Annotated in this window: 58 protein-coding genes and 7 pseudogenes (1 of these 65 running past the window's edge); 31 read left to right on the top strand and 34 right to left on the bottom strand. The window is 60.9% G+C overall.

From position 1 onward, the window contains the following. Positions 1–540 carry the start of a Mu transposase C-terminal domain-containing protein gene (locus tag E3O60_RS02870; RefSeq protein WP_088458266.1) on the bottom strand. Its footprint begins 846 nt before the window's first position, so the window shows 540 of its 1,386 coding nt (coding positions 1–540); it begins with the start codon at positions 538–540; its stop codon lies beyond the left edge, outside the window. Between the two features lie 7 nt (positions 541–547). After that, positions 548–1,144: a recombinase family protein gene (locus E3O60_RS02865; protein WP_088458267.1), complete on the bottom strand. Its 597-nt coding sequence runs from the start codon at positions 1,142–1,144 to the stop codon at positions 548–550. 576 nt (positions 1,145–1,720) lie between these two features. Here E3O60_RS02865 and E3O60_RS02860 point away from each other — a divergent pair. After that, complete coding sequence (locus tag E3O60_RS02860; RefSeq protein ID WP_134480597.1) at positions 1,721–2,635, top strand: hypothetical protein; 915 nt, start codon at positions 1,721–1,723, stop codon at positions 2,633–2,635. Positions 2,636–3,247: 612 nt separating this feature from the next. Beyond that, positions 3,248–3,748 (top strand): hypothetical protein, encoded by a 501-nt coding sequence (locus E3O60_RS02855; protein WP_134480598.1) that lies wholly within the window; start codon positions 3,248–3,250, stop codon positions 3,746–3,748. A gap of 324 nt (positions 3,749–4,072) precedes the next feature. On the opposite strand, the gene E3O60_RS02850 is transcribed toward E3O60_RS02855, so the two are convergent. Beyond that, positions 4,073–4,648, bottom strand: coding sequence for a DUF4232 domain-containing protein (locus E3O60_RS02850; RefSeq protein WP_165789045.1), 576 nt, complete (start codon positions 4,646–4,648; stop codon positions 4,073–4,075). A gap of 324 nt (positions 4,649–4,972) precedes the next feature. Here E3O60_RS02850 and E3O60_RS02845 point away from each other — a divergent pair, with 324 nt between their 5' ends. Next, positions 4,973–5,617 carry a recombinase family protein gene (locus tag E3O60_RS02845; RefSeq protein WP_088458308.1) on the top strand — a complete coding sequence of 215 codons (645 nt, stop codon included), beginning with the start codon at positions 4,973–4,975 and terminating at the stop codon, positions 5,615–5,617. Between the two features lie 89 nt (positions 5,618–5,706). On the opposite strand, the gene E3O60_RS02840 is transcribed toward E3O60_RS02845, so the two are convergent. Continuing rightward, the gene (locus tag E3O60_RS02840; protein WP_088458271.1) at positions 5,707–6,120 is read right to left on the bottom strand and encodes a RidA family protein; all 414 of its coding nucleotides are present in this window, start codon (positions 6,118–6,120) and stop codon (positions 5,707–5,709) included. Positions 6,121–6,306: 186 nt separating this feature from the next. Then, the gene (locus E3O60_RS02835) at positions 6,307–7,194 is read right to left on the bottom strand and encodes an SDR family NAD(P)-dependent oxidoreductase (RefSeq protein ID WP_088458272.1); all 888 of its coding nucleotides are present in this window, start codon (positions 7,192–7,194) and stop codon (positions 6,307–6,309) included. 99 nt (positions 7,195–7,293) lie between these two features. Here E3O60_RS02835 and E3O60_RS02830 point away from each other — a divergent pair, with 99 nt between their 5' ends. Genes E3O60_RS02830 through E3O60_RS02820 form a run of 4 tightly spaced genes read left to right on the top strand, consistent with a single transcriptional unit; the run spans position 7,294 to position 9,659 of the window. Then, positions 7,294–7,686: a VOC family protein gene (locus E3O60_RS02830; protein WP_088458273.1), complete on the top strand. Its 393-nt coding sequence runs from the start codon at positions 7,294–7,296 to the stop codon at positions 7,684–7,686. Further along, on the top strand, positions 7,668–8,285 hold the full coding sequence (locus E3O60_RS02825) for a TetR/AcrR family transcriptional regulator (RefSeq protein WP_088458274.1): 618 nt from the start codon (positions 7,668–7,670) through the stop codon (positions 8,283–8,285). Before E3O60_RS02830 ends, E3O60_RS02825 begins: the two co-directional genes overlap by 19 nt. Positions 8,286–8,331: 46 nt before the next feature. Further along, on the top strand, positions 8,332–8,850 hold the full coding sequence (locus E3O60_RS19075; RefSeq protein ID WP_370028325.1) for a putative immunity protein: 519 nt from the start codon (positions 8,332–8,334) through the stop codon (positions 8,848–8,850). Beyond that, positions 8,805–9,659, top strand: coding sequence for a CPBP family intramembrane glutamic endopeptidase (locus E3O60_RS02820; protein ID WP_103461432.1), 855 nt, complete (start codon positions 8,805–8,807; stop codon positions 9,657–9,659). Before E3O60_RS19075 ends, E3O60_RS02820 begins: the two co-directional genes overlap by 46 nt. A 499-nt stretch (positions 9,660–10,158) precedes the next feature. Here E3O60_RS02820 and E3O60_RS18815 read toward each other — a convergent pair whose 3' ends face one another. Further along, a complete protein-coding gene (locus E3O60_RS18815; RefSeq protein ID WP_279628315.1) occupies positions 10,159–10,314 on the bottom strand; it encodes a hypothetical protein in 156 nt (51 codons plus the stop codon). Positions 10,315–10,321: 7 nt separating this feature from the next. Between E3O60_RS18815 and E3O60_RS02810 the strand changes: the two are divergent. Next, positions 10,322–10,717 (top strand): annotated as a pseudogene (locus E3O60_RS02810) (IS982 family transposase); the annotation flags it as partial. Positions 10,718–10,886: 169 nt separating this feature from the next. Here the strand turns inward: E3O60_RS02810 and E3O60_RS02805 are convergent. Continuing rightward, a complete protein-coding gene (locus tag E3O60_RS02805) occupies positions 10,887–11,126 on the bottom strand; it encodes a hypothetical protein (protein WP_088458276.1) in 240 nt (79 codons plus the stop codon). 730 nt (positions 11,127–11,856) lie between these two features. Between E3O60_RS02805 and E3O60_RS02800 the strand changes: the two are divergent. Continuing rightward, positions 11,857–12,400: pseudogene (locus E3O60_RS02800) on the top strand (IS110 family transposase); the annotation flags it as partial. Beyond that, entirely contained in the window at positions 12,330–12,515 is a 186-nt protein-coding gene (locus E3O60_RS19070; protein ID WP_370028327.1) for a hypothetical protein, read from the top strand. The pseudogene E3O60_RS02800 and the gene E3O60_RS19070, both read left to right, overlap by 71 nt. A gap of 193 nt (positions 12,516–12,708) precedes the next feature. Here E3O60_RS19070 and E3O60_RS02795 read toward each other — a convergent pair whose 3' ends face one another. The 5 genes and pseudogenes from E3O60_RS02795 to E3O60_RS02780 all read right to left on the bottom strand — a co-directional run bounded on the left by E3O60_RS02795 (position 12,709) and on the right by E3O60_RS02780 (position 16,495). Continuing rightward, positions 12,709–12,942: a hypothetical protein gene (locus E3O60_RS02795; protein ID WP_134480599.1), complete on the bottom strand. Its 234-nt coding sequence runs from the start codon at positions 12,940–12,942 to the stop codon at positions 12,709–12,711. Positions 12,943–13,718: 776 nt separating this feature from the next. Then, a complete protein-coding gene (locus tag E3O60_RS02790; RefSeq protein WP_240632539.1) occupies positions 13,719–14,885 on the bottom strand; it encodes an LCP family protein in 1,167 nt (388 codons plus the stop codon). Positions 14,886–15,243: 358 nt separating this feature from the next. Beyond that, on the bottom strand, positions 15,244–15,372 hold the full coding sequence (locus tag E3O60_RS18970) for a hypothetical protein (RefSeq protein ID WP_255416820.1): 129 nt from the start codon (positions 15,370–15,372) through the stop codon (positions 15,244–15,246). 149 nt (positions 15,373–15,521) lie between these two features. Beyond that, positions 15,522–15,644, bottom strand: a pseudogene (locus tag E3O60_RS18810) (recombinase family protein); the annotation flags it as partial. A 65-nt stretch (positions 15,645–15,709) separates the two neighbouring features. Continuing rightward, positions 15,710–16,495, bottom strand: coding sequence for a hypothetical protein (locus tag E3O60_RS02780; protein WP_134480600.1), 786 nt, complete (start codon positions 16,493–16,495; stop codon positions 15,710–15,712). A gap of 209 nt (positions 16,496–16,704) precedes the next feature. Here E3O60_RS02780 and istB point away from each other — a divergent pair, with 209 nt between their 5' ends. Next, a complete protein-coding gene (gene istB, locus E3O60_RS02775; protein ID WP_088458280.1) occupies positions 16,705–17,517 on the top strand; it encodes an IS21-like element helper ATPase IstB in 813 nt (270 codons plus the stop codon). A gap of 11 nt (positions 17,518–17,528) precedes the next feature. Here istB and E3O60_RS02770 read toward each other — a convergent pair whose 3' ends face one another. From E3O60_RS02770 to E3O60_RS02750, 4 genes are all read right to left on the bottom strand, one after another. After that, positions 17,529–17,951, bottom strand: a complete 423-nt coding sequence (locus tag E3O60_RS02770) for a YkvA family protein (protein WP_088458281.1) — start codon at positions 17,949–17,951, stop codon at positions 17,529–17,531. Between the two features lie 1,718 nt (positions 17,952–19,669). Then, positions 19,670–20,518, bottom strand: a complete 849-nt coding sequence (locus tag E3O60_RS02760) for a hypothetical protein (protein ID WP_088458282.1) — start codon at positions 20,516–20,518, stop codon at positions 19,670–19,672. A 15-nt stretch (positions 20,519–20,533) separates the two neighbouring features. Beyond that, complete coding sequence (locus E3O60_RS02755) at positions 20,534–22,192, bottom strand: relaxase (RefSeq protein ID WP_088458283.1); 1,659 nt, start codon at positions 22,190–22,192, stop codon at positions 20,534–20,536. Further along, on the bottom strand, positions 22,189–22,581 hold the full coding sequence (locus tag E3O60_RS02750) for a plasmid mobilization relaxosome protein MobC (protein ID WP_088458284.1): 393 nt from the start codon (positions 22,579–22,581) through the stop codon (positions 22,189–22,191). Before E3O60_RS02750 ends, E3O60_RS02755 begins: the two co-directional genes overlap by 4 nt. 239 nt (positions 22,582–22,820) lie before the next feature. Between E3O60_RS02750 and E3O60_RS02745 the strand changes: the two genes are divergently transcribed. The 3 genes from E3O60_RS02745 to E3O60_RS19065 all read left to right on the top strand — a co-directional run bounded on the left by E3O60_RS02745 (position 22,821) and on the right by E3O60_RS19065 (position 23,911). Then, a complete protein-coding gene (locus tag E3O60_RS02745; protein WP_134480601.1) occupies positions 22,821–23,159 on the top strand; it encodes a hypothetical protein in 339 nt (112 codons plus the stop codon). A gap of 235 nt (positions 23,160–23,394) precedes the next feature. Next, on the top strand, positions 23,395–23,712 hold the full coding sequence (locus E3O60_RS02740; RefSeq protein WP_088458285.1) for a glutaredoxin family protein: 318 nt from the start codon (positions 23,395–23,397) through the stop codon (positions 23,710–23,712). Then, a complete protein-coding gene (locus E3O60_RS19065) occupies positions 23,684–23,911 on the top strand; it encodes an AlpA family transcriptional regulator (protein WP_121678522.1) in 228 nt (75 codons plus the stop codon). Before E3O60_RS02740 ends, E3O60_RS19065 begins: the two co-directional genes overlap by 29 nt. A 1-nt stretch (position 23,912) precedes the next feature. On the opposite strand, the gene E3O60_RS02730 is transcribed toward E3O60_RS19065, so the two are convergent. The 6 genes and pseudogenes from E3O60_RS02730 to E3O60_RS02705 all read right to left on the bottom strand — a co-directional run bounded on the left by E3O60_RS02730 (position 23,913) and on the right by E3O60_RS02705 (position 27,421). Continuing rightward, positions 23,913–24,410, bottom strand: coding sequence for a hypothetical protein (locus E3O60_RS02730; RefSeq protein WP_088458286.1), 498 nt, complete (start codon positions 24,408–24,410; stop codon positions 23,913–23,915). After that, on the bottom strand, positions 24,407–24,988 hold the full coding sequence (locus E3O60_RS02725; RefSeq protein WP_088458287.1) for a recombinase family protein: 582 nt from the start codon (positions 24,986–24,988) through the stop codon (positions 24,407–24,409). Before E3O60_RS02725 ends, E3O60_RS02730 begins: the two co-directional genes overlap by 4 nt. A gap of 6 nt (positions 24,989–24,994) precedes the next feature. Continuing rightward, positions 24,995–25,837 (bottom strand): Fic family protein, encoded by an 843-nt coding sequence (locus E3O60_RS02720; protein WP_088458288.1) that lies wholly within the window; start codon positions 25,835–25,837, stop codon positions 24,995–24,997. Beyond that, positions 25,834–26,064 (bottom strand): hypothetical protein, encoded by a 231-nt coding sequence (locus E3O60_RS02715; protein ID WP_088458289.1) that lies wholly within the window; start codon positions 26,062–26,064, stop codon positions 25,834–25,836. The genes E3O60_RS02720 and E3O60_RS02715 overlap by 4 nt, the downstream gene beginning before the upstream one ends. 222 nt (positions 26,065–26,286) lie before the next feature. Then, positions 26,287–26,878: pseudogene (locus E3O60_RS02710) on the bottom strand (recombinase family protein). 231 nt (positions 26,879–27,109) lie between these two features. Then, positions 27,110–27,421 carry a hypothetical protein gene (locus tag E3O60_RS02705; RefSeq protein WP_134480602.1) on the bottom strand — a complete coding sequence of 104 codons (312 nt, stop codon included), beginning with the start codon at positions 27,419–27,421 and terminating at the stop codon, positions 27,110–27,112. A 444-nt stretch (positions 27,422–27,865) separates the two neighbouring features. Between E3O60_RS02705 and E3O60_RS02700 the strand changes: the two genes are divergently transcribed. The 4 genes from E3O60_RS02700 to E3O60_RS02685 all read left to right on the top strand — a co-directional run bounded on the left by E3O60_RS02700 (position 27,866) and on the right by E3O60_RS02685 (position 32,854). Further along, complete coding sequence (locus E3O60_RS02700) at positions 27,866–29,047, top strand: IS30 family transposase (protein WP_241993194.1); 1,182 nt, start codon at positions 27,866–27,868, stop codon at positions 29,045–29,047. An 84-nt stretch (positions 29,048–29,131) separates the two neighbouring features. Next, complete coding sequence (locus E3O60_RS02695) at positions 29,132–29,797, top strand: DUF6226 family protein (RefSeq protein ID WP_134480604.1); 666 nt, start codon at positions 29,132–29,134, stop codon at positions 29,795–29,797. Between the two features lie 262 nt (positions 29,798–30,059). Further along, positions 30,060–31,235 (top strand): hypothetical protein, encoded by a 1,176-nt coding sequence (locus E3O60_RS02690; protein WP_134485936.1) that lies wholly within the window; start codon positions 30,060–30,062, stop codon positions 31,233–31,235. 590 nt (positions 31,236–31,825) lie between these two features. Continuing rightward, complete coding sequence (locus E3O60_RS02685; protein WP_088458294.1) at positions 31,826–32,854, top strand: S66 peptidase family protein; 1,029 nt, start codon at positions 31,826–31,828, stop codon at positions 32,852–32,854. Positions 32,855–32,929: 75 nt separating this feature from the next. Here E3O60_RS02685 and E3O60_RS02680 read toward each other — a convergent pair. Then, a pseudogene (locus E3O60_RS02680) lies at positions 32,930–33,317 on the bottom strand (IS30 family transposase); the annotation flags it as partial. A 46-nt stretch (positions 33,318–33,363) separates the two neighbouring features. Here E3O60_RS02680 and E3O60_RS02675 point away from each other — a divergent pair. Then, a complete protein-coding gene (locus E3O60_RS02675; protein WP_134480606.1) occupies positions 33,364–34,227 on the top strand; it encodes a hypothetical protein in 864 nt (287 codons plus the stop codon). A gap of 107 nt (positions 34,228–34,334) precedes the next feature. Beyond that, the gene (locus E3O60_RS02670; protein ID WP_088458295.1) at positions 34,335–34,844 is read left to right on the top strand and encodes a hypothetical protein; all 510 of its coding nucleotides are present in this window, start codon (positions 34,335–34,337) and stop codon (positions 34,842–34,844) included. Positions 34,845–35,610: 766 nt separating this feature from the next. Here E3O60_RS02670 and E3O60_RS02665 read toward each other — a convergent pair. From E3O60_RS02665 to E3O60_RS02640, 5 genes and pseudogenes are all read right to left on the bottom strand, one after another. Further along, the gene (locus tag E3O60_RS02665) at positions 35,611–36,255 is read right to left on the bottom strand and encodes a hypothetical protein (RefSeq protein ID WP_134480607.1); all 645 of its coding nucleotides are present in this window, start codon (positions 36,253–36,255) and stop codon (positions 35,611–35,613) included. Positions 36,256–36,277: 22 nt separating this feature from the next. Continuing rightward, positions 36,278–37,600, bottom strand: a pseudogene (locus tag E3O60_RS02660) (DDE-type integrase/transposase/recombinase). 335 nt (positions 37,601–37,935) lie between these two features. Beyond that, positions 37,936–38,328, bottom strand: coding sequence for a hypothetical protein (locus E3O60_RS02650; protein ID WP_088458178.1), 393 nt, complete (start codon positions 38,326–38,328; stop codon positions 37,936–37,938). A gap of 21 nt (positions 38,329–38,349) precedes the next feature. Next, positions 38,350–38,472, bottom strand: coding sequence for a sigma factor-like helix-turn-helix DNA-binding protein (locus E3O60_RS19060; protein ID WP_370448631.1), 123 nt, complete (start codon positions 38,470–38,472; stop codon positions 38,350–38,352). 3 nt (positions 38,473–38,475) lie between these two features. Beyond that, entirely contained in the window at positions 38,476–38,799 is a 324-nt protein-coding gene (locus E3O60_RS02640) for a hypothetical protein (RefSeq protein ID WP_088458179.1), read from the bottom strand. 243 nt (positions 38,800–39,042) lie between these two features. Here E3O60_RS02640 and E3O60_RS02635 point away from each other — a divergent pair, with 243 nt between their 5' ends. Further along, positions 39,043–39,390, top strand: a complete 348-nt coding sequence (locus E3O60_RS02635) for a DNA/RNA non-specific endonuclease (protein ID WP_088458180.1) — start codon at positions 39,043–39,045, stop codon at positions 39,388–39,390. Between the two features lie 113 nt (positions 39,391–39,503). Further along, positions 39,504–39,629, top strand: a complete 126-nt coding sequence (locus tag E3O60_RS18965) for a hypothetical protein (RefSeq protein WP_255416815.1) — start codon at positions 39,504–39,506, stop codon at positions 39,627–39,629. A gap of 1,121 nt (positions 39,630–40,750) precedes the next feature. Here E3O60_RS18965 and E3O60_RS02630 read toward each other — a convergent pair. Next, positions 40,751–41,464 (bottom strand): GAF and ANTAR domain-containing protein, encoded by a 714-nt coding sequence (locus tag E3O60_RS02630; RefSeq protein ID WP_166788940.1) that lies wholly within the window; start codon positions 41,462–41,464, stop codon positions 40,751–40,753. Between the two features lie 991 nt (positions 41,465–42,455). Between E3O60_RS02630 and E3O60_RS02625 the strand changes: the two genes are divergently transcribed. Together E3O60_RS02625 and E3O60_RS02620 are read left to right on the top strand one after the other, a co-directional pair. Further along, positions 42,456–42,662, top strand: a complete 207-nt coding sequence (locus E3O60_RS02625; RefSeq protein ID WP_088458183.1) for an ANTAR domain-containing protein — start codon at positions 42,456–42,458, stop codon at positions 42,660–42,662. 702 nt (positions 42,663–43,364) lie between these two features. Next, positions 43,365–43,940, top strand: a complete 576-nt coding sequence (locus tag E3O60_RS02620; RefSeq protein ID WP_088458184.1) for a GNAT family N-acetyltransferase — start codon at positions 43,365–43,367, stop codon at positions 43,938–43,940. A 167-nt stretch (positions 43,941–44,107) separates the two neighbouring features. On the opposite strand, the gene E3O60_RS02615 is transcribed toward E3O60_RS02620, so the two are convergent. Further along, positions 44,108–44,917, bottom strand: coding sequence for a Fic family protein (locus tag E3O60_RS02615; protein WP_088458185.1), 810 nt, complete (start codon positions 44,915–44,917; stop codon positions 44,108–44,110). Further along, entirely contained in the window at positions 44,910–45,107 is a 198-nt protein-coding gene (locus E3O60_RS18960; RefSeq protein WP_134480608.1) for an antitoxin VbhA family protein, read from the bottom strand. Before E3O60_RS18960 ends, E3O60_RS02615 begins: the two co-directional genes overlap by 8 nt. Before the next feature lie 287 nt (positions 45,108–45,394). Between E3O60_RS18960 and E3O60_RS02605 the strand changes: the two genes are divergently transcribed. Next, complete coding sequence (locus tag E3O60_RS02605; protein ID WP_088458186.1) at positions 45,395–45,751, top strand: VOC family protein; 357 nt, start codon at positions 45,395–45,397, stop codon at positions 45,749–45,751. 481 nt (positions 45,752–46,232) lie between these two features. Continuing rightward, on the top strand, positions 46,233–46,871 hold the full coding sequence (locus tag E3O60_RS02600; RefSeq protein ID WP_088458300.1) for a Type 1 glutamine amidotransferase-like domain-containing protein: 639 nt from the start codon (positions 46,233–46,235) through the stop codon (positions 46,869–46,871). 140 nt (positions 46,872–47,011) lie between these two features. Here E3O60_RS02600 and E3O60_RS18805 read toward each other — a convergent pair. Then, positions 47,012–47,305 (bottom strand): annotated as a pseudogene (locus E3O60_RS18805) (recombinase family protein); the annotation flags it as partial. Between the two features lie 520 nt (positions 47,306–47,825). Between E3O60_RS18805 and E3O60_RS02590 the strand changes: the two are divergent. Next, positions 47,826–48,419 (top strand): 2'-5' RNA ligase family protein, encoded by a 594-nt coding sequence (locus E3O60_RS02590; RefSeq protein ID WP_240632528.1) that lies wholly within the window; start codon positions 47,826–47,828, stop codon positions 48,417–48,419. Between the two features lie 515 nt (positions 48,420–48,934). Here the strand turns inward: E3O60_RS02590 and E3O60_RS02585 are convergent. After that, positions 48,935–49,306: a hypothetical protein gene (locus E3O60_RS02585; RefSeq protein WP_088458187.1), complete on the bottom strand. Its 372-nt coding sequence runs from the start codon at positions 49,304–49,306 to the stop codon at positions 48,935–48,937. A 1,819-nt stretch (positions 49,307–51,125) separates the two neighbouring features. Between E3O60_RS02585 and E3O60_RS02580 the strand changes: the two genes are divergently transcribed. The 3 genes from E3O60_RS02580 (at position 51,126) to E3O60_RS02570 (ending at position 53,249) form a co-directional block, all read left to right on the top strand. After that, complete coding sequence (locus E3O60_RS02580; protein ID WP_088458189.1) at positions 51,126–51,896, top strand: hypothetical protein; 771 nt, start codon at positions 51,126–51,128, stop codon at positions 51,894–51,896. 260 nt (positions 51,897–52,156) lie between these two features. Beyond that, a complete protein-coding gene (locus E3O60_RS02575) occupies positions 52,157–52,627 on the top strand; it encodes a class F sortase (protein ID WP_198415057.1) in 471 nt (156 codons plus the stop codon). Further along, positions 52,617–53,249 (top strand): hypothetical protein, encoded by a 633-nt coding sequence (locus E3O60_RS02570; protein WP_134497088.1) that lies wholly within the window; start codon positions 52,617–52,619, stop codon positions 53,247–53,249. Before E3O60_RS02575 ends, E3O60_RS02570 begins: the two co-directional genes overlap by 11 nt. A gap of 222 nt (positions 53,250–53,471) precedes the next feature. On the opposite strand, the gene E3O60_RS02565 is transcribed toward E3O60_RS02570, so the two are convergent. Further along, positions 53,472–54,026 (bottom strand): AAA family ATPase, encoded by a 555-nt coding sequence (locus tag E3O60_RS02565; protein WP_088458192.1) that lies wholly within the window; start codon positions 54,024–54,026, stop codon positions 53,472–53,474. Positions 54,027–54,228: 202 nt separating this feature from the next. Here E3O60_RS02565 and E3O60_RS02560 point away from each other — a divergent pair, with 202 nt between their 5' ends. After that, on the top strand, positions 54,229–55,032 hold the full coding sequence (locus E3O60_RS02560) for an aminoglycoside 6-adenylyltransferase (RefSeq protein WP_088458193.1): 804 nt from the start codon (positions 54,229–54,231) through the stop codon (positions 55,030–55,032). The last annotated feature ends 275 nt before the right edge of the window (positions 55,033–55,307 follow it).

The following is a 55,307-nucleotide window of genomic DNA, read 5'->3' as shown; positions in this document are numbered from 1 at the left end:
TGCGCGGGAGTAGTCGTCCATCACGGTTGTCAGCCATGGTCGGTCAGGTTTCCCGTCGGCGCCGAGGATGAGTATGTCGAGTTCGGTGTGGTCGGACTGCCAGGTCTGGTTGGGATGTTCCGCGCGGCGGCGGAAGACGAGCTCGTGCTTGTCTCGGTACGAGACTGGCCCCTCCAGTGCCAGGGTGACAAGAGCCGGATCGAGGGCCTGGACGATTTGCCGCACGGTTGCATAGCTCGGCGCCGGCAGCTCACGCGCCTGAGCATCGGTGACGGCGAGACGATGCAGCGTGGCGAGACTCGGGCGCGGCCGGCAGAGTGCAAGTTGTTCGATGAACGCGACCGTCTCGGCCGAAGTTCGGCGAACACTCTTGTCTTTGCGGTCACGCGGGTCGAGGGATGTACTGCCGCCTGCCCGGTAGAGCTGGTGCCAGCGCTGCAAAGTCCGAGCGGAGATCCCCGTCTCACGGGCGAGGGCGGCGAGAGGGATCTGGTCTTCGACATGCAGTCGAAGAACACGCCACCGCTCGGCCGCGTCCACAAAGCACCTACACAGTGGTGCTTTCGCGGGCCGCTAAGGCCTGCTGATGCCGGTACAAAGTGGCACGACTCCACCCGACGAGCTTTGCCGCATCCTCCGCCGTGCGGCCCTTCGCCCGGGCCTCGGTGACGAGCTTGAGTTTGTCGGCCACGACCGCGGGATCGGACAAGGGCCGACCAAACTTGGTGCCGCCATTTCGGGCAGCTGTGATGCCTGCGTTCACGCGCTCGGTGATCAGCTCGCGTTCGTATTCGGCGAGGGTTGCGAGCATGTTCAGCATCAGTCGGCCCGACGTCGTCGACGGGTCGATACCGTCCGAGATGCTCTTCACCTGTATGTCACGCTCACGGAGCAGCTTCACGGTGTTGAGCACATCGATCAGGGACCGTCCGAGGCGATCGACCCTCCACACCACGACGGTGTCGCCGGGCTGGGCGTACTCGAGCAGCTTCTTTATCCCGGGGCGTGAGATCGCGGTCCGGCTGCCGGAGGTGACGTCGGCGAAGATGTCCCGTTCTTGCACGCCCGACTTGACCAGAGCGTCGACCTGCAACTTCGCGTCTTGGCTTCTGGTGCTGACCCGTGTATATCCAAGATGTCTCACGTATCCATTCTGCCTTAGAAATTACTAGAAGCGGTGGAACAAAGACATTTCACGGTGAGACATCTTTCCAAGACAAATTGCCTCCCGGAAATCCGCCACTTCGACGCGTCGGTTGGAGAGAGTTCACATGTCTCGAAATGCTTTACCTTTCTGAGACTGCACGTCGCGGTCGCCCTGCACGCCGTCGGCGTCTCATAACTGACAGTGAGTGCGGGTAACCGACCAGGAGGTTATGCAACGCGGTTGCGAGATTCTCCGCGCACCGAAATCCCTAAGGTCCTTGGAGGGCCCCGATCGTATCGGTGAGACGCCTCATATCCCTAGGGATTCGAGACTCCCCTCTCCTCTGAGCCGGGCTCGTCGTGAGCGATGAGGAAGTCTGCCCAGGATTAGAACTGCGCGAGTGAGGGCATCCTCTCGTCAATCTGAGTCCGTGGCATGCGAAACATCGGGATGCCGACTGGTCATGATAAGGCCAGTGCCAAGCCGTTTATGAGACTTGATCAGTCGATCGAGTTCGGGTTCCTCCTATAGTCGGATCGTGAACTCGATCCCAGGGAATGAGAAGTGCCAATTGTGAGAAACAACACCGTGGCGATCAACAGCGCACATCGGTGGCTGGCAGGCTCTAAACGGTTCGCGATGATCGCGCTTCTGCCGGCCATCATTCTCACGGTTGGTTGCACGGCCCAGGCGCCCGAGCTGGTTGGTTCCTCGACCGTGAAGGCTGCGTTTATCGACTTCGTCGGTTCGGTTGAGGGAGTCAAGAGCGTTCGCACGAGAAACTGGCTGTCGGGGTTCCTCGAGCCAGGAACGATGGTTGTCTTTGACGTGACCTTGGGTGACGAGAGCGATTCTGCGGAGGTGGATTCCACGGCCCGGCTCATTACCGAATGGGTGCGCACCCGAGTCGATCCTAAAGCCGACGTCACTGTGTACGTCACCCTGTTTACAGCGGGTAACGCGGTAAGTCTTACCGCAGACGACGCGTCAAATTGGGCTCGTATACAGATCGTGGACCGTGCAGTTGCCAGTAGCGCAGTAGATCATGCGTGGCTTAGGGCACCTTGGCTGGAAGACCCTCGCAACTCCGATAACGGGACCAACCTCCAGCTCGTTTCGTCGCTGCCAGCGGAAGGGTTTACTTCCACCGCCTTCGCAGCGAGCATGGAGGCCTATCAGGCGTTTCTGCCCCCGGAATCCTCTTTCGTTACCGTCATCGACAGCGACCTCGCCTCCTACTCGAGCGGGTTCGAAACGAAATATCGATCTCTCACTTCGTTCGTTTCAGAGCCTCCCTCGGATGCGACATTGCAGTGCGTCGACCAGGTGGCGGTTGACCCTGGCGTCATGGGATATGACTTCGCTCCCGCCAGTGAATTCTGGAGCTCTACTGTCGATCTGCAGGCGGCGGACTCGGAATTGTCCAAAGCACGACTCTCTTGCCTCAATGACATACAGAAAGTGGAGTTCACCCTCGACGGCAAATGATGCTCGCCCATTCATCGCCTACGGTCCGCCGCATCTCATAACCTGGGTGCCTCACAACGCATGAAATACAAGACGCTGACTCCCAGTCAGCAACCAGGTCTATGCGCCAATTAGCGATCACAGAACGCCGTGACATAGCGGCAAAAATCACAGGCAACGACTTTTGAACAACTACACACCCGCGGAAAATCGCGGCGTCACCCAAGGTCGCCTGCACGGCTCATAAGCGATGGAATACGAGACGTAGGAGGTCTCCTCTTCACGCGACGAGCGGGCAGGTGGCGTGTCTCGTATCCGGACATGTCTCGCATGCCTAGGGATATGAGACGCGATTTCTAATCGCAGTATGGGACGAAAACCGTTGGGGTCGCCCATTGCACCCTGGTCGGTCGCTACCCGACTTCATGGACTGTTCGATCGGGTGAAACCCGAGCCCGTCATCGATATGCCCGCGCCGCGTACAAGCGCAGTCGCTGACATGATCGCGCAGTATCACGGAAGGCTCTGTCGTGCCCGGCGTCAGGAAGTACTGATTCTGGTCCCATATCATTGGGACGATTTCAATAACTGGGGGAATGAATGAATCGAGCAATCGGCGGGATAGTCGGCGCAGTGGCAACCAGCATGCTGCTGGCATCCTGCTCACCACCCGCCCAGCCACCCATGCCCACAGTTTCAATGACATCATCATCAACGCCGACATCTCAGCCGACTGATCCGACCGCGGCCGCAACGTGCGAGACTGTTTTCACCGCCGAGGAGTACAGCAGTCTTGAAGCCGACGGCTTCAAGCTGGAACCTGACATCTTCGTGCTCGACGATGAGATGCAGTCGATCATGGATGATGGCTTCGGATGCTACTGGACCCGCGGGGGCGGTGACGTTCGAGTGTGGTTTGCCCAAGCAGCACAAACCGCTGAGGACTGGGATGTGCACAAGCAGCAGCTTCTCGCGTCGGGCTGGACTGAGATTAACGCCCCCGTTGATGGCTCCATCCAAGCTTCCACCCACCCGGACAATAATGAGATACCCGCGATGGCCCATCGTGATGGTGTCACTTACTACGCCAGTTACTCAGCGTTCCTCGGATCTGTGGAGGCACTTCAGGGCTGATAGCTGTGACTAGAGTCTGCGTCTCGCAGAGCGAGCCTGGATGATCGCGCCGCGGGTACAGGTACCACCCGCAGCATGTGAAGGTTGGCGCTCGGAAATCTCACGCTGGAGAGCGAGCGGTGTCTCGCAACCGAAACGGCTTGCGCAGCCTGCTTCACGCCGTGCTCACGAACGCAAACCGATCGCCGGTCGCATGGCCACGGGTCCGTCAGCGTTTTCGCCAACTAAACCGTTAAGACGATGGCGGCGGGCGGGCCGCCCTCGGCGCGGCCGAAAAAGGGACGATTCCATCGACCCCGAGGTCATCTCGGATCAATCATCCAATTAGGAGATGACATTGTCCTTCGTCGGCGCGATGTTGAACGTCAAGAACCCCGCGGTGTCTGGGTCGCAAATTAAGAGATCCTTCACATCTGTCAGGATTTCCTGGCCGGTCTGAGGAATTCGGATCCGGATTGCATCTGCGCCGACGAGGTTGCAATTCGGGAAGCGGGTGCGCCCGCTGAATCCAATCAGCACATAGGCGGCGCCCCCGGGTTCCACGGAGACTACCTGGTCCGGGATGTCGTTGAGTTGTGAAACAGGGCCTCCCACGGTTAGACCGGATGAGTCGATCAAGTCAGCGTCCGGATACCCCGACAGCTCGCAGCCCGTCGAGGTCGTGTTGGTCAGCTTTATGTAGAAGAGGCCATCGCTCTCCGGGTAGTCCTGTTTGAAGATTTCCCTTGTCGACGTGAAATCGCAGCCCGCTGCTGGGACATCGGGCGTCGTCGAAGCGATTGCCGCCGGCGTCTCGCTTGATGTCGGCGACGCCGGGGAAGCTGAGTTCGTGGCGTCGGGTGCCGCGTCCGCGCAAGCCGTGAGTCCGACTGCCGCCAGGAGCAGCGTCAGCAGTCCCATTACTTGGATCAGCTTGCTAGGTCGAACGTTCATCTGGTGCCCCCCCGGTTTGAGCCTTGCTGTGTGTGCAGTATATGGCGGGCCGACGGTGTGGCAGCCGTCCGACCGCTGTGAAGATTCGGACCTTATCGCAGACTTGACCTCCGACGGGGTGAAGTGTCTCGCAACCTCAGAGTGTCAAACCCCATCGGATACAAGACGCTGCCCACCCGCTCTGAGACAACGAGGGTTACCAGGTCGATGCGCCAAAGAGCGATCACAGAACGCCGCCACAAAGCGCTAACAGTCACATATTCGAACGTATAAGTGACAGGAGTCTTGACCGTGCTCATGGGGTACATGCGCGTCTCAAAAGCTGACGGCACTCAAACGACCGACCTGCAACGCGCCGCACTTCTCGAAGCCGGGATCGACGCGGAGCTGCTTTATCAGGATCACGCTTCGGGAAAGAAAGACGACCGGCCGGGACTCGTCGCCTGCCTGAAGTCTCTTCGAGACGGTGACACTCTCGTTGTCTGGAAACTTGATCGGCTCGGCCGCGACCTGCACCACTTGGTCAACACTGTTCATGACCTCACTGCCCGAGGCGTCGGGCTCAAGGTCCTCACCGGGCAGGGCGCCGCGATCGATACGACCACCGCGGCGGGAAAGCTCGTGTTCGGGATCTTCGCCGCCCTGGCCGAATTCGAACGGGAACTGATCTCCGAACGTACCGTCGCCGGCCTCGCATCCGCCCGAGCCAGGGGTCGCGTCGGGGGCCGGCCCTTCACGATGACCCCTACAAAGGTGCGCACAGCGATGGCGGCAATGGGCAACCCGGAGACGAACGTCGGCGAACTCTGCGACGAGCTTGGCATCTCCCGACAAACCCTCTACCGACACGTGTCGCCAACCGGCGAGATCCGAGCGGATGGAACTCGGATCTTGAACCGTCCTGCTTCCGTTCGACGGACATCACGAAAGCCGTGACACACCGGATTACAGCGCAGGGGTCTGTCTCGAATTCGACGGCGATGTAACCTCTTCCCCTCGTGACCAGGTGCCGACGGCAGATAAGATCACGGTCGCCCACACACGAAACTGCCTTCAATTTCGACAAGCAGGGGTGGGGCGGCGAGGCCGGCAACGATAAGCACGGTGTTGGGTGGGAACTCGCCAGCCGGGAACCAGTCGGCGTACACCTCGTCACGAATGGCGTTGAAGTCAGGAAGGTTGTCGCGCCCGACAATGTAGGTCGTCAGCTTTACGAGGTCCGCAGGGGCGGCGTGCTGGGAGTCCAGCAGGGCACGGATGGCCGTGAAAACCAGGCGGGTCTGCTCGGCCGCACTCCCGGGGACTGTGCCAGTGGACGTGGCACCGATTTGTCCCGCAAACGTGGCCACGGGGGTGTCTTGGCCCACGATGCTGAGGTGGCTGTACTTGCCGGCGGGGGCAACAGCGGAGGGAGGGTTGCTGCGCTGGACGAGGCTCATGATTGACGGTACTGCCTTCAGGAGGGTGGTCGGTGCTTTGGTCAGGAGGACATTGCTGGAACAGGCACGGCTTTCTCGGCCGTTCCACTATCGGTTCGACCTGGGTTAGGTAGGACGCTCCCTTCCGTTGCTGACTCCGAGGCCCTCCATCACACCGACCGGTGGCAGCTGAGGGAGGCAGGTTTTTCAGCTGGCGGCCAGAGGCGCATTAATCGGGACTCGGGTCATTTCTGCCGACAGCATCCACAGCTTTCGCGCCATGTGTTCATCGAGGGCGACTTTGGCGACCGGAGCAACGACAGGGTTGCCTTTCAGATGGAAAAGACCCCCCGGCCCCACGAGAGTGCCACTGGGCAGATCCGAGACCGCTGCTGCAATCAAGGACCGTGCCCCGCCCGCGGCATCCTGAGCGATCACCGGGCCCAGAACCTTGTCGATAACCCGGAAAGCGACACTGCCCACATGCGAGGTCAGGCTCGTACGGGCGTAACCAGGGTGGGCAGAAAGCGAACGAACGCGGGATCCCGTCCCGGTCAGTCGGCGACCAAGTTCGCGCGCGAACATCAAGTCAGCGAGCTTCGATTGCGAGTACGCCTTGCCGGAATTGAAGCGCCGCCGGTCGTAGTTAGGGTCGTCGAGGTCGATCGAACCCGATCGGTAGTAATCCGACGTGACCGTCACCACGCGATCCCTGATCAGCGGCAACAGCCGCATCGTTAGGGCGAAGTGGCCCAGGTAGTTCACACCGAACTGAGTCTCGAACCCGTCCTCGGTCCGACCCAACGGCGGCATCATGATCCCGGCGTTATTGATCAGGACATCGATGGGTTCCGTTCGCGAATCGGCGAACTGCTTGATGAAGGACAAGCTGCCCAGCTCAAGGGTTGCAACGTCTACCCGACCCGGCGTTTTCGCAGCCGCAGCCTGTCCTCGCTGGAGGTCACGGACGGCCAAAGTGACATGGGCACCTCCTCGAGACAAGGTCGCTGCAACGACTTCACCGAGGCCCGAACTCCCCCCGGTGACAACGACCCGTTTGCCTGCAAGACGCGACGCGTCCTCGCTCAGCTCCATGAATGTCAATGAATCTCCTCCATTAGGGACCGCGCAACCTTGCCGACCCGACGATTTAACGCTACGCTACCGTCGCGTAGCTCATTGAAGGAGACAATCATGAATTTGCGATCTGTCCGTATCGTCACGACTGACGTACCCACCTCGGCCGGCGTCTTCGCTCGGCTCCTCGGTCGAGAAGCAAGCGGGTACCCGGAGTACATGGAAGTTCCGACCGACGGCGCCGTATTGGCGTTTTGCACGCCGGCCGGGTTGGCCGCGGCGACGACGGCGCTAGCCGGAAGCGCGCCGGGTACTCAAATCCTCGAGTTCGAAGTCGACGACCTCGATGAAGTCCGAAAAGAGCTCGATGATTCCGTACAGATGATCCAGACGCCAACAGTCCAGCCCTGGGGCAACCGTTCCATGATCCTCCGGACGGCGGACGGCACCCTCGTAAACTTCTACACACCCGTCCCCGACGCCGACCGGGCATGGCCATCCCAAAACTGACCGCGAAAGGAACTTCGGTGGCGAACAAAGAACGAGTCGACACTCGCGTCGAACGGACGCGAACAACGGTCCTTGCGCACACCTACGACCTCCTCGTCCAGGACGGCTTTTCAGGAGTGAGCATCGACGAGATAGCTCGCCGGTCCGGCGTGGCAAAGACGACCATCTACCGTCACTGGCCAACCCGCACACGACTGCTCCTCGACGCCTGCTCGAAGTTGGGCGTCAACCTCGAAATCCCCACTCAGGGCACCTTCGAAACCGACCTCCGACAAGTCCTCACAGACGTCGCGCAGCGGCTGGAGAACGCCGGCTGGGCGAAAGTGCTGCCCTCGATCATGGACGCCAGCGAACGAGATCCCGACGTGGCGAAGGTGCAAACCCTGCTCCAGACCATTTGGGCCGCGCCGGTGGTGCGGATCGTCGAGGACGCCGTCGCCCGTGGAGAGATCCGCCCCGGAACGGATGCCGACGTCGTCGCTGCAGAAGCCCTGGGACCGCTCTACTACCGCCGCTGGTTCTCACGCCAACACATCGACCCAGCACTCCTTGATCGCATCGTCACAAACCTCTGCCGATCGCTGACCGATGCTCGGTGAGCGTAACTCAACCCATCTCCTTAGACGGATCCGGCTCTAAAGGCGGATGTCGCGAGTCGAGAAAAGACCTGGCACAGGGTACAACCACACGTTTCCGCACGTAGCCTCGGATACCAAGGTGTGCACAAAACACCGGATATTTGTGCACCCAATCGCGAGCATTGACAAACACGCCCGGAATGACACGGCCGCGCCGCGTCCGGTAGACCCGTCCGAAATAGGTTCCGGTGAACGGGGGCGGCTTCAAGGGGTCGTAGCATTCCATCACGCGCTCGTGTTGTGGGCGGCGAGCTGCGCCGACCGCGCTCTGCCGATCTTCGGGGAGCAGCGACCAGGTGATGACCGGCCGCGCGTAGCGATCGCCGAAGGGATGACGTTCCGTCCCGAACGTCATCCCTTCGCCGGACGCTCGCGACCGACTCGGCTCGGCAGATTAGGAAGGCGCCATGGTGCATGGTACTGCATTCTCTTGTCCGGCGCAGCGCGTCCAGCGCCACGCATCCGAATACCGAAGGAATCATGTTCAAGAATCTCTCGGACCGCACGAGTTCGATCCTCTACGTAGTCCTCGTCGCCTCAGTCGCCGCGTCCACTGCCTCGTTCGCCGGCGGGCTCGTCCTCGCCATCTCGCCGCTGCTCGTGACCGCCCTGATGATGTTCGTGGTCACTCGGGACGGATACCGCGCGGAAGGTTGGCGCCGACTGGGAATCACCCGCCTCGGTCTCCGCTGGTGGCCGGTAGCGCTTGCCGCGACCGCGGGCGTCTCGGTCACGGCAGCGGGTATGACCGTCGTGCTCGGCTTCTCGCAGATCGCGGCACCCACCGCGGCCGCCTTGCAGGACCTCCTCTCGCTCTGCATCACCGGCACGGTCCTCGCTTTTGCTGAGGAGGTCGGATGGCGAGGGTACCTACAACCGCGCGTGGTGCCGTGGCTGGGTGAGAAATTTGCCTATCTCGGTATCGGTGTGGTGTGGGTCATTTGGCACCTCATGTACATCCTATTCACGCCCTTCTACCACGCTGACGGAGACCGATGGATCGTGCTCACGCTGTTCTCCGCCACCGTCATCGCGTTCTCCTTCCTGTTCGGCCAGCTTCGGACTCTGTCCGGCAGCGTCTGGCCGGTAGTGCTCGCTCACGTCGCACACAACGTCGCGTTCGCGTGGATCGGCTCTGCTATCGTGCTGACCAACCAGACAGTGCTCGTCAACGAGTACCTAGCGGGTGACACCGGGCTCTTCGTCCTCCTCGGCACCATCGCGACGGTGATGGCTATCGCAGCCCCAACGCGAGGAGCCCGCCCAGTAGCGCGGAATGACGAAGGAAAGGGCGCCCGAAAGGCGGCATCCCTCCACCGGTCGCATCGCGGATGACGAAGTCCCCATGCGTAACCGGCGGCGACAGGCCAGGTAGTTGCAGAGCGTTCTACCCACGCCTCGCGCTCGGCGGTACCGTGCAGCAGTAACACTGCGGTTGGCGACTTCGTGCGGCGGGCGGCCCAAGAACTGCGATCTCTCATGTTGCATCAGACGGAAATACCGCTCGTTTGCCGTGCTGGGCGATCTTGTCGGGCCGAAAGCCTGACCAGTGGTCGTGCTCATCGACCACCACCACCGGGGCCTGGCTGTAGCCGAGTTCCTGCGTGACGTACTCGGGGTCAGCTCACGAAACGGAATGAATAACACGGTAAGAGTTGAATCCGCTCTTCCCTAGTTGGGTGAACGTCATTGTTGGCGGGCTGGAACCCAGCGGTAGAGCGTGGGGACCGAGACGCCGAGGTCCTTGGCGATGTCGGCGTGGAGATTGCCCTTCAGCGCCCACTGAGTATTGCCGGTGAGCGCCAGCGGTTCAGCTCGCGCTCACCGACCTGGATCACGCCGCGTTGTCCGCGGTGTGTTCACGCATATTGGTGTCGCCGGTCTCGATCCATATCGTGTTGTGGATGATCCGGTCCATGAGGGCGTTCGCGTGGACTCCCGAGCCCAGCCGCTGGTGCCAGCCTTTCTGCGAGCACTGGGTGCAGAACACTGTCGGGGGAATCCGGCTCTATCTGATCTGCACTCCCGACGGAATGCCCGAAATCTGGGGCCTGGCTAACCCGAAAATCGGTGAACACGAACCCGCCGAAACAATGCTCCGCCATGACCGACACCTGCTCCACCTCGACCAAGTCATCATCGGCGACAAAGGCTTCGCCGGCCGCGAATTCGAGACGTTCATCACCGACAACCTCGGCGCGCACCTGATCCCTCACGACCGCAAAGACGAGAAGAAACGCTTCGGGAAGCTCGGCATCATCCGCCAATCGGTCAAGTCCGTGTTCGACACCCTAGTGGGCTAACTCACCCTCGAAGACCAGGGCGGCCGCCCCGTCCCCGGGCTCTACTCCCGCGTTGCTGGCCGCTTACTCGCCCTCGCCGCAGGTATCTGACACAACTGGCTAATCGGAACAGCCAACAAGCGATCCCTCATCGCCTAGGACCATTAGGACTCATTCAGCTAGGCGCCACCGCGCGCTCCAGGAACACGAAAAAACGCCCTTGTCGAGTGGAGCATGTAGCTCCGCCCGACCTGGGCGTCTGTTCTATGCCAGTAAGCGCCTAGAACCGCGCACCGGGGCTATAAAAGTCGTAGCCGACAGCGCGGTCGAGGTTCGACCAGCTGTTCGTGCCCATGACTCCGTCGATTGGTCCGGTGTACCTGCCTCCGTGGCTACCGTCAGCCGCCCAACGCTGCAGCGCCTTGTAGGTGTTGGAGCCCGGTGCCCCGTCAATAGGTCCGGTGTAGCCGTAGTACTTGGCCAGGAAACGCTGCACCCCCTGCCAGCTTGCGGTACCCATGGCCCCGTCGACGGGTCCAGTGTAGCCGTTGCGTGCAGCGGGGCCCTCCTGGAGTCGACACTGCAGGTACCCGGAGAAGCTCGTGCTACCGCCGTTTGAGGACTGGCAATATGCCGAAACAGGGTTCATCTTGATGAGTCCGGCAGCCGGTTGGACCGCACTGATAGTCGTGGATACCGGCGAGGTCGCCGCGACCGGAGTGAGCGTCGCCGCCGACGCGGGTACTGCTGTTGAAACGGCAAGCACGCCGACCGTGAGGACTCCCCAAGCAGCTGCACTGAACCGCGACATATTTGATTTTTGCAAAACCATTCCCCCAATGTCGAAGACATGCTCGGAATGAGCATCCTCTATTTGTCACATATTTCTCCACCCTCAAAGGGCTCGGCAAGACCCTCTAGTGGGGCTTGCAGCGAGCTGGCCAATCTGGCAGGATTTCGAATCGACCGGAGGGCGAGCCAAGCCATGCTGTCCGGAGCGGTGTGACATTCCCGAGGGGACAAGGCGGTCACAGAGTCCCGTTACTTTCTTCATAGCCCTTGGGCGTGTAGTCCTGTGAGGGTGTTGNCCCCCCCCCCCCCCGTTGTCCATGATCCGGGGGGGGTGTTGTCACCGGGACTGACTGGCATTGAGTATTCGCTGATAGGGGCTGGACCGGGACGTGTTCCAGGCCATTCGCAACGTGGCTGCCGCGGTTCAGTCCGACGAAACGATACCTGAACGGAGCATCATGATCGAGAACTACGACAGCGTTGACGTCTTCATCGGCGTGGATGTTGGCCAGGGAGAACACCATTCGGTCGCCCTCGACCGGGCGGGCAAGCAACTCTTCGACAAGGCCTTGCCCAACGATGAGTTGAAGCTGCGGGACCTGATCGGGCGGCTGAAACGACACGGCCAGGTACTGTTCGTCGTGGATCAACCCGCGACAATCGGGGCCACTGCCGATCGCCGTCGCCCAGGCTGAGAACGTGCTGGTCGGCTACCTGCCGGGCCTGGCCATGCGGCGCACCGCTGACTTGCACGCGAGTGAGGTCAAGACCGACGCCCGCGACGCCGCGATCAGCGCCCAAGCAGCCCGAAGCCTCCCGTACGCGCTCCGGTCGCTGCAACTCGCCGACGAACAGGTCGCCGAGCTCTCCATGCTCTGCGGCTTCGACGACGACGTCGTCGGTCAGACCACTGCCACGAGCAACCGGATCCTTGTTTCTCTCTGCATTCGCCGCGCTCCGCAACCCGCTCTCACGCGCCTGCTACGACCGCAAGATCGCCCAAGGCATACGCCACAACCAAGCCCTCATCGCCCGCGCCCGGCGACGCTGCGCCGTCCTCTACGTCATGCTCCGCGACGGCACCCTCTACCAAACCGACCATCCACTCGCCGCTTGACAAAAACATAGGGGCACCCCACCCAATGGGGCCTCGTTGAGGCCGAAGCGGGGGGGGGGGGGCGCATGCAGCGGGGATCTCCCCGTTGGCGATGGCGCCACCACGTTTCCAGAAAGACGAAAAGACGCCGGGTCTAGAGGGACCATATAGTCCCAACTAACCCGGGCGTCACTTCTGTGATTGAAAGCGCCTATTACCGCCGGACGCCCGGGTAATAGAAGTCGTACTCGGTAGCGCGGTCAAGGCCGGTCCAGCTCTTAGTGCCCATGACCCCGTCGATCGGCACGGTGTAGGTTCCCCTGTGGCCATCGTCTGCGGCCCACCGCTGCAACGCCTTGTAGGTGTGGGTTCCCGGCGCTCCGGCAATGGGGCCCTTGTACCCGTATGACTTGGCCAAAAAACGCTGCACCCCCTGCCAGCTGTTCACACCCATGACCTCATCGACACGGCCGGTATATCCTTGCGTGCAGCTGGACCCTCCTGAAGTCGGCATTGGAGGGACCCGGTGAAGCTCGTGCTGCCGACGTTATTGGACTGGCAATACCCCGAAACAATGTTTGCCCTGAACAGCCCGGCCGCCTGTTGGACAGACTTCGCCGTTGCGAACAAGGGGGGCCGTCACGGCCACCTGAACAGGTACCGCGGCCGATGGGGTGAGCGTTGCCGCCGAGACCGGGACTGCCGTTGAAATGAAGAGCGCGCCGACGGCGAGGAACCCCCGATGATGATGATGGCGAGTCGCGACATATTCACTTTTTCCAAAGCTATTTCCCCAATTTCGAAGAATGCTAGGGCGAAGCATCCTCTATGCGTCACCTTTTTCTCCACGCGCTATCACTCGGCAAGACCCTTTAGTGGGGCTGGTGACGAGTGAGCCGGTCGGACAAAGTTACGAGTCGACCGGAGGGCTGCGATTCGCAGACGGCAGGACGGCCGAGCCGTCGTCGTTTCGCAAGAAGGTCACGCCGCTCAACCGCTGATTCGCACCGAGAGCCGCATGGACGGACTCGGGTCTCAGATCTGACGGGATGCGCCCCGTGGTTCTCGCCAGTGAACATCTCCTTTGGCGGCAGTGGCGACAAGCCTCTCTGCGCTGGTGAAGCGATGTTCTACGGGATCGCCAGGGCCCCGCTGCTACCGCGCTTCTAAGCCCTGGACAGTGCGGTGTGCGCTCAATAGTCAGGGCCCCGGATCCAGTTAGTGTCACCCGGTGAAAGCCTGGGCGCAGGATTCGTCCTGAGCAGTTTGTCCGGCCAACCCGTCCAAGGGTTGGGCGCTTGTCTCCGGAGCAGGTGCGGCGGTTTCGTTGGGTGTCTCCGGCGCGGGCTCATCCGTTGCTGGGGGCAGAGGCTCAACCGTGGGTGTTCCTGCCGTGGCCTCGGGGAGAGCGAAGGGCTCATCGGCTGCGAGTTTGGCGAACAGCTCATCAGCCACATCCTGTATCGGTACCACTTTGTTCGGGAAGTCGGGATCGTCGGTCGTGCCGGGGTATTGCACGAACAGGAGTCGATCCAGGTTGATGTCTTTGAGTGCCAGGGCCATGGAGACCATGGTGTCGATGTCGGCCAGGTTGGTCGAGAGCCGGATATTGGTCGCGGCAGCGTTGGCCAGGTTGATCAGAGTGGGGATGTTGGTGAGCGTGCCGTTGCTCTTGACGGTGCGCATGAGTGAGGCCATGTACATCTGTTGCGAGGAGATTCTCGCCAGGTCGCTGCGGTCGCCGACGCCTTCGCGGCTGCGCAGGAATGCCAGAGCGTTCTCCCCGGCGACGATGCTCGGCCCTTCAGGCAGGTTGAGGCCCGCGTCAGGATCGTTGATAGGCGCGCTCAGACAGATGGGTACGCCACCCACGGCGTCGCTCATCTCCACAACACCGCTGAAGGTAATGACGCCGGCGTAGGGGATGTCTAGTCCTGTCAGCTCGGACACCGTCTGGACCACGCAGGGTAATCCGCCGCGAGACATGGCCTCATTGATGGGGCGCGCCGACATGGCGTCAAAAGTCTCTTCGGTTTCGGCGTCTGTGCACTCGGGGTGCGCCACGATGAGGTCACGAGGGATGCTCACCACGACCGCGTTCGTGTGGTCTGCAGACACGTGCACGAGAATGTTCACATCGTTCAGAGTCGCGTCTCGTTCACCATACGCGGCACCTTGGGCGGCATCGTTGTCGACGCCGACCATGAGGATGTTGAACCCATCTCGGTAGCTTCCGAGCTGGGGCGCTGGAGCATTGGTCTGTCCGACGCCGATGTCGATGGCATTGTCATCGACCTTCTGACTGAAGCTCGACACGGCAATGGCGGCCACCGAGGCCGTGCTGACGAGAGCCACAGTCAGCCCCACCGCAACCAGCTTGAGGACGTTCACGTAGGGATTGGATCGCTTCAGACGTCCATGACGTGCGATTCCCACTACCCGTGTGCTTCGCCTGCTGCTATCCGCCACGACGACCCTCCCCAATGCGACTGATTGCTGATTAAACAGTTCTCCACCGTGGTTGATCTGTCTCGGCAGTACTGTCGAGCGTAGCGCCTGGTCCGCCAACGGAAATGCGCTCGACACCCAGCATGGTTCAGCAGTGCGCGCAGCCTCTTCATGGGTCGCTGATCGTGCTGGTGAATTACTTCGTCGCTCGACGGCTACGTCTCCCGATCCGTAATGGTTCTTCGTGCCCAAGACTCATTGCTGAAAACAGATCCGGCAAGGGGGCGCCCCCATGTTTTTGTCAAGCGGCGAGTGGATGGTCGGTTTGGTAGAGGGTGCCGTCGCGGAGCATGGCGTAGAGGACGTCGGGGCGTCGCCGGGCGAGGGCGATGAGGGCTTGGTTGTGAGACTGTAAGGCGTTCGGAACCATGACGAAAGAAAGAGTCGCCGGTTAACCGACGACGTTTTCTTCACGACCCTGCAACTTGAACGACGCAATCGAGGAGGGGCGGCGGCGATTGACCGTGATATCCACCATCTACCATCTCGCTATGTCGAGGCGCTCTCGCTGGATAATGCCTACTGGCGGCGGTAGAGAGTCGCTCGACTCCAGCCCACAAGGCGTGCCGCATCCTCAGCGGTGCGCCCCTTTGCACGGGCGTCGTTTGCGATCGCGAGTTTTTCAGCGATGACGGCAGGGTTCTGGATTTTTCTGACAAGCCGCGGGAACAATCAGCGTTGATGTCTCTTCGGAGACAATTGTCAGTTCAGGAGACCATTGGCTCCCCCGTCTGTATAGAGCGCGGAGCCGGGCGCTCAAATTGTAGACGAGGTGATGGTGTCCGCATCAGGCCGTATACTTCCTCAGCGATCAGCGTGACGCTACGCAGATTCTTAACCATCACCGCGCAGCGGAGGTAAGCGATGTCATCGACGTGGCGCAGGCAGGTGAGAATTCCGACGGCGAGCTGTGCGGAGTGAACTGTCGTTTGGCCGCTTAGGCTGTCGAGAACGAATTTTGCGGCCATATCAGCGGTGTACTCAGCGTTTGAGCGTCCGTCGAGAGCGTACTGAATGCTCTTCAAGAACTGGCCGTACGCAAATTTGGCCGGCTCCCGATTGTTCTTCTTCAGCACTGTCGTCGGATGGTGGGTCGTCACCGGTGGTGACCAGCGGAAGCTACGGTTTTGCTGCACGGCTGCTGATATAGGTGCGTCGAGCTTCGGGAAAGATTTCAGTAACCAGTTGAGGACATCGGTCGCACCCGCCCACCCCGCAGGTGAAAGGGACTTTCCCGAAGAAGGGAATTGGCGTCCACGAGTCGAGAGCGCATCCAAAACGCGTTGGATCCGCGTTTCGTCGCGGTCTAGTTCGACCTCCACCATGTCGATGGTAGCTGAGTCGAGCACCGCAACACGGAGGTGGGGGAATTTGGCCCGTTCGGCCGCGCGGAGCGGTCGCTGAGCTTTCTTGTAGTTGCGGATCAAGTTGGCACTCACTCCATTGGCCACTTCGTCTATCATCTTCGTGCTTGTTGTGGTGTGGCCGGCCATGAATGAACTGCGAAGGCTCGCCCGCTATTGCGAGCCGGCGAACGGCTGAATGCGGTTGGTTCGCGAACTCCGGATCCCGAGTTGCTCAAGCCGTAGCGGTTCGGTTTCGATTGTTTCGAATTTGTGCTTTCCGAGGCCCTTGCAACGCCGCATGCGAGTAACTGATGCCGGTATCGGATGCTCCCCAGCATCAAGAAGGGAACAGCTTCATGACCACCACGACCAGCATCACCACCACCTTGAGGCGGCGGCGAGGCTTGACAGCGGAAACGGCGAACGCTGCGATCAACCAGGCATGCCGGCGGCTTCGGCTGCCAACGATCCGAGCCGTTGTCGACGAGGCCACGACCGTCGCGCAGAAGGAGCAGCTCAGCTATCAGGGGTTCTTGGCAGAGCTGCTGCTGGCGGAGTGCGACGACCGCGACCGGCGGTCTTGGGTCCGCCGGGTGAAGGCGGCAGGGTTTCCCCGGGACAAGTGGCTCGGGGACTTCGACTTCGATGCCAACCCGAACATCAACCCCGCGACCATCAACACGTTGGCCACCGGCGACTGGGTCCGTCGAGGTCAGCCGCTGTGTTTGATCGGCGATTCCGGCACCGGGAAGTCCCACCTGCTCATCGCTCTGGGCACCGCGGCGGCGGAGAAAGGGTTCCGGGTCAAATGCACGCTCGCCACCAGGCTGGTGAACGAACTCGTCGAGGCGGCCGACGAGAAGAACCTCGCCCGGACCATCGCCCGCTACGGGCGAGTCGATCTGCTGATGACCGACGAACTCGGCTACATGGAATCGGACCGCCGAGGCGCCGAGCTGCTGTCCCAGGTCCTCACCGAACGGGAGGAGAACAACTCGATCGCGATCGCCTCAAACGAGTCGTTCTCCCGCTGGACGAAGACCTTCACCGACCCGAGGCTCTGCGCGGCAATTGTCGACCGGTTAATGTTCAACGGCACCATCATCGAGACCGGGACCGACTCCTACCGTCTCGCCCACACCCAAAGGCAACAGCACTCGAGCGCCTGAACCAGTGACGGTTAAGAGGAAGAAGTCAGAACGGCCAGACGAAGAACCGCTTGCAGGCCGGCAGGGGTCCCGGGCCAGTGCTGCTCGATCGCAGCGCTTCCAGCCCGGCGGGTCGCGAAGCGAAGAGCAATCGCGACGACGAGCGCGTCGTCGGCATAGCCAAGGACCGGGATGAAGTCGGGAATGAGATCGATCAGGGACAGCAGATACACCAGTAAGACGGCGAGCCAGATCCGCACACCCACGGGCACGGTCCGATCGCTCGTGAGACGTTTCAACAATCGCGCCACGTCCGGCGCCAGACGCAACAGGTCCAGCAACGATGCCCGGGCAGGATGCTTCCGCTGCTCGAACCAGAGCAACAGCACGAGGATTAACCAAATGAGCACGAGCCCGAGGACGATGCTGAGGAGAATCTGCCACCACTCGGACATGACTACTGCGCGGCCGGACGGAGAATGTGAATCACTTCTCGGAGTGCGTAATAGGCGATAATGAATCCCGCCACCGGGTCCACCCCCGCCGAAGAAGCGCCGGGCCCGAAAAGAGAGCCGCGCCGCGATCATTGAGAGACGTCATAAACCAATTGTCGCAGTGAACTCCGACCAATCGTTGACCCAAGCAGCCACGGTGGGTCTCGTTTAGATTGCCCGTGAAACCCCGTCATACCGAAGCGGGTCCGACCTAGATTGCCCTCGTGGGTCCCATTTGGGTTGACATGACCACGTCCTCGTAGCTCAATCAATCTATTATTCCATCCCCTATCTCTAGGGATACAAGGCGCCTCAAGGCTATGCCCTGCACTTCCTCGAAACCGTCGGGACCTCGCGGCACGGACATCTTTAAGCAGAGCGACGAAGATGCGTTGGCGCCCACCGGGGCAGCTGATCTCGTCTATATCAGCTATACCTTGGGCTTCGAGTCCTGGCTCTCTTGCTGTGCCCTAACCCCGACGCGTGTCCAGCCGAGCAGCAGCTTTCCGGGCGCGTCTTGAAAGCAACCTCTGGCCTGGCTGATGAAGACGCGCCTCAATAGCCGATCCCCTGTCGCGCATTCCCCCGTAGGGCGACACTCGTCGTCCTCAACAACAGTCACTGATAAACGAAAAACAGCCCTTCGTTGCCGAAGGGCCGTTCGTTTCGTATGTCCGCGAGGGAGGCCTAAGCCAACATGTCTCACGACTCGTTGCGGCCAGTATACGCTCAAACTATGGAGGCAGCTGTGATTTCCCAGATAAGAGCTGCTATCTCGATTCCCCGAATCAGTACTAATGACGCAGCTATCCCGGGGAACCCCGCTAACGCCCTTGAGCTCTACACCTGGAATGCGCAGGTTTCGGCCGCTTTCATGCTCCCCCCTCCACTTTGTTGAGGTGCTAACCCGAAACGCAGCGGCGGAAGGAATCGAGACCGTATACGGAGCGCGCTGGCCTTGGTCGCAGGGCTTCGAACAAAGTCTTCAAAGCCCTCCGCCAAGGTCGCGCAGTTACAATCCTCGCCGCGATCTCAGGAACACTCGCACTGGGAAACCGACCGCTGGCAAGGTCATCCCCGAGGTCAAGTTTGTCTTCTGGCAAAAGATGTTCACCGCTCGCTACGATCAGCGGCTCTGGGACCAACAGATCCTAAGCCTGTTCCCCAATGCGTCAGGCTCGTCACCATCAGGCGTCCGTCAGAAGATCTACGACCACCTCGAACTCATCCGGAACTTTCGTAACCGAGTCGCTCACCACGAGCCGATCTTCTCTCGAAATCTCAACGATGACTTCAGCGCGATCACTGAACTCGTCTCAATGCGTTCGCCTGCGGCCGGCACCTGGTTGAGTGACCGAGAATTAGTGACAGAACTCCAATTTGAGCGTCCCACCGCCGGCATCCAGCCCGCGGCGCATAGCCCAACCGGCGCAGAGCGGTCCACCAGATGAAGACGCGCCCAACCTGTTTAGAGTCGACCTCAGCGGGATAGGACGGACATCCCTGCAGCAGTCCGATGAGGGATCGGCCGGCTGGCACTCCCCCGACTATCGATACGCCCGGATCCTCGGGACAGGACAATGTCCGATAGACCCGCCCTAAAAAAATGCGGTGGACGGGTTCTACGTGAACTGCTGGCACAAGCCGTAACACAAACCATGCAGCGATTCAGTCACCCGCTATCGGCTAAGGCCGCCGCGTTCGCGCTGCAGGCCGGCAGCCTTGATGTTGGTGCGGGACTTGGGCTGCTTGCCTGGCTTGGTCGCCACGGCTGCGCTGGCGTGGGTGCCGTTCTCTCGATCGGCAACCAGGCGAACCTTCTCCAGCTGAGGGTCGACACCCGACTTCTCCATGTCGGCTGCGAAGGATTCGCGGCGCCCGGCGCTGTCGTAGGCGTTCGCGGCGTTGTCGCGAGTGACGTCTGCCTTGCCGGTCAGTTCCTTCCGTGACAGCCCCTCCGTGGGCTCGTCGTGGGTGTTCTCGGCGCGCTTCTGGTCGCGGTCGCGTTCTTCGGCTTTGCGGTCCAGCTGGTCGGCTACCGTGAGCAGCGATGCCGCTTCGGCGTAGTCCTTGCCGCTCTCGCCTCGGCTCTCCGCGGCAGCGCTGCGGTCCTGCTGAGCCCGGGCTAGTGCCTCTCGCACTGCGAGGGGATCGGCGTCCAGGTTGTTGACGTCGATGCCGTACTGGCCACGCAGTTCCTCGCTCATGCGATCGGACGTACGCGCAATGTCGGGATCCACGGTGCGCCAAGCGTTGGCCGTCTCGTAAGCCGTGGCAATGTCGTCGACCCCGGCGGTGTTCCACCACTCTTGCTGCTGCACGGGAGCCAGGCTGGCTCGTGCTGCGTTCCGCTCCGCATCGAACCGTGCCTGTAGCTCCTTGGTCTGCTGCTCGGTGCGCGCCTGGGCGTTCCTGGCTAGCTCCTCACGGAGCCGGGCGAAACGCTCGGCCATCTGCGTGGCCACGGTCAGAGCGACCCGCATCTGCCCGTCGAACGCGTCGCCGATGCCGTCTGCTTCTTCGGCCATGGTGATGCCCCCTCGTTATCTCTCGTGACCGTCGCGCTCGTTCGGCGTGACGGTGGTCTGTGGCTTGTGGGACTCGATTCGCGTCGGCACGGGCGAGCCCGTTCCGGGGACGACCTGGCCGCGCTGTGCAGCCTGGACGATCTTCGCTAGCTCCGGGTCAAGTCCTTCGGCCGGCGTCGGCATGGCGTTGTTGGTCTGTCCAGTTTCGGCGCGCACGATAGCCGGCAGACGGTCACGCACCTGCGAGTACTGCTCCCGCAACGTGCGGTCGAGCTGCGATGCGCGCTGGGCATCACCGATAGCTGTGTGCATGTCCATGACCGCTTTGACGGTCGATGCGAGCTGGCGCAGCATGATCGCCTCGGCCATCGTTCCCTGGCCCTGGGTCGATGCCTGCAGCAGCATCATCGTGGCCCCGGCGACCGACACCCGGCCGGCGGGCTTCGGCTTGGATTCGTGGGCGCGGATCTGCGCTGTACGGGACAGGTCCCGTGCGGTTTGGGCCAGCGGTCCGGGCGTCGCCTCGACGCGCTGTGACCACGCCGCGAATGCCCCGGCGGTGTCGCGGGCCAGGTGCGCCCAGCCGGCGCGGTCCTCGAACGGAATCTCTCGCATCTGCACGCGGAGCTGTTTGATTTCGTCGGTGTACTGCTTCCACAGTTTCGGATCTGGCGTCGTCTCTTCCCGGCCCGGAGCGACCGGGCGGTACTGCCACGGGTTCTTGCTCGTGGCCCTCCACTCGTCCACTGCGCCTTGGGCACTCTGGGGGCTGTCCGGCCATCCCTCGCGCATGCGCGGGAGGGTCAGGTCGCGGGCGAGTCGGCCACCGCCGTACCAAACGGGCTGCGCGCCCTTCTCCGGTCGTAATGCGACGGAGTAGCCGGCCACAACGTCGTCGCGTCCAGCGGCGAAGCGGGGCCGCACGAGTGCTCCACCGTGGCGCATGCGGCGCACAAACTCCCCCTCGTCGAGGGAGGCCACCGACGCTGAACGCACGATGCGTTCCAGCTTGTGGGCCTCGACCTCAGTGCCGGTGCGGTGCGCCCGGGCCTGCTCGGCGGGCTTGATCCCGCGCTCACCGATGCCGCGTTCCCGCGACTCCAATTGTTCCAGGCCGTAGTCGCGTTCCAGGTCACGGCAGATGCCCTGAGCTTGCTTGAAGTCGTTGTGTGTCGGTGCCTTGGTGCCGTCCTCGCGGACTAGCGAGACAGCGATGTGCACGTGATCGTTGCCGTTCGTCGAGAGGCCGTGACGCACAGCAACCCATCGGCAGTCGGCCTTGCCGCTGGCCTCGGTGAAGCCCATTCGATCCACGAAGTCTTGGGAGATGGCGCCCCACTTCTCGTCCGAGAGCTGCCCCTCTTCTGCGCGCAGCGACAGCGAGCAATGCCAGACGTCGGCGGCGACTCGCGTCGTGATCGACTCTCCGGTATCTGGATCAGTGATGCGCGCCTGGCGTGTGACCTCGACTCCGAGTTTCACCCGCGGTTCGTCCAAGTCCTTTGCAATGGCCAGGGCCGTATCGCGGTCGAGAACGCCGTACCCGTGCATGGTAACAACGGCTGAGTTTCCGGCGACGAGGTGCTGTTCCTCGTGCTCGTTCGACTTACCGGCGCCGGCCAGGTAGACCATGAGTCCACCCATTTGGCCGCCTCGGGTGATGTTGGGCATCATGAGTCGGCCAACGTATCTATCGCGGCTGAAAGGCGAGGGACCATCGCGCGGTATTCCGCAATGATCGACTCGGCCTCAACGGGAAACTGGCTCTCGGTGTTCGCGAACTTGGCGAGCTGGTTGGCGTTGTTCGCGACGCTGGCCAGCAGCTTACGAACGGCGAACAACTCGACGATTGCCAGCTTGCGGTCTGTCGAGGTCTGGACCTGAGAATCCATGGCCGACTCGAACAACAACCGCGGCACGGTGACATCTCGAAGAGCGGCACGGGTCTGCAGCTGAATGTCCTCCGCGTCGGAGACGTAAACGCTGTAGTGCTTCTTCCTGGGAGTGTCCGCATTCTTGCGGCGCTTCCGGCCAAACAGGCGACCCTCATTCGTGTCGCTCATGTTCCATCCACTCCCCTGGCCCAGCGCAGCGAACCCCCGAATTTCGGGGGGACCATACGACAAGTATGCCGAATCTGACGCCCCGCGTCCAGATTCAAAGCAAGTTACCACCGGTAACTCTATAGCTTGCTCCAAAAAGGGTTCACTTCATCGGCGCGAATTCGAGGGTGAGAGTGAACTAAAGCAAGTGCTCGCACTTGTCTGGCCGGGAACGCTATTCCCTCGGTACTGTCGACTGTATGAGCGATGCAAATGTGACTAACGACGAAGTGGCCGTGCGTGCACGCGCCTTGATTGAAGCCGACGTGTCGGCTCGTGTGAATGCGGTTGTGGCCATAGCTGAGGCGGCAAAGCAGAACGACGTTGCAGATGCGCGACTCAAGCAGGCAATCAAGGATGCTGAGGCGGCTCATAAAGAGTCCAGCAACGCACACGCCACCGCGTGGAAGGCGGCGCTAAATGCTGGCTGGACTGAGAAGGAACTGCGCGCAACGGGCGTTCGAGCGCCCGGGCGTTCGGCACCGAAGGCGCGTAAGCGCCGCGATGCGCCCACAGTGACGGACGCACCTAGCGAGTGACCATTTCGTAGCACGAAGCGACACAGTAGGCCCCGCCAGAGCGTGCAGCTCGGCGGGGCTTTGTCGTACCCTCCGGAGTTTTGCTTTAACCAAGAAGTGCTCTGCAGTGGAACGGGTTGCACTTCGCTCCCGCGGGAGTAAAGGGTGCTGCGCAGATTCCTACGGAATCCGACCTTCGGTCGCCCTTGACACCCCGATAAATCGAATAGTTCAGGCCATCTGTGATCTGACGTCGATGGACTTCCGGACTGAGAGGGGAACAACCGTGAACGACTCACTGACCGTTTACACACTGCCGGGGTGCATGCAATGCGACCTGACCACGCGAGTGCTTGACGACGCGGGGCTGCCGTACATCGTGGTCGACCTGGCCACGGATGCAGGCGCGCTCGACGCTGTGAAACAGCTCGGCTACTCGTCCGCACCGGTCGTCGTCGTCGGCGCCGCGAGCTGGTCGGGATTCCGCCCGGACAGAATCAAAACCGTGGCCATGGCACCCGCCACCGTGCCGGCCAGCTCGACCGATGAGCTGGGGTGCGACTCATGGGAGTAGCCAAGAGCCGGCCGCAGGTCGCGGAGCCGAAACCGCGGAGCGGCTGCGACTGAGCAGCCGGGATCTGGCGCGGCTCAGGCACCGCGGCGAGGGGCCGGCCTTCGTCGCTCTGTCGCGAAAGACCGTGCGCTATCTGCGGTCGAGCGTCGACGAATGGGAGGCTCGGCACACCGCCTGGGACGGCGACCGTCCCGCGTAGGTCACCGACCGACGTCGTGGTTCTGGTCCTGCTCGGGGCTCTCGGCGAGATGCCGGGGCCCGGCCGGCGCGGCGTGCTTGCCCGGCGCGCGAATCTCCGTCGCGCTCGTCGGGTAGCTGCGGGCGTTCAGGTCAACGATGCGCTGCAGCTCGGGATCCAGCGAGGCAGGGGCCGGCTCAACCACGGGCAGCGCCGACCGCGCGTGCAGCTCTTCGATCGACGCGGGCGGCGTCTCCCCCGCGTAGATCGCCCTCGCGCGCGCTTCCGCGAAATAGCCCTCAGCTGCACCTGGTCGCGCGGTGTCTTCGGTCGGCTCATCGAGTCGTCCGTCATCGATGTGAGTCGCCCCGTCGACCTCGGCGTAACTCCCGCCGTCTAGGTAGATATCAAGCTCCCGTTCAAACTTGCGTTCGCGCTCACTCTGGCGAAACTCGTCCGCGAGGATCCCGGCCGCGATGGCGTCAAACCCGTCTTCGTTGCTGGCTGCAGCGTCGGTCATTGTGTCTCCTTCGATTCGTGTTCGTCGGTGTCGTCAGCGAGAGCGCGGCGCACGCTCGATGCACCGACCTGCAGCGTTTGGGCGATGGTCGCCCAGGTCGCTTTCTCGGCGCGCATGCGCCGGGCGACCTCGACGCGTTCGGCGGTCATCACGCTTGGTCGACCACCGAGCCGGCCCCGGGCTCTCGCGGATGCGAGGCCGGCGCGGGTGCGGTCGGAGATGATGCGACCATTCATCTGCGCGAACGCGGCACAGATGTGGAAGAACAATTCACCGCCGGGGGTGGTGGTGTCGAACGGTTCCGTGAGCGATTTGAACTCCACGCCCCGCTCCCCCAGGTCAGCGACAATGGTCACGACGTCGGTCATCGACCGGCCTAGCCGGTCGGTGCTGTAGACCAGCAGAGTGTCACCACGGCGCAAGAACTTCATGCACTCGGCCAGTCCCGGCCGAGCCGCGTTCTTGCCGGTCAGCTTGTCCGAGTAGATGAACTCGGCACCCGCCGCGCGGAGCGCGTCGCTCTGCGAATTGAGACTCTGATCCTGCGTCGATACGCGGGTATATCCAACTACGCTCACGACCCGCTACCTTCCATAGCCTTTCCCAGTGCTGTGCCCCTGGCCCGGTGCCTGGTAGCCCCGTCCTTCGGCGGGACTGCCCTGAGTCGGTCGGCCAATCTCTGTCGCACTCGTCGGGAAATTCCGTTTGTTCACATCGATGATCCGCTGCAGCTCCGGGCTAAGCGGGAGCGTCTGAACAGGCGCGGGCTGCGCTCGATCCAACGTGATCTGGTCAAACACTGCCACCAGCTCCGCCGGGCGCACCCCGAGGTAGCCGGGCTCGGGGCGGGAACGCTCTGACTGCTCATTCCACACAGCCTTATCGACCAGGTGGAAGTCCAGTTCGAATGGCGATTGCTCGGCAACGTGCTCAAGAAACAGCTTGCCTGTGCGACCGTTGCCCTCTCGGCCGAAATGCGCCTGATTGATGTTCGCGTAGACGGTGGCGAGCGTTGACACGAAGTCCTCTCGCCCGATGGCGGGTAGATCCGCGGTGCGGATCGCCTCGGTGGCGTTTCGCCAGTAATGATCGATCTGGTTCGGCTGAGCAAATGGTTGACCACCACCTTTGTTCATTCCGAATGGCCTCACCTCGCCGGCCCAGTTTGGGTAGAGGTCTGAAAACAGTGCTTTGTGCAGCTGCCGGGCGTGCTCAAGGTCGAACGTCCGCTCGATGGGGATCGCACCCGATTGGATGGAATCACGAACCCGGTCCGCCACGACATATTCGACCTGCTGTAGCAACGCTCGGTCGCGGATCCCCATGACGTTCCGCATCACTACCCCTCCGCCTGGCTCCCCAACGGGGTACAGCGTCGAAGGAAAGTCTGGGAACGACGTATCGAAAGGCTCCGTGCCGGCCGTCATAGGGTGTCGGTAGAGATACCGAGTTCAGCGAAAGCGAGAACCTGGAACTGCTCTGGAGAAATCTTCTTCGTCGCCAGGAGAACAGCCAGCTCGACGTCGCGCCGAGATGCCTCACGGCCCTCGTGGGCATCGCTCCCGAAATTGCTCGCCACCCGCCGCGCGGTGGGCTCATCGACGCCCTCGAAGAGGTCCGGGTAAAGCGCTTGAACGTCATAGCCAGCGGTCATTGGAAGCCCTTTCGACAATTCTTCCCATTTTACATGATTTAGCCGAAAACGTCTAGAGTTAGCTTTCGGTAATTATGATTCCGGCAATGAGTTTTGGACAGGTGGGGCGATCGCCGTTTCCGCTAAATGCCGGCATTCTGTGATCGCTCCATGTGTGACTGTTGGCGCTTCGTGGCGGCGTTCTGTGATCGCTATGTGGCGCTATCGAACCTCAGGTGCTTCCTAATCAGGCAGGAGACCCAGGGCGCGCGCCCGCCGATAGAAGGTTGCTCGGGACATTCCGAGGTTCCGTGCGACTTCGGCGGCTGGCTCACCGCTGTCTATGAGGCTGCGAGCGTTGCGTATTCGACTGTCGGTGATGATCCGCGGGCGACCGCCCAAATTTTTGCCGGCATTGCGGCGTTTCGCGATCGAGTCGAGTACGCGCTCTCGCTTGATTTCATGTTCCATCTGACCGAGTGCGGCCATGATCGTGAACAGCATGGAACCCATGGGTGTTGCCGTGTCGACGTCGCCGCCGCCCAGGTTCAGTACGCGGAGGCCGGCGCCGCGGCCGCGGAGTTCTTCAGCGAAGGCAAGCATGTTCTGTGTCGATCGCCCCAGCCGGTCCAGAGTCGTGATGACGAGAGTATCGCCCACCTTGAGGGCGTCGAGTGCGCGGTCGAAGTTCGGCCGTGAGGCGCGAGCACCGGAAACGCCGTTGTCGACGTAGAGGTCATCACGCCGGACACCAGCGGCCAGAAGGTCCAACCTTTTGCCGGTCGGTGGATTGCTGGCGCGTTGATACGCGCGCGTAGCCGATCAGTTTCGTCACGATGCTCCTGGGTGTCTCATAACTAACGGTTAGTGTCGCGATTCAAGCAGGAGGTTACGCGACGTAGTTAAGAGACTCGCCGAGCCCCATAATTCCGCCAGTGTTGATGGGGTCTAAATGACGCTCGTGAGACGTCTCATATCCCTAGGGTTTCGAGACGCTTCGAACAGAATCCGTCCATGTCGTGCGAATCGCTGGGTTTGTGTATGCAGAGGTGCATTAGCAGCCGGCCTAATTTCCCTGAATTAGGTCGACGAGGTCCTGGGCGCTCTCATCTGGCGCAAGAGCGATTTGCACCTGGTCACCCGTCGAGACGTCCATGACGCGGACCGCCGCTTGCAACTTGTCCCCGATCTTTATGAGTAGGCGTGCCGAGTCCCCTGCCCCGACGGCCTCTTCCGTGAGCTCCTGCCAAACTTTCGCGCCGTCATCGTTGAACGTCACGTCGACCGCGCTCTGCCCGTTCTCCGCGACACTGGAATTCTTGACGCCGGCTTCTTGGAATGTGGAGGGAAGCAGCACGCTGTCGCCGTTGACCAACACGCACTGAGAGTCCGACCCCGCAGTGCAGGTGTCCGAGACCGCCATATCGATAGTTCCCCCTGTCCCCGACGATGCCTCGTCGGCACCAGCGGAAGACGAGCAGGCGCTAAGCGCAAGCAGTACAAGTGCGGCCAAGGTGAGCCTTGATGTTCGGAAAGACATGATCGTCCGTTCTCTGGGTGGGATTCAATGGCCGACACAGCCCCCACTGCGACCGTAAGGCTCCGGGTAGCTAAGCGCCAGCATCTGCTAGTTCCCGCGGGCTGGCACGCCGCCCCACTTTGGGCCGCAGAGAATCTCGGGCCACATCGACCACAGCTACGATTCCTCGAGCTGGTGTCGACACCTCAGAACAACTTCCTCGCGTCTCGTAACTCACGTGTCTTGCTACCCATGGGCGGCTTCAAGGGGTCGTAGCAACACCGTATGAGTGAGGTGTTGGTGATGGCGTCGAGAGTGGTCATGAAGGATCGCGAGAACCTGTTCTGGGATCGGGTTCGCGAGGGCATGTCGGCGGCGGCCGCATGTGAATCTATGGGAGTGAATCGCAAACAGGGATACCGGTGGATCAAGGCCGCCGGCGGACGAATACCCGTCCCGGCCGTGGCGTCGTCAGGGCACTACTTGGGCCAGGAAGAGCGTCTGCGCATCGCGGATCTGCGGCTGGGCGGCGCCGGCGTTCGCGCGATCGCACGGGATCTGGGGCGCTCCGCGTCGACCATCAGCCGGGAGCTGCGCCGCAACTCCCACCCGACGACGCGCAGCTACCGGCCCTATGCCGCGCAGAAACGCTGCGTGATCCGAGCGGGCCGGCCCAAGCCGAGCAAGCTCGACGACCGGCTGCTCGCTGCTGTCGTCGAGGAGCGGTTGCGGAAGAACTGGAGCCCGCAGCAGATCAGCGACGACCTCGCGGTCGTGTTCGCCGACCAGGCCGAGCTGCAGGTCTCGCACGAGTCGATCTATCAAAGCCTCTACGTTCAGAGCCGCGGTTACGTCGGAGTGCGCCTGCACCGGCACCTGCGACGGGGCCGATCCGCCCGGAAACCACGGGGCACACAGCTGAACGCGCCGGGCAAGATCCGCGACAAGGTGATGCTGAGCGAACGGCCCAAAGAGGCCAACGACCGGAAGGTCGCCGGTCATTGGGAGGGCGATCTGATCGTCGGATCCGCCTCCGGATCGGCAATCGCGACTCTCGTTGAACGCACGAGCCGGTTCGTCGTCTTGGTGCATCTGCCCAATGGCCACAGCTCCGGCGCACTCCACGACGGACTCATCAATGCACTGGACGGTCTGCCGGTACTGCTGCGGCGCTCATTGACGTGGGATCAGGGAACCGAGCTGGCCCGGCAGGTGGACATCACCACAGCCACCGGCGTCCCGATCTACTTCTGTGATCCCGGTTCACCCTGGCAGCGTGGCTCGAACGAGAACACCAACGGCTTACTGCGCCAGTACTTCCCGAAAGGAACCGATCTGAACGCCCACAGCGCTCAACGCCTCCTCGAAGTCGCCACTGAACTCAACCATCGGCCCCGCAAAACCCTCAAACGGAGCACCCCGGCCGACCTGCTCAGCGAGCTAGTCTCGAGGAAGGAATTAGCCCCTGTTGCTTCCACCGTTTGAAACCGCCCATGGGTTTCGAGACGGCGGAGGAGCGCCCGGCAGGGATCGCTCGATGAAGAGAACGCTGACGACTAGCGTGTGACCATGAGTGAGTATCGGCGCCCCGCGATCCCAGTAGGGATCTATCGCGACGAGCAGGGCATCCCTATCGATTACGGCAATCGTTGGGGAGGGCAGTCCCCACCCGAAGACGCTTATTCGCGTCTAACTCATCTCGAGCGCTTCGCGCCACTTCACGACGTCGCCCTCGCACTCGTCGAGTGGTTGCGGAGCACTTTCGACGTTGACGTCGAGAAATCATTGAACGCCGCTGCCGACCTTTTTCTCCAGCCGCGAGATGTTGTTCAAGTAGTAAGGATCGTGCCACGGGAGCATGCAGCGGCCCCGCTCACCTTTGTCCTCTCGCGGTTTCCAGGTGTATTTCTCCACGCGGGTTCCCTACACGATTTCCATTTCCCCGCGTGCGGCTGCGACGCATGTGACGACAACGTCACGGAACTGATAGATCAGCTCGAATGGACCGTGCGTACCGTGGTGTCCGGGGGCTACTCAGAGAGCTTCGCGCCAGTGTCGGGCGATTGGATCGCATATCGGCTCGATGATTTGGGCGGTGGGATGCAAGCCGGGCGCACAAGCACCCAGGAGCTCCCCAACGAGCGGGTGGTGGCTGCGCGAACTGCGATACCGGCTTCGGGCCAGTGGAACTCCTGGCCATTACGCCCCCAACGCGATGCCAACGCCGTCCCCTGACGCGCGAACCCAACGCATCGACGAAGGTAGCTCTGGCGAAACCCTTGGGATGTGGGGTCACCCCGCGGCCCTCGGAACTCACCGACCAATGTGTGATTAGTCTCGTAACCAAGGTGCCTCATAACCCATGCGATCGAAAATGGTTCCAGCCCTGACCGCGACACCGAGCGATCAAAGAGCACCGCGCTACACCACCACCAGGGCTTGACCTTACAGGGCGGAAATCGCGAACGAATTTCCCGATGTAGTGCAAAATTAGCTCGTGCCACGTCACTTTCGAATTTTCGCAGCGTCACCCTCAGATGTCGCTGCAGAACGACTAGCGGTATTTGAAGTCATTAGTAGGCTTCCTTATGATCCCCTTCTTCGCGGCCAGATCACGCTCGAGCTCGTGTCTTGGGATGGGCCGTTCGCAGCGATTCCGCTCTTGGCTTCGATGGACCCCCAAGCGGCAATAACCGCAGGGCTCCCGAAACCTAGCGAATGTGATTTTGTGGTGGTGATCATAGGAAGACGGCTTGGGACACATCTAGGCACGGAATATGCCAAAGATGACGGTCGCCTGGTTACCGGTACCGAGTGGGAATATGAGGACGCCCTCGAAGGTAATCATGCAAATGGAACACCGGAAGTGCTTGTTTATCGTCGCTCAGGCTCGTTCAACGTTGATGTGAGTGACACTGCGCAGGTCCGCATCGTCAAGAAACAGTTCAAGCTGGTCCAAAATTTCTTCGTTCGGATGCGCTCCGAGAAACAGGGCTACAACGATTACAGCGACCCTGAGGATTTCGCTACGCAACTGACAGGCCACCTGAAGGAATTGATCAAAAGAGCGAACGTTGCGCCGCCGTCACCTGAGGAGTTGATAAAGAGCGCGCTTCGAAACGAACTGCCGCTTGATGGGATCAACTTCGAGGACATTGAAGCATTCTCTTTTGATATAACTTCAGAGCCGAATCTGCGGGGTCAAGTTGCTGATCGAATAACCGCTGCGGTCAACAACAACACAATGACTGTCAGAGCAGACCGTCTTGTTTCCATGGCGAGAAAGCTCATGAAGGATCAGACAAGAACCGTGGCAAAAGCTGGCGTAAGACTCGCGCTTGCGCTGATCAACCGAGACGACCTCGACGTGGGTGCACTTTCTGAGGCTGCGGTCCATGAGCACAAGGAAGTGAAAGCACTTGTAATAGCGTCACTGGAGCCCTTCAGCGGAAAGCCCGTGTTAGAAGTGCTCAGTCACATCGGCAGTGAACTCTCGTACTGGAAGCCCGTACAGGCCATGACTGTTCTTGTTGAGCGAGAGAGCATCAGGCTCAATGCCGCGGAGAGGGAAGTATCAATCAGAGTGTTAGATTCGCTGCTCAGTAATCCCGAGCAGTCCACCACTCAACGCCGTCTGATGGAGGCCGCCAGGGAACGCATTTCTACCAGATAGAGACTAATCGACCGATTGCCGCAATCGCGTTCGAGACCATCATGAATACGCCAGCCCCGACGGCTGCATGACTAAAAACAGACACCTCACCATGCAGCAGATCCGTTGGGCCGTGCGGGATGGCGGCACTGCCCAGGTCGGTTCGAGTTCCTCCCACAGTTTTCGTTTTCCAGTACGCCTACGGTGGCGCAAGATTTTACGAATGGACGCGATTAACCGGCGTCGAGAGCCCGCAAACGACCTACCCATGAGACGCCTCGTAACCCATGGGTTACAAGACGCTGACTACCGTTCTGAGCTAGCGACGGCAACCAGGTCGATGCGCCAAATAGTGATCAAAGAATGCCGCCACAAAGCACCCAAAGTCACACCGGAATGACGCGGCCAATCCGCGTCCGATAGACCCGTCCGAAATAGGTTCCGGTGAACGGGCGGCGGTTTCAAGCGGTGGAAGCAACAGGGGCTAATTCCTTCCTCGAGACTAGCTCGCTGAGCAGGTCGGCCGGGGTGTTGCGTTTGAGGGTTTTGCGGGGTCGTTCGTTGAGTTCGGTGGCGACTTCGCACCGCCGGCTGCTCGCTAGAGTTGGCCGATGACCAACGTGCGATACCCGCGTGCTCTCTCACCTGGCGATCAGATTTCTGTACCAGCCCCTTCAATGGGGGTTCCAGCGGACCTGCACCCAAGACTCGACCGAGGGGCGCACGACCTCGAAGCACGGGGCTTCACCGTGGTCGTAGGGGAATTCGCTCGGCGTGACGGTCTCGTACCCGCTCCAGCCGCCGAACGGCGATCGGAGTTAAGCGCTGCGTTCGCCGGCCCGGCCCGTGCGATCCTTCCTCCGTGGGGCGGCGAGCTGGCGGTAGAGCTCGTAGAGGAACTTGACTGGTCGGCACTCGCTGCCGACCCCAAATGGTTCGTCGGCTGGTCAGACATTGCCACGCTGCTCATGCCACTCACCATCACAACAGGTGTTGCAACCATCCACGGAGCAAACCTGATGGACGAGCCGTGGGAGTTGCCAAAGGAATTCCGACGGTGGACCGAAGTGGCGTCCATGTCAGTGGGGACGTCCTTCACACAGTCCTCGGCGCCGCGACGGAGGTCACGGCCGTGGGGCGCTTGGGCGGATGAGCCGCTCACCCGCGATGCAGCCTACGAAGCGATAACTACCTGGCGAACGCTGGGCAACGACCGAACCACGCGAATGCGTGGTCGCCTCATCGGCGGGTGTCTGGAAACTGTCCCTCTGCTCGCAGGCTCACCTTTCGGTGACGTTTCTGGCTTTGCAGAGCGCCATGCCCCCGAGGGCGTAATCGTTTACCTTGAAGTGGCGGGTGCAGAAGCTTCGACCGTGCTGCGCATGCTCTGGTCGTTGCGTTTAGCCGGGTGGTTCACATACGCCAAAGGAGTTCTAATTGGACGCACGACCGCCCCTGCAGTTGACGGTCTCACTCAACGCGACGCGGTAGAGAGAGCGCTAGGGGATCTGGGCATTCCCGTCATCGTAGATTTTGACATTGGCCATCAGCCGCCGCAGATGCCCCTTGTCAACGGTGCCCTTGCGGAGATCGAGCTGATCGAAGGACGCGGCCGAATCACCCAGCACCTCGTGCCATAGCCCGCTGTCGCCGTCACTGGGAGTCACACTCCAATGTGTCTTGCAACCGTTGTGACTCACATCCCATGGGCGGTTTCAAGCGGTGGAAGCAACAGGGGCTAATTCCTTCCTCGAGACTAGCTCGCTGAGCAGGTCGGCCGGAGTGTTGCGTTTGAGGGTTTTGCGGGGTCGTTCGTTGAGTTCGGTGGCGACTTCGAGGAGGTGTTGAGCGCTGTGTGCGTTCAGATCGGTTCCTTTCGGGAAGTACTGGCGCAGTAAGCCGTTGGTGTTCTCGTTCGAGCCACGCTGCCAGGGTGAACCGGGATCACAGAAGTAGATCGGGACGCCGGTGGCTGTGGTGATGTCCACCTGCCGGGCCAGCTCGGTTCCCTGATCCCACGTCAACGAGCGCCGCAGCAGCACGGGTAGGCCGTCTAGGGCGTCGATGAGGCCGTCGTGGAGTGGGGGCCCGATGATCGCCGGGTTTCACGCCCACGTGTGAACGGTCGACGGCTTGTGGAAGGCAACCGATGGGCACCTTCCTGAGCACGTTTCTCGTAGATTCCGCGGAACTTCCGGAGCTACCCGATCGTGTTCGTTCGGCCGGGCCGGTGCCGCTTTCGTCGCCATCGCCTGTCGGCGATCTTGCCGCAGACAGCATCGTAGCGACCAAGTTCATGGCCTCGCTGCTGCACTTTGTCCGCACGGGAGCGCGGGACCCGAAGGACCCCACTTCGTGCATGGTGAAAACGCTGCTGCGGCCCCTGACCGGCTCACCCGGGTCTGCACCGGTTTCCCCGATCAGTGGAGACGGAGCCACACGCTCCATGGACTGTCGGCGGTCTGTTAGCGTAACCATTGTACCGCTGTGTTCACCATGCTTGAGGGAAAGTCATCTTGGCAATCATCAACGAGCCCTATCCGGGCCGGACGACTTTTCTCCGCCTCCGACCCTCGCCATTCTCGCTGCCGGCGGGGCGCTGGCCCTCAGCGGCTGCAGCGGGGGTCGCGGCGCAGATTCCGAGACCACCGACGCACGACTGCTCGACTATTCCGGAATCGCAGCAATGAACGTCGACATGGGTGAATCCATGAGTGGTTTGCGCTTCGGCAGATCAGTCCACCTGACGGTCACACTCGAACCCGGCTACGTCATCGACGACGCGAATGCCCTGGTGGACTGGCTGATTCGAACCGGCTGGTCGGTCAACCACGACAAAATCAACGGCGGCGTCATGATGACCATTCGGGACGCGGAAGGCGTGCCCGTCGCCAGGGACTACTGGCGGACCGCCATGAACCGGTTCGGGCTGCCTGATTCGGCGACGTCCGAGTTCAAAAAGGCCAACTACGAAAAAAGGCGGAATCGTCGGTGCACGCGCACAAGAGCTTGAAAAGCTGATCGGTCCCTGGCCGGCGGATATCCCCGAGTTCACCGACGTCCTGATCGTCACGGGGTGAGTTGATGAGAGCACCGAGAATGCAAAAGCATTTCCGCCCAGTGGCACTCGCCACTCTGGCCGTTGTTGGCGCACTGCTCCTAAGCGGCTGCAGCGGAGGTCGCGGCGCCGACGCCGAAACCACCCAGACACGCCTGCTCACCTACCCCGGCATCGCCGCCTCGCGGGTCGTCGTAGGGGACTCGATGAGCGGCTTCACCGTGAGCCGATACGTTTCCCTCTCGGTCACGCTCAAGCCTGGCTTCGTGGTCGGTGACGCCGACGCGCTCGCTGACTGGCTGTTCCGAACCGCTTGGTCGGTCAACGACAAGAAACTCGACGGGGCACTGGTCAGCGTTCAGGCGGCGAATGGCGATCCGGTCGCGTGGGACTACTGGCCCGCTGCCCTGGAACAATTCGGGCTACCGCAGTCGGACGACCCGGCGGCCAGCCGGTCCGATTACGAGGTGACCGGGATCGTCGACGCCACCGCGGAGGAACTCGAGAGTGTGATCGGGCCCTGGCCGGCGGACATCCCCGAGCCCACCGACGACCTGATCGTGACGGGCTGAGACGATGAGTGCACCGAAAATGCAAAGGCGCTCCGGCTTACGGAACGCTATTTAGGCCTATGAACGTGGCAGCAGGAAAAGAGACGACGAATCCGTCGTCCGCCTGCTCAGGAGCCCTGGCTACCAGGGCGCCACTGTAGTCGCCCCATCCAACGGTCCCCGGCCAGCTAGCCAGGCCATGACTAATTGCCGCTCACGGGAAGTGCCGATCCGGTCGGCCGCGGTGGCGAGCAACACTCACGGTTGCTAACGTTCGTGGACGGATCTCAGTATCGCCACCGCCTTGGGCTTGGTTTTCACCTCCCTGCCTGCGCTGTCGTATGGCGCAGCAAAGAATCATCAAAGCACTCGTACCGCAACCCCCTCGACGCTTCATCCGTTTGACCGTCTCCGCCGCGCCCATCGCCTTATGGGCGCGACGGTCCCCCGTGCCCGGTCAAGGTTCCTCCTACGGACTCATTCTTGAATCGTCTGACCTTGTCCAACCACCGAGCACAGCGTCGAGGATCTTCGCCGTCACGGGGTCGACCAGGTCGGCCGTGACAACGTAGCTGTTTCGAGTGGTCTGCTCGTTCGCATGGCCGAGCAGTCGAGATGCTCTCGTGATACCGGCGGCCCGCTCGATGAGCGTTGCAGCGGTGCGTCGGTAGATATACGTGGTGTACTCCTCGACATCGACTCCCAGTTTGACTAGGTTTACGCGCTCGTCGGCAATGAACGAACAGAGCAAACGCTCGTAATTGCTGACGCTCAGTGTACGGCCGGACTAGGTGGCGAACAGTGACGCCTCGGGGTCAGGTTCGGCGAGGGCCAGTCGGCGGCGAACGGCCGCTGCGGCCATCGATGGGAGAGCGATGCTGCGCCGTTGTCGGGAGCGCTTCGGAGAGTCTTTGCGATGGATCCCTTCCGCCTTCGTGCTGACAATGGTTCCGTTGACGATGAGGGTCGGAGGCAGGGTCGTCATGTACACGTCGCAGCGACGCAGGCCGAGGCATTCTCCGATCCTTATCGAGGTGCCCAACATGATTTCCATGCCGTCGATCAAGATCCGGTAGTTGGGCCGCGGACCATCCTCCCGCGTGATTCTCCACTGCTGCATGAGTTTGCGGATGCTGGCGATTTGCACCGTGGTGAGTGTCGACTCCTTCTTCAGCGTTGTCGGCAAGCGCTGAACGTCGCGCACAGGATTAGCACCCATCGCGTGGTCGCGCACGGCGTAGCCACAGATGAGACTCAACACCGCGCGCGCGTGACGTGCCTTCGAGATCGATTCCTCCTCCAGAATTTCTTGGACAATGCGGTCGCAGCGCCCGACGGTGAGTCGGTCAAGCTGGACTCCCCCGCACCGCGGCAGGATAACCAGTCGCGCTGTCGTCTCATACGATTCATAGGTCGAGTCGGAATTTGTCAAGGTGAATGAGGCCAGCGTGAGTTTAGGCGGCTAGTTTCGGTTCGGCCTCCGCGACTGCGAGTTCGGCGGGTTGGTTGATCCAGGCTGGTCCGGGCAGGGCGAGGATCTTTGGTGTGGCGCTGTTGCTGAAGCGTTCTGGGTTCTGCGCGCGGGCTTTGGCTAGGACCTTGGCGCGTTCGATGGTGCGGCCCGCGGCAAGTCCGTAGTGAACGTCGGCGGGAGTGTTCAAGCCGATGCCGGTGTGGTGGTGGGTGTGGTTGTAGTCCTCGACGAAACGGCTCATGAACAGGCGTGCTTCGCCGAGGGTGCCAAAGCGTTCCGGGAACACCGACGCGAACTTCAACGTCTTGAACCACGCCTCGGAGTACGGGTTGTCGTTGCTGACCCGAGGCCGCGAATGCGACTTCGTGACCTCCAGATCGGAGAGCAAAGCGGCCACGGTCTTCGATGTCATCGACGTGCCCCGGTCCGCGTGAACGACGTGCAGAACGCCGTGGATACCGAAGGTCTCCTTCATCATCTCCAGCGCAAGCTCACCTGATTCTGAGGCGTGAACGTAGGCGCCGACGATGTAGCGGGAGTAAATATCGATCATCACGTAGCAGTCGAAGTAGCGGCCCTTGACGGGCCAGGCGGCGGCGTCCCTTGACGAGCTTGTTCGCGGCCAACACCCGGTAAATCGTGGAGATCGACGCCAAATACACGCCCTGATCCAGCAGTCGGGCATAGATCTGGATCGGCGCCAGATCGACCAACTCGGGCGACGTGACCAACGTCAAGATCTGGGCCCGCTCAGTCGCGCTGAGCTTGTTCACCGGCACCACGACTACGCGTCGAGTCGGGGTTTGCACGAGTGTTCGTGTCGCGGTCGCCCGGGAAACTCCGGTCAGGCGCGCTGCGGTGCGGGTCGGAATGGTCGCGGCGGTGAGGTCGCGGTAGACGGCCATCAGGATTTCGCGTGCGGGGGTTCGTCCCGCGAGCTCTTGGACAACTGCTCCAAGAGCTCGTGTGCTTTTCCCATGATCGTCAGCGCCACTTCCGTGGTCGCTAACCGCTGCTCAGCCTGCGACAGCTGCCGGCGCAGCTTGGCGATCTCGGCTTGCTCTGCGCTCAACCGGCCGATCTTCTCGCCGGGCTGTTTGCCCTCGAGGACTCCCGCGTCGCGCAGCTTTCGCCACTCGGTGATCTGCGAGGAATAGATGCCCTGCTCCCGCAAATACGCGCTGCCCTCGTTGCGGGTGATGGCGTCGCCATACGCGGCCAAATGCTCAAGCTTCTGCGCCGGCGTGTACGACCGGCGGGGCGTGGGACCACCGGACCTGGGGCCGGGACTGCTGTTACTCATGGAACTATCGTCGCGCACGACGATCACGATGGGCTGGACATGATCGGGGACTTCCTGGTTCTCGCCCTACATCAAACGGCGAACTTGCTCTGAGCTGCTGGCCTCACCTAACCCTGACACGTAGGGGTGCCGCTCCGGTCGCGAGCTGGTAGACGTACTGCTGCGGGCGCATGACCCTTTGGCCGTCGCCTTCCTTGGTCCAGAATCGGCCGTAGCCGTCATCGGCTATTGCGCCGGTCCAGATCCAGCAGTCATCGGTGGCGGGGCATTTGACGACGTGGGACCAGAACCGTTCGGGCTCTGTAGCTTTCAGTTCTCCCCGTCATGGCCTGGGTCTAAGCCGTCTCTTTCACTTCATCGAACCAACACACGACGCCATTCGCAGCTTGGGCCTTGCCGACCAGGTCGGCCGTCTCCGAGGCGGAGGCCGCCGCAATTTTGAGAAGAAGCGTTACCTGCTCGCTGGCACCGGCGACCGTAGCGGGAACACCGTAGAGACTGTGTCCGTCTGTGCCATTGCAATGGGTGCCCTCGACTGTATCCCTGTGCCAGGTCGCCAAGTGTGTGTAAACCTGAGCAAGCGACTGCTGTGCGACTTGAAGGACTCCCAGCAGCTCGTACGAATCAGAGGGGCGCGGCACGGTTCGCGTGGCATGTGCAAGCGACCGGGCGACCTCGGCCAGCTCATCCGCAATCTCGATCTGTGAGCCGTCTTCGTTAGCTGACATTGAGTCTCCTGGTCGATAGTTCTAATGGGTGATCTGGTGCACGCGCTGATATGAGACGCCAAGCACTTCGCCGATATCGCGGATCGTGTAGCCGTCCGTCTCTTGGCGGCGCGCGACAGCGCGCCGGAGCCGCCCGCGGAACAGTATTTATCCGGACACAGAGGTATCCGTTCCTCGGGCTAGGCGCTCTGTCTGAGCGTGATACTTGGCATGGCGCTCCGCTGTTTCAATGATGATCGACCAAGGCGAGCCGTCACGCCTCGATAACATCGCCGCGTTTTGCCAGACGTATAGCCACAGGCCGCACATGGCCTCGTCGACCGCGGCCGGGGACTTCAGGTAGTGATTGCAGATCGCAAACGTCGGAACACTCAACTGATCGTAAATCAGGCCGAACGCAGCCTGACTGCCCGAAGCCATACTCAGCATCAGCTTCTGTTGATCGGATACCCCGGTCAATGGCGTCACCACACTATTCCGCTTCGAACGCCCACATTGCACATCACTGCGCTACACAGAGAACCTCCGCTGCTGGAATGCGTCGGCTCACGGCAGCCGAGAAGCAAAAGGTTGTGACCGGTCGATCTACACCCGACGCCGGTTGAGGTGCCAGGCCCGTAGCACGCGCCGCCGGCCCGTTCCGGCCCCACTCTTGCCGTAAAAACCACGCCCTTTAGAGGGACGTGACCCGACTGCAGCTGAATTACCGTCGACATGAACGCTGCAGTATTTCCTCCTGCTGGATACAAAACCGAATTCCCCCAGTTTCCCCTGACGCTGCCGGTATTTACCGACGGTGCACCGATGCGTGCACTGCCCTGCACACAACTCACCGTACTCCTGGGCCCATTGAGAGCCCTTCCGATCGAGACTGACGTCAACATCAACGGCGATCAGCTCGTCGATGTCGACCAGAGCAACAACTGGCATCTCGATTCAGGTATCCCGGCCGACGAACAGACTGGCGAGGCCACCTATGCCAGCGACGACCTCGACCGCAACCATCTCGTCCGTCGCCAGGACCCGGTCTGGGGCGGCGCCGCAAACAACCAGGCAAGCTAGGGCCGACACCTTCGCCTACACGAAAGCCGCCCCGCAATCCGGTCATTCAACCAGTCGAAATCGGCGGCAATCCCCCGCCACTTGAACCCTCCCGGAGGCTCCAGAGGCCCACCATGAATATCGCCAGCCTCACCGGACTCGACCTGGCCGATCTGTCCAATCTGTCCGAAGCGGACGCCTGGGAGCAAGTTGCGAACGCTCAATACTCAAAACGAGGCGGCAAGCTAGGCGCGCCGTGACCGTCGAGAACTGCGCACCGCTGATGGAGCGCAGCCAGGATTTGACAGAGCGTCGCGTCAGGGTGTCAGCTATGGGCAAGCGCGGGTTTGAGTAAGAAGACACTCGCGTGCAGGAGCGCTCATGAAGCTACACAGCCACGTCGTCCTAAGCCACGTCGCCCAATGACCATCATTGCCACTCCGCGCCAGGTTTTTGACCTGGTCGACTCTTTGCTTTCGGACACGTGGCCCGTTCTTGACCAGGACGCCGTTGCTCTCCTCGAGAGGCACTCCTGCGACGTGCTCCTCGCGCATCGGAACCGGGAGCGCGCGGTTCGGGTAGGGCGTTGGCACTGCCCCGAGCTGGACGTGTGGGGTGCGTGGACGGCATGTCCCCCGCACGGGATCGGGCTCAGCGTTTACCTCCTAGATACCACCGCAACGGGCCCAACTATCTCGCCAGGCTACGGCGCCCTCATCAACGAGTTCACCACTCGGCTGGGAGCACCGGAGATCATCGACCGCAATCCCCGCAGCCCGCACACGATGTGGAGTCGAAACCACCTCGCCGTAAGCGTGGACTCATACGCCCAAGAACAACAGTGCCCCCAAATCAAACTATCCATCCAACCAGTTGCAACAGCCCTCCCCCACGAAGTCAACAACGCACCCCACCACCTCGATAACCACCACAGCCACGGCAATTGAAGGCTCGGGATGGATTCGACCCCAGCCAGTGGACATCTACCGGGGTGCCTATTTCCGTGGAAGCCGCTCAGGCCCGGGTACGCCGCCGTTAGCTCTCTTTTACATTGGGGCTGCGGCATCAGCTTTCATCTGGGTGCCCTAGATAGAAGATTCTCTGCAGGCTGGAGTCGTCGGCCGTGGGCTGGCGGCTACAGCTCGGTAGGGTATCGGCCTGCCAGCCGGACAAGCCCAGTGTCCTGTGGGATGTGCACCTCGACGTAGATAACGAAGTCGCAGCCCGACGCATTACTCTCAGTCCATGCCACGACCCGCTCCGGCGTCGCCTTCAAGTCCGCGACAAGAACGTTGCCGACCGACGTGCCGGCCGCAAGGCAAGCAACCCTGGACTTTTAGTTCAGGCGAGGGCGCTCAAGCGAACCTTTCAATCGTTCCATCTATAACGAGAGCCCGTGATGCACGACACCATCAGCGATGTCATGCAGCTTCGAACTGCTGGCGCGCGCGTAGGTGCGGAGCAAGGAGAAGGCTGCATCAATGGACACCCCGTGGCGCTGCGCCAAAACACCTTTAGCTTGCTCGATGAGTATCCTGCTCTTCAGCGCTTGCTGTAATTGACCGTTCACCGTGCCTTGATTGCGGATGGTTTGCTGCTGGACGAGGCTGATCGTCGCCACTTGAGCCAAGGCCAACGCCAACGCTGCGTCCTGGTCGCTGAACGGTTCGCGGGCGGAACTAAAGAGGTCAAGGCTCCCGAAAGTGTGACCGCGCAGGCGCAAGGGGAAAACATGCGCGGCATCGAATCCCTGCGACAGGGCAATCGCAACAAACTGAGGCCACCGTCCGGATTCTTCGGAGAGATCAGAAACCTCTACAGGTTCCCCGGAAGCGAAGCAGTCCAGACATGGGCCTTGATTGTAACCAAGCTGAGCCTCTTCGACCTCGCTCGTACGCTCGTTCGAAGACGCCACAACGTGAAGAACACCACCGCTATCGGCTAAGAGAATTCCGGCGTCTGTCGCCGGCGTGAATTCGGTGCTGGCCTGGACGAGGATGTCCATGGTGTCGACGACGTCGCGGCCCGCACATACTGAGTCAGCGAGGAGCACAAAAACGTCTGCAAGATCAACTTCGCGTTGTGAAGACGCCATGCATCCAGAGAGTATAGTGCGATCACGCCGGCCGTAAAGGGGTTGCGCTCCACAGCCAAAGGCCCTATGTGGATCATCGAACTGTGCTGCTGGTTCAGACTGGCTCATCGAGCTGAGCAGTCCCGTTCGTCAGCCCAGCGATCCACGACTGAACAGCCGCAGTCCCCACCAGCACGCCCCTGTCCTCACCGAGCCCGTTCACGGGCAACCCGTTGAGGGTCCTATCTGACCGGTATCAGAACTCAATCGCTAGACGATCGTGCAACAGCCTTGAGCGATCCAAGAGACGTCGACGGTCCGTGATCTGCAGCGATCATCCCTATCGACGTCACTTCTTTCGGCGTACTTCCCGCGCCTCACCGTTAGAATCCGGTCTTCGGGCTTGCCGGATGTACAGGTCAGGTCTAGCTAACCACTACGTTCACGGATGCTGCCGAAGACCACGGATGCAACTGCACTGACACGGTCCCGCCCCAAGAAGCGGTACGAGAAATGGTCACCTGCCAGTCGATTAACGGTCGTGTTCTGCTAGTCACTTTCGATGACGGCGCAGCACTCAGAGCCAGCGAAGGGGCCTTCACTTCAGGCGGTTCAGAGGACCAACGCTCTGTCACCTACGGGAATCGTTGGCTGGTTGTTGGATCGAACGAGTCCGATGTCACGGATCTTGCCGAGACGCTGGAATAAGGCCGTGACCAAGGAGTAAGTAGTAGGCGATGCCCCTCCCCGGCGGGGCATTCTCCGTCATGCCTGTCCGATAGGGGATCGTTCCGCGGCCACTGCCCCGTGCCTTACGCTGTGGGCCGGCGTGCGCTATTTCAACCCCGATGTTCTGCCGGTGGCAGGCTGAGCGCAGGACGAGCGGGCGCGGTTCTAACAGGACCGTCATGCCTTCCTGGTGATACTTCGCGCTTTCCTTGACCTCTCTTCGGGTGCCGTCCGAGACTAGGGTCGGGCCTTACAACCGAGTGGGGCAGAAAGCAGACACACCGTGACCGATGAGGCCCAAGAACAGTTCAAAAACTCTCCCAGTTGGGATAACCCTCAGGTGCATCAAGCGACCGGCGTTATCGTGGCGCAAACCAGCGCCTCCCCCAACGAGGCGCTAGGCCTCCTGATCGGGTATGCGGAATCGACGGATGCCTCTGTAGATCAAGTAGCGGCCGATATCCTCGCCTACAAGATCACGTTCACTTAAGCCCTCAACCGCCGATCTGCGGCCACCACAGGTAGGTGCTCTCTGCTTTCACCCCAGCGAGGAAGCCTCCGGGCAACTAAGGGCGCTATGCTCTCTCGAGCTCATCGGCCGCTGCCCGAAAAGCCTGAGCGAGGTTTCTGTGCTCGCCTTCCCCGGAAAGCTGAATCGTAAATTCTCTAGCCGAGTCGAACTCTCGGATCTCCTCACCCAACCAAATATTTCCTCCTCCCACGTCGAAACGCACCGAAGAACTCCCTGAGTTCCCATTCAGTGCGGAATTCCGGGTCACAACCACATCCAACTCCGCAAACCCAGGAAAACTGAACTGTGTTGTTCGGGGATAGTCATTACTCATGGAGAAAGCATGGCATCTTCAAACCATGCTCATAGGGCGGACCGCCTAACGGCCGCTCCGCCATGCCCCCGCGTGAGCAACGCCTGCACAGACCTACAGGTCGCCCTATCCGCCCGACAGACAATAGCCGTGCACAATCGTGACGAACGTCAGTCAGCGTTGCGGCTCATCGTCGCTCTCGCCGTCCTCGTCGTGTCGGGGTGGCTCATAATCGTCAGTGGTGCCTTGGGGTACTTCCTTGACGCCGGCTAGCCTCATCCACGAAGGCTCAGAGGAGTGACTGAAACGCCCGATAGGGGATGGGGCACCGGCCACGTTGACAGTGACGGGCGTGGCAGTATCAGGGCATGAGTGACGTGCCCCTTGCCCTTCCCGTTCTCTCCGGTGAGCGTGTCCGACTTCGCGAATGGCGCAAGTCCGACGTCGCTATCGTTCAAGAGGCGTCCCATGATCCCCTCATCCCGGTACTGACTACCGTCCCGGATACGGCAGGTGAACCCGAAGCGTTGGCTTTCATCGAGCGTCAGCACGACCGGCTTCGCGCGCGGGCCGGCTATGTCTTCGCAATCGCGGACCAAGACGACCGCGCGGTTGGGCACATCGGCCTCTTTTTCCGTGCTGGCGCGGGCGCACGTGCCAGCGTAGGTTATTGGATCGGGCCCTCCCAGCGTCGCCTGGGATACGCTGCGGATGCCCTCGCCACCCTGACGGCATGGGCGATTCAACTCGATGAATTCGATCGGGTGGAGCTGTACGTCGAGCCATGGAATGAAGGTTCCTGGCGAGCAGCGGAGCGTGCCGGATACGCACGTGAGGGTCTTCTGCGTGCATGGGAACGAGTAAATGGCCACCCTCGGGACATGTACATATACGCAAGGCTCACTGACCACGCCCGCAGTGCCGCTGATCTGTCGTCTCGATAGCCGATCAACTGGCGGACACTCCCGCAGCCCTCGCCCCGTTACGGACGTTCGCCTGGCGCTGCGCCACGGCGTCCGCCGCACGCACTTTGCGCGATTTGAACTCGCACTCGGACTCCCACGGGCGCTACCTTCTGACCACCGCCGACTTCTCAGTGACGTCTACAAGATCACTCGCGTTCCGTACCTGCTTGTCGCCTGCTCAGATCATCCCGGTCGTGTCGGTTCGCGTCTGTCGGCCTCCTCGTAGTGCTGGCGGCAGGTGGCGTGATTCCAGCACGTTTGAAGGCAGCAAGATATGGTGCGGTTGAGTCCCGGGCTCGGGAACGTAGAGCGTCCACGGTGCGCTGCAGTTCCACTTTCTTGTCGGTAGCTGGCTCGCTGACAGGCTGAATGATCGTGGTAAACATCAATCGCAGCCCTGTGAGATCCTGTTTCTCCATCGCGTCACGGGAGGCCCGATCATTGACCGCGCCCGTCACGTTGCGCCAGTCCATTTCGTAGCCGGCTTCCCGCGCCACCTGGGTCCACATAATGCGTTGGGTGCGCCCGTTGCCCTCGCGGAACGGGTGGAGGTAGTTCACTTGGTCATAGTGGTGGGCGAGTTTGTCGACGAATTTCTCTCGATCCAAGCCGCGCAAATAGTTATCGTCGGCGAGTTCTTGGAATGCGAACATGGCCCCCGTCTGCAGGCGGGATACCGGCATGAAGAATTCCGCGGTTGCGTCGCTGCCCTTCCGTATGTCGACCGTGCGCAGCTGGCCGGCCCAGTCGTAGACGTCCTGGAACAAGCGCTGATGAATCAACTGCAGGTGCCGCAGATCCGCCGTTACTTTCACCGGGCGCTCTACAAGCTCAACCGTGCGCGCAAGTCCGTAATCGGCCTCTGCCGCGTTGAGTACCGATTGAGAGGTAGCGCCGATGCGGTTTCGCAGCAGCCCTGTCGCGGGGTCTATATAAGGATCGGCGAAATCAGCCAACGTTGTGGCGAGTGCCGATACGAGCGATCAGCTCGTCAACATCGATCGACCCGCGCGCGTAATCGTCGGCATCTGCTCGAGTAGCTGCGGTGACCGTCAGCCCCTCCATGGCGGCACTGTGCACGGCATCCTCAACTGCGCGCTCACGTAGAGCATGTGCAACTGTTCTGCCGGTAGTCGACGTGCTCACGAGTACCTCCCTGGTAGCGCGTCAAGTCTACCAAATATGGCCGAGACCCGCTGATTTACTGGTAACCATCACCCTGATCGTCGTCTCGTACCTGTCACAGATCGTCGCCGCGATGACCGACGCCGGACTGACGGGACCTGCGGCGGATAGCGACTCGCCCATCGAAAGGAAGCCGACACCGGACGAATCGGATTCTCGCGCTCAATAGGGGACGTTGACGCACGCCAGCGTCGTAGGTGTGTGTGATGCTCGGCACAACTTGCATCGCCTCCATGGAAGGACTTGGCATGACAGCTCCGAACCTCTTTTTGATCTACGTCTCTGACGTGGAACGCGCAACGGTGTTCTACTCCGAACTTTTTAACATCGAGCCAGTGACGGTGACACCCCGATATGTCCCGTTTCAGGTAGCACCGGGCGTGTTGTTTGCGCTGTGGAGCGGTCGTGGCGAGACCGTGACGAGGCAGACACCGCGCAGTTCGGAATTGGGGCTGATGGTCTCGGTCGACGTTGACGACGTATTTGCGGAATGGAGCGCGAAGGGGGTGACAGTCATCGAGGAGCCCCACGACGACGTCTTCGGGCGGACTTTCGTGGTCACAGACCCGGACGGGAATCTGATACGCGTTTCCCCCGTTGACTGACCGGCTTAAAGGTCCGTTTGGGGATGCCGGTCGGTGGATTGCTGGCGCGTTGATACACGCGCGTAGCCGATCAGTTACGTCACGATGCTCCTGGGTGTCTCATAACTAACAGTTAGTGTCGCAATTTAAGCAGGAGGTTACGCGACGTAGTTATGAGACTCGCCGAGCCCCATAATTCCGCCAGTGTTGATGGGGCCTAAATGACGCTCGTGAGACGTCTCATATCCCTAGGGTTACGAGACAGTAAGACGACGAGCTCGTGCGCATGGCGCCCCGTCATCGGGCTTAATGTCGGGACAGTCAAACGAGTACCGTCACAATTTGGGAGTGTCGGAAGCGCCAGCCTCCGCGCGAGTACCCGTTGGAGGTCCGGCCCACGTGACTTTGAAGTCGTCTCAATGCGATCCTAGAAAATGATCCCCACGTGTGCGGCGATCCATCTGGCGCAGAGCCTGTCAGTGGCTCCGCCTACAGTGATGACATGAAGCTTCTCCTACTTTCCCGATTTCTCGGCGCTGTTCCAGATTTCCTCAGCACATTGAAATCAGACTCTCTCTCGGACATCCGTATCGCTTATATCAATGACGCAGCCAAGCCGCTCGGTGATGCTCCATTTGTTGAGCGGGAACGTCTTCAGCTTCAAAGTTTGGGATACACGCTCGTCCCGCTGACGATCGGAGACGGTACCGCTGCTGATTTTTCTGCCGCACTTGATACCGTCGATGCGGTCTATGTAGCCGGTGGTATGGCTGATTGTCTGATGGCCATTCTGCGCAGCACAGGCACTGACGAAGTCCTGATCGAGCGGGTCCGCGCAGGGCTGCCTTACATCGGAGCCAGCGCCGGCGCTATAATTACAGGGAAAAGCATTGATACAGCGATTGCACTCGACGGCCACACGGACGGAACGTCCTTGGATGATCTCAGCGGTCTCGGACTCGTGGATGCGGTGATTCTGCCTCATGCTGATGGTCAGCTGCCGCCGTACCCGCCGGAGGTAATCGCTGAGGTGGCTCGTCGGCTGGACGGAATGCTCGGACTGACGATGCTGCCGGATGACGCCGCCCTGCTTGTAGAAAACAAGGATGTGCGTATGGTTGCCTCTCCCGCCACTGCGTAGTCCTTTGTCCTATACAGCACCGTTTTCCTGCTGCTCACAGGGATGCTGGAGGGACAATGACCTTAATCAGCCCTGCCACAGTGAGCGTTCCCGTTGTAGGGCGAGAGTGCCCGGCAACGGGAACGGTAAAGAGCGGTTGTTCAGCGTCCGGTTCCGAGCTGTCGCTGGACAGTCCGATACACAGTCAAGCGAGCGACGTTGAACAGCTCGGCAATCTCTGCTGTCGAGTGAGTACCGGCGTTGTGCACCTCCACGAGAAGTTTCTGTTGAGTGTTCGACAGCTTCGGTTGTTTCCCACGGAGTCGCCCTTACGCTTTCGCGACTTGCATGCCTTCGCGCGTTCGGGCACGAATCAGATCGGATTCGAACTCGGCAACCATGGCGAGCACGTTAAACAGGAGTCGTCCGACAGGATCATTGGGGTCGTGGACGGATTTGCTGTGCAGTCTTCCGCTCACACCGCAAGCCTCCCACAGCGACGCACACGCCGGCACCGAGCCGAGCCGGACAGCCGCGGAGCCCTGTGGATCAAAACCACGCCCCGCCCAGCTGACGAGGAAAAAAGTGGATGGCCGTTGCATTGGCCGCGGCTGGGCGTCTCGAAACCCAAGCGTCTCGTATCCCATGGGACACGAGACGCAGGAAGTCGCCTGTTGACGTGACTAGAGCCACGTGACTTGTCGCGCATCTGGACCTGTCTCGCATCCGTAGGGTTACGAGACATTTCACGCCTCGTTTATTGCGCCTCGCGCATCGTCGTCTTAGGTACTCGGTTGCGCGAGTTTCCGTACTCGACTGCAGCCGCTCATCCCGTTCCTCCCGCCCTCTTCCACTCATGGCTAATTAGCAACTGCAACGCTCACTCCGTCCTTGTCACGGAAGGCAGATGTTCGACGGCGGAACGATAGCATGAGCCATCTATTCGATCGGGGGAGCACGATGCAAGACGGCTTCATGACTGACCCCACGCTGTTGGGTTCTCTAGACGGTCAGCAGTATCTCGTACTCCGACCCGCTAGCCACGTCGCCACGTTCTACGCGGCAGAGCAAGCGACGATGCGCAAATCACTTCCGAGTTCGATCACTCACCCGAATACGGGACACGTCACGCTGCGGGGGTTCTATGAGCCAAGCAGGGTGCACGAACTCAAGAGCACCCTGGAGGCATGGGCGAAGCGACAGGAACCGATTGAGGTGCGCGTCGATCGAGTCGACGGCTTCCCTACTCCGTTTCAGGTGCTCATCGCCCGGCTGCAACGGTCTGATTCCCTCATCGATGCCTACTCGAGCCTCACAACCAGGCTGGACGACGCCGACTTCTGCCGCATTGGCGAGCTCCCGCTCGAAGAATGGGTGTTCCACCTCTCACTCATCTACTGCAACAGCCTCAGCGAGGCCGATTGGAGGAAGACACACACCGAGAACCAGCGAAAGGTGGAGGATCACCCACACGAGATACTGACCCAAGCGGAGTTCGTCTGGTACGAGAATGGCGTCGAGCGCGCGGAGGTTCTGCCGTTCGGCGGCCCCGCCCCGCAAACATTCTGAGGAGGGGCCGCCGCACCCTCATCCTTCGAGCAAGGGTCATCGGGCCCTCGTCAAAAACAACGTCTCACGTTGGCTACTTCCCGTCTCAAGTTCCAAGCCGTGCCCGCCCGTCCAACGCGGCCGGGAAGTCTCAGCCGACGCAATCGACAGTTCCGCCTCTTGGGCCACACCTTCAAAGCACCACTGCTACCCGTACGACAAGCCGTTCTCGCTCTGGCTCACGGGGAGGACTGAGCGGCGAGCTTGATGTCCGTCTCCCCGTGAGGAGACCCGGGCACGGCCAGATCTAACCCCACCGCGCACCGTCAGGTGTGTGAGGCGTCTCGCAATCAAGCTGCCTCGTATCCCACGGGATACGAGACACACCAGATCGCTCCTGTGCACGCCATGAGCAGCAGGTGACTTGTCTCGTATCCAGACCAGTCTCGCATCCGTAGGGTTTCGAGACGGATTTTGATGGTTGCGACCGTACGCCTCGACGCTCACAGCTTTTGGCTGTCTCGCGATCGGTCAGCTCACGTCCTACCGTCTAAGCGCCGGTCGCGGCGCGCCATCATCCAGACGCCGTAGAACCCGGCAAAGACCAGGAGTGCGAACAGGGAGCTCATTCCCACAGATGCCCAAAAAGGGTAGAGCGCGCTTGCGAATGGGTTGTCCTCGGTCTCGCAGAAGATCTGTGTGGGGAAGGTTGACCGGTTGATGTGTGTGAGGTGACCGGCTGTGAGCCCAATGCACTGCGAGTAGACATCTTCAGAACTCGGAAATGTCAAGATGTACGGCCAGAGGGCAACTGCGACAAAACCCCCTCCGGTAAGCGCTGCGCCCACCCGTACAGCGTCGGGTCCATCGAGGACACGCCTGCGCCTCTTGATTTCGTGGTCAGTCACTCGTGCATCCTAGTCGCGGCCTTCACGATCGGAGCGTGGGTGAGACGTCGCATATCCCTAGGGATACGAGACACTGCACGGTGTGAATGGCGCCGGCTTGCATGTGCCACCCGGTGTATAGGATCAAGGCCACAATGAATCTTTCGTCCGTATCCCGCAAGCGTTTAGCCCAGAGGAGCGTAGATGCCCGAACACCCGGGAAACGACCAAGACGCAGCCAAGCTTTCATCCTTGGAGAAGGCCCAACGCATAGTTCAATCGTTAACAGGCGCTCTCTCCATAGTGCTCCTGTATACGATGACGTTTCCGATTCCTATGGCCGTCAACTGTGTCGTCCTCGTAGGTCTGGTCTGGGCGAGCCTTGTCCTAGATCGTCGCATTAGGGTACGTGGAGGCAAGGGCGGCAATTACGTCTGATCGGTGTGGTTGGTCTCGCAATCAAGGTGCCTCATATCCCATCGGTTGCGAGACGTAGGTGCGGCCGCATATGCCGCCGACGACGGAACAAGGGAGTGCCCAGCCGTGCGTGGCGAGAACCCAGATCGTGAGCAACTAGGCGTTCGTCTATCAGGCGGGCGCGTCCTTTCATCTCGGGCGACCGTTCAGAGACACTGTGACGAGCTGTCCCCGAGACCGAGGATACGAAAATGGTCCTACGTGTGTTTCGACACGGCGGCCCTGCTCGTTCAGGTCTCGCTGCACCGAGAATGATGCCTCGCTTACCTAGTGGTTCGAGGAGTCCTTCGTTTGGTATTCGATCTCGCGCAGGATCGCCCCTTCGTACTCTCCCGAGCGAACATGAAAGTGACTTCGGGGATGAAAGGGGCGAGCACCCAGCCAACGAACTCCTGCGTGACTGTCCGCCTCAAGAATTGCCGTCTCGGCGGAGCCAATCTCTTGGACGTCTCAATTTCCCACCCAACACCCTTTCACACGACGGTGGAAGGTGACATCGTCAGAGCTACGGACCAAATGTGTCCGCAGCTTGAGTTCCCGCAAACCGCACAAAAGGCGACTGGGACCCGACCGGGTTGAAGGTCGTCGGTGGACCACCTGTCACCCCGCAGTGCCTTAAGGAACGCCACACGATGCTCGACTGAAAGGTCCATCTGAAGGGGCGCGCACATCATGTCGAGCGTGTCAGGTGGCGCTGCGCCGTCATCTAAGTTCAGCGACACCAGGAGCCGATCAAGTAGCACACCGTTTATGGCGATTTGACTCGCCGGCACGGTGGTTGCCCTCCTCCGCGACAAGGCCTCCACTGTTGTGTGGACAAAGCTCAAGGAGTCCTCGCCAGTCATACCGTACACACTATGCCCCCTCCGAATGAGCCCGGGGACGGCCACCACACACCACACACCCCAGAGCGCAGGTTCCGGATCCTCAACCGGAGTAGCAGCCTGACAGACGGACGTCATGGAAGGGTCGGGTGTCTCCTAACCCAACTGCCTCACAAGCCATGGGATACGAGACGTCGGGAGATCGCCTTTTCAGGCGACGCGCGGCGGGGGACGTGTCTCGTATCCGGACATGCCTCGCATCCTTAGGGTTTCAAGACAGCAGGCGTCGAGGAGTGTCCGAGAGTTGCGACGGTTCGCGGACGGTCCGTTGATGGATTCAAACCATGCAACTGACTTCATTGCCGCCGAATCAGCGAAAGGAGCTGTGCATGCAGGGCTTGCAGACTAGCGGGTCGGCTGACGAACGCCCAGTAGCTCTTGACAAAGAGGCTGTTCGCGCAAAGGATCAGCGGCAGAATACCCGTTCATTTTTTCACTCCGAGTATGTTTTCGAAACTACCTCCTAGTAAGGGATTTTGATGAATAAGAAAGCAGCACTTTTGTTTGTGCCAGCGTTGGCTTTGGGCGTGGCCGTATTGACGAGTGGCCCCGCCGTTGCGGCCACAGGCGACGCGTCCTACCAGGGAACGCTCGATTCGATTAACGGAAGTAATGGCAGCGGTACGATTTCCATCCAGGTTTCCGGTGACCAAGCAACGGTTACCGAGACCGTCAGCGGACTGGCCGAGACCTTCGACGGTAAGCCGTATCCGCACGTGCAGCACATCCACATCGGAGCGCAGGGGGTATGCCCTACCACGGCAGCTGACACCGACGGAGATGGTGTGATCAGCACGACCGAAGGTCAACCGTCCTACGGAGAGATTGGTACGACGTTGTCCACCAGCGGTGACACGAGTCCGGCGGCCGGAACTGATCTGACGGTTGCCGGGATGGGTGCAAGCTTCACTTACAACCGCACCTTCACGTTGGATGCTGCCACCGCGGCTTCACTAGAGGCAGGCACGGCAGTCGTGGTGGTCCACGGTCTCGACCCGGCCACGTTGTCTCAAGCAGCACAGGACGCGCCAAGCGATTTGGTTCCGAGTCTGCCCCTGGCGGCTACGTCACCGGCTTTGTGCGGCGCCCTGAGTGCGTCGCAATCGAATATGCCTAATGGTGGCGTGGAAACCGGCGGTGGCAGCACTTCAAGCGGTGCTGACATTGGCCTTCTCGCCCTCGGTGCCGGGTTCCTGACCGCGGCAGGTGGCGCGCTTGTGGTTCGTCGACGTCTCGCCGCACGCGGCTGAGATCGGTTCGATCCCCGGTGACTATTCCGGCTGAAAAGCGTCGTCGCGGTAGCCGTCTGGCTACCGCGGCGGCGGTTCTGTGCGTCGCCGTCGGCTGCACGGCGACCGGTTTCGCCCTATGGGGCAACCCCCCTCCTCCACGACCACCAGCCTCGGCTGCCGTGGCGCCCCCCGCTCAGAAGCCCGTCTCCGTTACGCCCTCACCGGAGCCCATCCCCGTGCCACCGGCTCCGCAGGTTGACCCGGTTGTTGGCCCGATCATGACCGCCTCCGAGCCCACCCAGATCAACATCCCCGCAATTGACGTGGACTCTGTCCTGATGCAATTGGGACTGAATCCGGACGGCACGGTGCAGACGCCGTCGTTGGACGAAGCTTCTCCTGCCGGCTGGTACACCGGTTCGCCCACCCCCGGCACGATCGGACCCTCGATCATCTTGGGTCACGTCGACTCCAGAGTGCAGGGGCGCGCGGTGTTCTACCGACTCGGCGATATGCGTCCCGGCGATGAGATTTTGGTTACACGAGCCGATGCAACAGTGGCTGTATTCGTGGTCGATGGAGTGGAAGAATATCCGAAGGATAGCTTTCCGCAGTTCGCCGTTTACGGCAACACCGACCACGCGGGACTACGGCTGATCACCTGCGGTGGCGAGTTCAACGAAACCACTCGTACGTACCCAGACAACGTAGTTGTCTACGCCAGCTTGGTGTCCGACCATGCGGCGTAGCAGAACGAAGACGCGTATCGATAGAAGCGACTGGCTGCTGCTTGCGATCGTGGTGGCCTCCACAGCTTTGCTAGCTGGCTGCGCCGCTACCTCCTCCGGTGCCGAGAACGCAATGGCACCCGGAATGTCAATGCCAGGCACCTCGGCCTCCCCGATTCCGCAGTCGAGCTCGGCAGGCAGCGCGGCGGCAGCGCCGTCCGCAGCATCACAGATGATTTGTGGCACCGAAACACGCGACAACATCACACGTGCGCTGGCCCTCGCCGAACCGCCACACTCCGTCGACAGCTGGATCAATCGTCAATACACCTGCATTTACCATCTGACTGATGGAGAATTCGTGATCTCGGTGCAGGAATCCTCGGACGCAGCGTCTGCCCGTAGCTACTTCGACACGATGCAAGGAAACCTTGCCTCAGTCCAACCCATTGAAGGACTCGCGAATCTCGGATTCCCCGCGTACGAAACCGCAGACGGCGTGGTCGTCTTCCTCAAAGACAACATGACATTACAAGTTGACGCCAGAAAGCTGACGGATATGATCGGGCCGCATGGCATAACCCGCACCGCATTCTCCTATGAAATAGCTACTACCATCCTCGCCTGCTGGACCGAACACTAATCCGGCCGCGTTGCATCAGCCCCGCGCGATGTGGCCGCGGCCAATGGCACCACTACGGTGTCCAGCGCACGCAGCGGGTTCGCCCCGTTCGACTTTCATCCTCGTCGTCCATAGGGATGTGACTCTTAACCCTTGTGCCTCATATCCCATGGGTTGCGCGACGCCGAATACACCTCGTTTAGGGGATGGCGACGTCGATACTCGAGTTACGCAGTCGAGTCGTTAGTCGATATGAAGGCTACGGGCCTCACGCATCGGCAAGTTCAGCATCCGTCTAATGGTGACAGCCAATTGGGGCACATCCACGGCGCTCGTGGTGTCCACCTGCAGTGTCGGAAAATCTGAAATCGGATGCGCCACCCTCACCATGCGTTCCCATTCATCAAGCCGAGCCATGTCGGTGTGAACTCTGTGCCGGGTGCGTTCTATATATCGAGATCGTGCAAGCTCCCGAGGCACCTCGCACCACAGTTCGATTCCCTGCTCAACCTGAGACGCTCGCAAGCCACGCTTGAAAAACTCTTCATCCCTACCGGTCGCCCAGAATGATTCGACAAGTGTTGGGCCATCGATCATCCCGACCATTGACCACATTGCATCCGCAGCTAGGGCCCCAATTCGTTGTGTAGGCATGTCTACTGTGACGAGGTCTGCAAGTGCCTCTTTTATTGCGTCCCTGGAAATGACCGAGAAACCTAGTTCCGGGCCCAGGGCCTTCGCAAGTGTCGATTTGCCGGCCCCCGGAATACCGTTCACAAACACCGCGACTTGGCCCATACGACCAGACTATCGACGCTAATCGCTGTCCAAGCCGTCACGCGATGTCTCATAATCCCGCTGCACCGTATCCCATGCGTTACGAGACGGCGGCTCTCATCACTAATCGAACGAAGCAATCCAAGAACGCATCGTGAGAGCTCTCGGCGTGTTTGCTTGATCCCAGATTCCGAGGCCATCATCCGGATGAAATAATCCGATTATGGATTCCACACTGGCGGACGTGCCGGCTCGGCTCAGGCCAACACTTCGAACGCTGCTGACAAGTAGTGCCGATGACGAACGCATCCGATCAGTCTGGCTAGAAGGCTCGCTTGCACGGGGAATAGCAGATGACTGGAGCGATCTAGATCTCCACCTGGCAGTGCTGGACCCGGAGAGCTTCGCCGCCACTGGCTGGCTGGAGTCCCAAATGCACCTGGTGCTCTCGGACGCTATCCCGGGTGTGACGGGAGCCTTCATCTGCCTCACTTCCGACTGGATTCATATCGACCTGAATGTTCACTCCTCGCAAAGTGAATTCCCGCTCGGTGCAACGCGCCGCGTTCTCCTTGACCGCGACAACCAGGTCCAGAGCGCGGAACTCGCACCGAGCAGCCCCGGTCAGCCGTTCTTTCCCGCACAGGACGTCCAGATCTTCCTGTATTTCCTCGGCCAGTCTGTCGCGTCGGTTTGGCGGGGCGATCTCATCGCCCAATCGCAGGCCACCTCGATGCTCCGCGACCGCCTCCTAATCAACTTGCTGCTCGCCGAGAACGGGATTAGAAGCGACATGATCAGTAAGCGAATTGGCGGCCATCTGAGCGTCGAACAAATGCACTGCCTGACGTCCATTCCGGCCTTTGGGCTCAGCGAGCTCAGCCTCAGAAATGCGCAACAGTGCATTGCAAGCGCATATCTAGGCAGGGCCCGCAAGCTGTCCGAGACGTGCGAAGCACCATGGCCGACAGAGCTTGAACAAGCCACCAAAGAGCTTTTGAATCGCGAACTACAAATGACTTGGTGACCCCAGGTCCCCGCCTCTGACGAAACTCAAACAGTGTTCGGACGCGATTGGGTATCTTCTCGCGGGCAACCCGGCGCCTCGGCGCCCAGCTCGGTTACGTCCCAGTAAGTGGTGTGGTTTCCGGCTCTTGTGCGTTGCTTCGTCAACGTAAAGAGCCACCGTGGGATGGTCAGTGCGTACCGATCAAAGAACTCACAAAGGACACCACACGATGGCTCTAGACCAGTCTGCCCTGCTCGACCTGCTGGGAGAACTCAAACTCACCGACGTCACCG

The organism is Cryobacterium sp. TMB1-7 (genome assembly GCF_004402435.1).
Taxonomy (GTDB): domain Bacteria; phylum Actinomycetota; class Actinomycetes; order Actinomycetales; family Microbacteriaceae; genus Cryobacterium; species Cryobacterium zongtaii.
This window is presented reverse-complemented; position numbering and strand designations above follow the sequence as displayed.

Excerpts from the sequence above, each read along its gene's own strand:
- E3O60_RS02850 (WP_165789045.1), bottom strand. The coding sequence starts at position 4,648 with ATGGGACTGCTGACGCTGCTCCTGGCGGCAGTCGGACTCACGGCTTGC.
- E3O60_RS02750 (WP_088458284.1), bottom strand. The coding sequence starts at position 22,581 with ATGAGCGACACGAATGAGGGTCGCCTGTTTGGCCGGAAGCGCCGCAAG.
- E3O60_RS02715 (WP_088458289.1), bottom strand. The coding sequence starts at position 26,064 with ATGACCGCTGGCTATGACGTTCAAGCGCTTTACCCGGACCTCTTCGAG.
- E3O60_RS02605 (WP_088458186.1), top strand. The coding sequence starts at position 45,395 with ATGACAGCTCCGAACCTCTTTTTGATCTACGTCTCTGACGTGGAACGC.
- E3O60_RS02575 (WP_198415057.1), top strand. The coding sequence starts at position 52,157 with ATGACCGCCTCCGAGCCCACCCAGATCAACATCCCCGCAATTGACGTG.
- E3O60_RS02760 (WP_088458282.1), bottom strand. The coding sequence starts at position 20,518 with ATGGCCGAAGAAGCAGACGGCATCGGCGACGCGTTCGACGGGCAGATG.
- E3O60_RS02620 (WP_088458184.1), top strand. The coding sequence starts at position 43,365 with ATGAGTGACGTGCCCCTTGCCCTTCCCGTTCTCTCCGGTGAGCGTGTC.
- E3O60_RS02805 (WP_088458276.1), bottom strand. The coding sequence starts at position 11,126 with ATGGGTACCGCAAGCTGGCAGGGGGTGCAGCGTTTCCTGGCCAAGTAC.
- E3O60_RS02630 (WP_166788940.1), bottom strand. The coding sequence starts at position 41,464 with ATGGCGTCTTCACAACGCGAAGTTGATCTTGCAGACGTTTTTGTGCTC.
- E3O60_RS02755 (WP_088458283.1), bottom strand. The coding sequence starts at position 22,192 with ATGATGCCCAACATCACCCGAGGCGGCCAAATGGGTGGACTCATGGTC.
- E3O60_RS19065 (WP_121678522.1), top strand. The coding sequence starts at position 23,684 with ATGAGCTGGGGTGCGACTCATGGGAGTAGCCAAGAGCCGGCCGCAGGT.
- E3O60_RS02695 (WP_134480604.1), top strand. The coding sequence starts at position 29,132 with ATGAGTGAGTATCGGCGCCCCGCGATCCCAGTAGGGATCTATCGCGAC.
- istB (WP_088458280.1), top strand. The coding sequence starts at position 16,705 with ATGACCACCACGACCAGCATCACCACCACCTTGAGGCGGCGGCGAGGC.
- E3O60_RS02820 (WP_103461432.1), top strand. The coding sequence starts at position 8,805 with ATGTTCAAGAATCTCTCGGACCGCACGAGTTCGATCCTCTACGTAGTC.
- E3O60_RS02780 (WP_134480600.1), bottom strand. The coding sequence starts at position 16,495 with ATGGCCGGCCACACCACAACAAGCACGAAGATGATAGACGAAGTGGCC.
- E3O60_RS02740 (WP_088458285.1), top strand. The coding sequence starts at position 23,395 with ATGGACTTCCGGACTGAGAGGGGAACAACCGTGAACGACTCACTGACC.
- E3O60_RS19075 (WP_370028325.1), top strand. The coding sequence starts at position 8,332 with ATGTCGCGAGTCGAGAAAAGACCTGGCACAGGGTACAACCACACGTTT.
- E3O60_RS02770 (WP_088458281.1), bottom strand. The coding sequence starts at position 17,951 with ATGTCCGAGTGGTGGCAGATTCTCCTCAGCATCGTCCTCGGGCTCGTG.
- E3O60_RS02745 (WP_134480601.1), top strand. The coding sequence starts at position 22,821 with ATGAGCGATGCAAATGTGACTAACGACGAAGTGGCCGTGCGTGCACGC.
- E3O60_RS02635 (WP_088458180.1), top strand. The coding sequence starts at position 39,043 with ATGAACGCTGCAGTATTTCCTCCTGCTGGATACAAAACCGAATTCCCC.
- E3O60_RS18970 (WP_255416820.1), bottom strand. The coding sequence starts at position 15,372 with ATGGTTCCGAACGCCTTACAGTCTCACAACCAAGCCCTCATCGCCCTC.
- E3O60_RS02560 (WP_088458193.1), top strand. The coding sequence starts at position 54,229 with ATGGATTCCACACTGGCGGACGTGCCGGCTCGGCTCAGGCCAACACTT.
- E3O60_RS02685 (WP_088458294.1), top strand. The coding sequence starts at position 31,826 with ATGACCAACGTGCGATACCCGCGTGCTCTCTCACCTGGCGATCAGATT.
- E3O60_RS02580 (WP_088458189.1), top strand. The coding sequence starts at position 51,126 with ATGAATAAGAAAGCAGCACTTTTGTTTGTGCCAGCGTTGGCTTTGGGC.
- E3O60_RS02570 (WP_134497088.1), top strand. The coding sequence starts at position 52,617 with ATGCGGCGTAGCAGAACGAAGACGCGTATCGATAGAAGCGACTGGCTG.
- E3O60_RS02675 (WP_134480606.1), top strand. The coding sequence starts at position 33,364 with ATGGGCACCTTCCTGAGCACGTTTCTCGTAGATTCCGCGGAACTTCCG.
- E3O60_RS02590 (WP_240632528.1), top strand. The coding sequence starts at position 47,826 with ATGACTGACCCCACGCTGTTGGGTTCTCTAGACGGTCAGCAGTATCTC.
- E3O60_RS02565 (WP_088458192.1), bottom strand. The coding sequence starts at position 54,026 with ATGGGCCAAGTCGCGGTGTTTGTGAACGGTATTCCGGGGGCCGGCAAA.
- E3O60_RS02700 (WP_241993194.1), top strand. The coding sequence starts at position 27,866 with ATGGCGTCGAGAGTGGTCATGAAGGATCGCGAGAACCTGTTCTGGGAT.
- E3O60_RS18965 (WP_255416815.1), top strand. The coding sequence starts at position 39,504 with ATGAATATCGCCAGCCTCACCGGACTCGACCTGGCCGATCTGTCCAAT.
- E3O60_RS02840 (WP_088458271.1), bottom strand. The coding sequence starts at position 6,120 with ATGAGCCTCGTCCAGCGCAGCAACCCTCCCTCCGCTGTTGCCCCCGCC.
- E3O60_RS02835 (WP_088458272.1), bottom strand. The coding sequence starts at position 7,194 with ATGGAGCTGAGCGAGGACGCGTCGCGTCTTGCAGGCAAACGGGTCGTT.
- E3O60_RS02600 (WP_088458300.1), top strand. The coding sequence starts at position 46,233 with ATGAAGCTTCTCCTACTTTCCCGATTTCTCGGCGCTGTTCCAGATTTC.
- E3O60_RS02720 (WP_088458288.1), bottom strand. The coding sequence starts at position 25,837 with ATGACGGCCGGCACGGAGCCTTTCGATACGTCGTTCCCAGACTTTCCT.
- E3O60_RS02730 (WP_088458286.1), bottom strand. The coding sequence starts at position 24,410 with ATGACCGACGCTGCAGCCAGCAACGAAGACGGGTTTGACGCCATCGCG.
- E3O60_RS02830 (WP_088458273.1), top strand. The coding sequence starts at position 7,294 with ATGAATTTGCGATCTGTCCGTATCGTCACGACTGACGTACCCACCTCG.
- E3O60_RS02825 (WP_088458274.1), top strand. The coding sequence starts at position 7,668 with ATGGCCATCCCAAAACTGACCGCGAAAGGAACTTCGGTGGCGAACAAA.
- E3O60_RS02650 (WP_088458178.1), bottom strand. The coding sequence starts at position 38,328 with ATGTCAGCTAACGAAGACGGCTCACAGATCGAGATTGCGGATGAGCTG.